At 56.0% G+C, this 57,671-nt stretch carries 55 protein-coding genes and 3 tRNA genes; 44 read left to right on the top strand and 14 right to left on the bottom strand.

The features are described from left to right. The first annotated feature begins 240 nt into the window (after positions 1-240). The gene (katG, locus tag CLV44_RS09630; protein WP_106591908.1) at positions 241-2,430 is read left to right on the top strand and encodes a catalase/peroxidase HPI; all 2,190 of its coding nucleotides are present in this window, start codon (positions 241-243) and stop codon (positions 2,428-2,430) included. Between the two features lie 69 nt (positions 2,431-2,499). On the opposite strand, the gene CLV44_RS09625 is transcribed toward katG, so the two are convergent. The 9 genes from CLV44_RS09625 to CLV44_RS09585 form a co-directional block, all read right to left on the bottom strand. Further along, positions 2,500-3,318, bottom strand: a complete 819-nt coding sequence (locus tag CLV44_RS09625) for a class I SAM-dependent methyltransferase (RefSeq protein WP_106591961.1) — start codon at positions 3,316-3,318, stop codon at positions 2,500-2,502. Between the two features lie 67 nt (positions 3,319-3,385). Next, complete coding sequence (locus tag CLV44_RS09620) at positions 3,386-5,074, bottom strand: AMP-binding protein (RefSeq protein WP_106591907.1); 1,689 nt, start codon at positions 5,072-5,074, stop codon at positions 3,386-3,388. Positions 5,075-5,128: 54 nt separating this feature from the next. Further along, the gene (locus CLV44_RS09615) at positions 5,129-5,707 is read right to left on the bottom strand and encodes a peroxidase-related enzyme (protein ID WP_106591906.1); all 579 of its coding nucleotides are present in this window, start codon (positions 5,705-5,707) and stop codon (positions 5,129-5,131) included. A 55-nt stretch (positions 5,708-5,762) separates the two neighbouring features. After that, a complete protein-coding gene (locus tag CLV44_RS09610; protein ID WP_106591905.1) occupies positions 5,763-6,671 on the bottom strand; it encodes a hydroxymethylglutaryl-CoA lyase in 909 nt (302 codons plus the stop codon). Next, complete coding sequence (locus tag CLV44_RS09605; protein WP_106591904.1) at positions 6,671-8,665, bottom strand: acetyl/propionyl/methylcrotonyl-CoA carboxylase subunit alpha; 1,995 nt, start codon at positions 8,663-8,665, stop codon at positions 6,671-6,673. The genes CLV44_RS09610 and CLV44_RS09605 overlap by 1 nt, the downstream gene beginning before the upstream one ends. Positions 8,666-8,671: 6 nt before the next feature. Then, positions 8,672-9,472: an enoyl-CoA hydratase/isomerase family protein gene (locus CLV44_RS09600; RefSeq protein WP_106591903.1), complete on the bottom strand. Its 801-nt coding sequence runs from the start codon at positions 9,470-9,472 to the stop codon at positions 8,672-8,674. 41 nt (positions 9,473-9,513) lie between these two features. Next, entirely contained in the window at positions 9,514-11,121 is a 1,608-nt protein-coding gene (locus CLV44_RS09595) for a carboxyl transferase domain-containing protein (RefSeq protein ID WP_106591902.1), read from the bottom strand. A 24-nt stretch (positions 11,122-11,145) separates the two neighbouring features. Then, entirely contained in the window at positions 11,146-12,312 is a 1,167-nt protein-coding gene (locus CLV44_RS09590) for an isovaleryl-CoA dehydrogenase (protein ID WP_106591901.1), read from the bottom strand. 42 nt (positions 12,313-12,354) lie between these two features. Further along, positions 12,355-12,756, bottom strand: a complete 402-nt coding sequence (locus CLV44_RS09585) for a MerR family transcriptional regulator (protein ID WP_106591900.1) — start codon at positions 12,754-12,756, stop codon at positions 12,355-12,357. A 299-nt stretch (positions 12,757-13,055) separates the two neighbouring features. Here CLV44_RS09585 and CLV44_RS09580 point away from each other — a divergent pair, with 299 nt between their 5' ends. The 7 genes from CLV44_RS09580 to CLV44_RS09550 all read left to right on the top strand — a co-directional run bounded on the left by CLV44_RS09580 (position 13,056) and on the right by CLV44_RS09550 (position 20,388). Beyond that, a complete protein-coding gene (locus CLV44_RS09580; protein ID WP_106591899.1) occupies positions 13,056-13,886 on the top strand; it encodes an ABC transporter ATP-binding protein in 831 nt (276 codons plus the stop codon). Beyond that, positions 13,883-14,593, top strand: coding sequence for an ABC transporter ATP-binding protein (locus CLV44_RS09575; protein WP_106591898.1), 711 nt, complete (start codon positions 13,883-13,885; stop codon positions 14,591-14,593). Before CLV44_RS09580 ends, CLV44_RS09575 begins: the two co-directional genes overlap by 4 nt. Positions 14,594-14,642: 49 nt before the next feature. Then, on the top strand, positions 14,643-15,842 hold the full coding sequence (locus CLV44_RS09570) for an ABC transporter substrate-binding protein (protein WP_106591897.1): 1,200 nt from the start codon (positions 14,643-14,645) through the stop codon (positions 15,840-15,842). 106 nt (positions 15,843-15,948) lie between these two features. Further along, a complete protein-coding gene (locus CLV44_RS09565) occupies positions 15,949-16,836 on the top strand; it encodes a branched-chain amino acid ABC transporter permease (protein WP_106591896.1) in 888 nt (295 codons plus the stop codon). 10 nt (positions 16,837-16,846) lie between these two features. Next, positions 16,847-17,773 (top strand): branched-chain amino acid ABC transporter permease, encoded by a 927-nt coding sequence (locus CLV44_RS09560; protein WP_106591960.1) that lies wholly within the window; start codon positions 16,847-16,849, stop codon positions 17,771-17,773. Between the two features lie 156 nt (positions 17,774-17,929). Beyond that, positions 17,930-19,015 carry a ferrochelatase gene (gene hemH / locus CLV44_RS09555; RefSeq protein ID WP_106591895.1) on the top strand — a complete coding sequence of 362 codons (1,086 nt, stop codon included), beginning with the start codon at positions 17,930-17,932 and terminating at the stop codon, positions 19,013-19,015. 92 nt (positions 19,016-19,107) lie between these two features. Further along, positions 19,108-20,388: a sensor domain-containing diguanylate cyclase gene (locus CLV44_RS09550; RefSeq protein WP_106591894.1), complete on the top strand. Its 1,281-nt coding sequence runs from the start codon at positions 19,108-19,110 to the stop codon at positions 20,386-20,388. On the opposite strand, the gene CLV44_RS09545 is transcribed toward CLV44_RS09550, so the two are convergent. After that, entirely contained in the window at positions 20,371-21,276 is a 906-nt protein-coding gene (locus tag CLV44_RS09545) for an AraC family transcriptional regulator (RefSeq protein WP_106591893.1), read from the bottom strand. The genes CLV44_RS09550 and CLV44_RS09545 overlap by 18 nt on opposite strands. Positions 21,277-21,478: 202 nt before the next feature. Here CLV44_RS09545 and CLV44_RS09540 point away from each other — a divergent pair, with 202 nt between their 5' ends. The 13 genes from CLV44_RS09540 to CLV44_RS09480 all read left to right on the top strand — a co-directional run bounded on the left by CLV44_RS09540 (position 21,479) and on the right by CLV44_RS09480 (position 34,823). After that, positions 21,479-22,972, top strand: a complete 1,494-nt coding sequence (locus CLV44_RS09540; protein ID WP_106591959.1) for a CoA-acylating methylmalonate-semialdehyde dehydrogenase — start codon at positions 21,479-21,481, stop codon at positions 22,970-22,972. An 81-nt stretch (positions 22,973-23,053) separates the two neighbouring features. Continuing rightward, complete coding sequence (locus tag CLV44_RS09535; RefSeq protein WP_106591892.1) at positions 23,054-24,208, top strand: acyl-CoA dehydrogenase family protein; 1,155 nt, start codon at positions 23,054-23,056, stop codon at positions 24,206-24,208. A 26-nt stretch (positions 24,209-24,234) separates the two neighbouring features. Continuing rightward, a complete protein-coding gene (locus CLV44_RS09530; protein WP_106591891.1) occupies positions 24,235-25,011 on the top strand; it encodes an enoyl-CoA hydratase in 777 nt (258 codons plus the stop codon). Positions 25,012-25,028: 17 nt separating this feature from the next. Beyond that, entirely contained in the window at positions 25,029-26,129 is a 1,101-nt protein-coding gene (locus CLV44_RS09525) for an enoyl-CoA hydratase/isomerase family protein (RefSeq protein ID WP_106591890.1), read from the top strand. A gap of 39 nt (positions 26,130-26,168) precedes the next feature. Next, positions 26,169-27,083 (top strand): 3-hydroxyisobutyrate dehydrogenase, encoded by a 915-nt coding sequence (gene mmsB / locus CLV44_RS09520; protein ID WP_281257819.1) that lies wholly within the window; start codon positions 26,169-26,171, stop codon positions 27,081-27,083. Between the two features lie 74 nt (positions 27,084-27,157). Beyond that, positions 27,158-29,047: a propionyl-CoA synthetase gene (locus CLV44_RS09515; protein WP_106591888.1), complete on the top strand. Its 1,890-nt coding sequence runs from the start codon at positions 27,158-27,160 to the stop codon at positions 29,045-29,047. Positions 29,048-29,201: 154 nt separating this feature from the next. Beyond that, on the top strand, positions 29,202-29,387 hold the full coding sequence (locus CLV44_RS09510) for a hypothetical protein (RefSeq protein ID WP_106591887.1): 186 nt from the start codon (positions 29,202-29,204) through the stop codon (positions 29,385-29,387). 59 nt (positions 29,388-29,446) lie between these two features. Further along, positions 29,447-31,387: an alkaline phosphatase D family protein gene (locus CLV44_RS09505; RefSeq protein ID WP_106591886.1), complete on the top strand. Its 1,941-nt coding sequence runs from the start codon at positions 29,447-29,449 to the stop codon at positions 31,385-31,387. A gap of 67 nt (positions 31,388-31,454) precedes the next feature. Further along, complete coding sequence (locus CLV44_RS09500; RefSeq protein WP_106591885.1) at positions 31,455-32,291, top strand: ion transporter; 837 nt, start codon at positions 31,455-31,457, stop codon at positions 32,289-32,291. After that, a complete protein-coding gene (zapE, locus tag CLV44_RS09495; RefSeq protein WP_106591884.1) occupies positions 32,288-33,394 on the top strand; it encodes a cell division protein ZapE in 1,107 nt (368 codons plus the stop codon). Before CLV44_RS09500 ends, zapE begins: the two co-directional genes overlap by 4 nt. A gap of 217 nt (positions 33,395-33,611) precedes the next feature. Beyond that, complete coding sequence (locus CLV44_RS09490) at positions 33,612-33,992, top strand: hypothetical protein (protein ID WP_211298114.1); 381 nt, start codon at positions 33,612-33,614, stop codon at positions 33,990-33,992. 107 nt (positions 33,993-34,099) lie between these two features. Beyond that, positions 34,100-34,384 carry a hypothetical protein gene (locus CLV44_RS09485; RefSeq protein WP_106591883.1) on the top strand — a complete coding sequence of 95 codons (285 nt, stop codon included), beginning with the start codon at positions 34,100-34,102 and terminating at the stop codon, positions 34,382-34,384. A gap of 19 nt (positions 34,385-34,403) precedes the next feature. Then, positions 34,404-34,823 carry a YccF domain-containing protein gene (locus CLV44_RS09480; protein WP_245912652.1) on the top strand — a complete coding sequence of 140 codons (420 nt, stop codon included), beginning with the start codon at positions 34,404-34,406 and terminating at the stop codon, positions 34,821-34,823. Between the two features lie 81 nt (positions 34,824-34,904). Here CLV44_RS09480 and CLV44_RS09475 read toward each other — a convergent pair whose 3' ends face one another. Together CLV44_RS09475 and CLV44_RS09470 are read right to left on the bottom strand one after the other, a co-directional pair. Then, positions 34,905-36,383, bottom strand: a complete 1,479-nt coding sequence (locus CLV44_RS09475) for an anion permease (protein ID WP_106591882.1) — start codon at positions 36,381-36,383, stop codon at positions 34,905-34,907. 296 nt (positions 36,384-36,679) lie between these two features. Beyond that, on the bottom strand, positions 36,680-38,314 hold the full coding sequence (locus CLV44_RS09470; protein WP_106591957.1) for an electron transfer flavoprotein-ubiquinone oxidoreductase: 1,635 nt from the start codon (positions 38,312-38,314) through the stop codon (positions 36,680-36,682). 260 nt (positions 38,315-38,574) lie between these two features. Between CLV44_RS09470 and CLV44_RS09465 the strand changes: the two genes are divergently transcribed. Then, positions 38,575-39,324 (top strand): electron transfer flavoprotein subunit beta/FixA family protein, encoded by a 750-nt coding sequence (locus CLV44_RS09465; RefSeq protein ID WP_106591881.1) that lies wholly within the window; start codon positions 38,575-38,577, stop codon positions 39,322-39,324. After that, positions 39,324-40,253 (top strand): electron transfer flavoprotein subunit alpha/FixB family protein, encoded by a 930-nt coding sequence (locus CLV44_RS09460; protein WP_106591880.1) that lies wholly within the window; start codon positions 39,324-39,326, stop codon positions 40,251-40,253. The genes CLV44_RS09465 and CLV44_RS09460 overlap by 1 nt, the downstream gene beginning before the upstream one ends. A 43-nt stretch (positions 40,254-40,296) precedes the next feature. Here CLV44_RS09460 and CLV44_RS09455 read toward each other — a convergent pair whose 3' ends face one another. Then, positions 40,297-40,560: a hypothetical protein gene (locus tag CLV44_RS09455; RefSeq protein ID WP_106591879.1), complete on the bottom strand. Its 264-nt coding sequence runs from the start codon at positions 40,558-40,560 to the stop codon at positions 40,297-40,299. Positions 40,561-40,792: 232 nt separating this feature from the next. Here CLV44_RS09455 and CLV44_RS09450 point away from each other — a divergent pair, with 232 nt between their 5' ends. Both CLV44_RS09450 and CLV44_RS09445 read left to right on the top strand, forming a co-directional pair. Then, positions 40,793-41,410 carry a flavin reductase family protein gene (locus tag CLV44_RS09450; protein ID WP_106591956.1) on the top strand — a complete coding sequence of 206 codons (618 nt, stop codon included), beginning with the start codon at positions 40,793-40,795 and terminating at the stop codon, positions 41,408-41,410. Positions 41,411-41,492: 82 nt separating this feature from the next. Next, positions 41,493-42,809: a Na+/H+ antiporter family protein gene (locus CLV44_RS09445; protein WP_106591878.1), complete on the top strand. Its 1,317-nt coding sequence runs from the start codon at positions 41,493-41,495 to the stop codon at positions 42,807-42,809. 22 nt (positions 42,810-42,831) lie between these two features. Here CLV44_RS09445 and CLV44_RS09440 read toward each other — a convergent pair whose 3' ends face one another. Further along, the gene (locus CLV44_RS09440) at positions 42,832-43,962 is read right to left on the bottom strand and encodes a GNAT family N-acetyltransferase (protein WP_106591877.1); all 1,131 of its coding nucleotides are present in this window, start codon (positions 43,960-43,962) and stop codon (positions 42,832-42,834) included. Between the two features lie 63 nt (positions 43,963-44,025). On the opposite strand from CLV44_RS09440, the gene CLV44_RS09435 reads away from it, so the two are divergent. From CLV44_RS09435 to nadA, 19 genes are all read left to right on the top strand, one after another. Further along, entirely contained in the window at positions 44,026-44,472 is a 447-nt protein-coding gene (locus CLV44_RS09435) for an HIT domain-containing protein (protein WP_106591876.1), read from the top strand. Between the two features lie 106 nt (positions 44,473-44,578). Beyond that, positions 44,579-46,342: an aspartate--tRNA ligase gene (gene aspS, locus CLV44_RS09430; protein ID WP_106591875.1), complete on the top strand. Its 1,764-nt coding sequence runs from the start codon at positions 44,579-44,581 to the stop codon at positions 46,340-46,342. A 102-nt stretch (positions 46,343-46,444) separates the two neighbouring features. Next, positions 46,445-47,182 carry a YebC/PmpR family DNA-binding transcriptional regulator gene (locus tag CLV44_RS09425; protein ID WP_106591874.1) on the top strand — a complete coding sequence of 246 codons (738 nt, stop codon included), beginning with the start codon at positions 46,445-46,447 and terminating at the stop codon, positions 47,180-47,182. Positions 47,183-47,315: 133 nt separating this feature from the next. Beyond that, positions 47,316-47,828: a crossover junction endodeoxyribonuclease RuvC gene (gene ruvC, locus CLV44_RS09420; protein WP_106591873.1), complete on the top strand. Its 513-nt coding sequence runs from the start codon at positions 47,316-47,318 to the stop codon at positions 47,826-47,828. Between the two features lie 22 nt (positions 47,829-47,850). Then, positions 47,851-48,480: a Holliday junction branch migration protein RuvA gene (gene ruvA / locus CLV44_RS09415; protein WP_106591872.1), complete on the top strand. Its 630-nt coding sequence runs from the start codon at positions 47,851-47,853 to the stop codon at positions 48,478-48,480. A gap of 10 nt (positions 48,481-48,490) precedes the next feature. Continuing rightward, positions 48,491-49,498: a Holliday junction branch migration DNA helicase RuvB gene (gene ruvB / locus CLV44_RS09410; protein WP_106591871.1), complete on the top strand. Its 1,008-nt coding sequence runs from the start codon at positions 48,491-48,493 to the stop codon at positions 49,496-49,498. Between the two features lie 115 nt (positions 49,499-49,613). After that, positions 49,614-49,970: a TraR/DksA family transcriptional regulator gene (locus CLV44_RS09405; protein WP_170069305.1), complete on the top strand. Its 357-nt coding sequence runs from the start codon at positions 49,614-49,616 to the stop codon at positions 49,968-49,970. A 65-nt stretch (positions 49,971-50,035) separates the two neighbouring features. After that, positions 50,036-50,467, top strand: a complete 432-nt coding sequence (gene ybgC / locus CLV44_RS09400; RefSeq protein WP_106591869.1) for a tol-pal system-associated acyl-CoA thioesterase — start codon at positions 50,036-50,038, stop codon at positions 50,465-50,467. Further along, entirely contained in the window at positions 50,467-51,147 is a 681-nt protein-coding gene (gene tolQ, locus CLV44_RS09395) for a protein TolQ (RefSeq protein ID WP_106591868.1), read from the top strand. Before ybgC ends, tolQ begins: the two co-directional genes overlap by 1 nt. A 9-nt stretch (positions 51,148-51,156) precedes the next feature. Further along, positions 51,157-51,573, top strand: coding sequence for a protein TolR (gene tolR / locus CLV44_RS09390; RefSeq protein ID WP_106591867.1), 417 nt, complete (start codon positions 51,157-51,159; stop codon positions 51,571-51,573). Between the two features lie 8 nt (positions 51,574-51,581). Continuing rightward, positions 51,582-52,490 carry a cell envelope integrity protein TolA gene (tolA, locus tag CLV44_RS09385; RefSeq protein ID WP_106591866.1) on the top strand — a complete coding sequence of 303 codons (909 nt, stop codon included), beginning with the start codon at positions 51,582-51,584 and terminating at the stop codon, positions 52,488-52,490. Positions 52,491-52,522: 32 nt separating this feature from the next. Beyond that, the gene (tolB, locus tag CLV44_RS09380) at positions 52,523-53,791 is read left to right on the top strand and encodes a Tol-Pal system beta propeller repeat protein TolB (protein ID WP_245912654.1); all 1,269 of its coding nucleotides are present in this window, start codon (positions 52,523-52,525) and stop codon (positions 53,789-53,791) included. An 81-nt stretch (positions 53,792-53,872) separates the two neighbouring features. Further along, positions 53,873-54,412, top strand: a complete 540-nt coding sequence (gene pal, locus CLV44_RS09375; protein WP_106591865.1) for a peptidoglycan-associated lipoprotein Pal — start codon at positions 53,873-53,875, stop codon at positions 54,410-54,412. A gap of 7 nt (positions 54,413-54,419) precedes the next feature. Beyond that, positions 54,420-55,247: a tol-pal system protein YbgF gene (ybgF, locus tag CLV44_RS09370; RefSeq protein ID WP_106591864.1), complete on the top strand. Its 828-nt coding sequence runs from the start codon at positions 54,420-54,422 to the stop codon at positions 55,245-55,247. Between the two features lie 18 nt (positions 55,248-55,265). After that, complete coding sequence (queC, locus tag CLV44_RS09365; protein ID WP_106591863.1) at positions 55,266-55,946, top strand: 7-cyano-7-deazaguanine synthase QueC; 681 nt, start codon at positions 55,266-55,268, stop codon at positions 55,944-55,946. 59 nt (positions 55,947-56,005) lie between these two features. After that, positions 56,006-56,081, top strand: a tRNA-Lys gene (locus CLV44_RS09360). Positions 56,082-56,125: 44 nt separating this feature from the next. Then, positions 56,126-56,201: transfer RNA gene (locus CLV44_RS09355), tRNA-Lys, on the top strand. 44 nt (positions 56,202-56,245) lie between these two features. Then, positions 56,246-56,321: transfer RNA gene (locus CLV44_RS09350), tRNA-Lys, on the top strand. Between the two features lie 157 nt (positions 56,322-56,478). Then, positions 56,479-57,522 (top strand): quinolinate synthase NadA, encoded by a 1,044-nt coding sequence (gene nadA / locus CLV44_RS09345; RefSeq protein ID WP_106591862.1) that lies wholly within the window; start codon positions 56,479-56,481, stop codon positions 57,520-57,522. Positions 57,523-57,671 lie beyond the last annotated feature (149 nt).

The raw sequence follows: 57,671 nt of genomic DNA, 5'->3' as shown, positions 1-57,671 counted from the left end.
GGGGTTTTTCGTTTTAGGCACCGGTTCGACACGCGATGGCTGGATTAATAGGTGACTGCTACTTTAAAGGACAATGATGTGACCTATTTGTGCCGGTCGTAAAGATACGTGAATTGACACTGGCTATGGTTAAGATAGTCAGAGTCAACCTCACTTTTAGTGCATGGACTGCTATGTTGGGGGAGTAACTTGAGCGTCAGGCACTACAACGTCTTAACATTCCAATGAAGGAAGACAGATATGAGCCAGAACAATCACAGTGCTACCGGTAAATGCCCGGTCATGCATGGTGCCAATACAGAAGCCTCCAACAGTGTTGTGGAGTGGTGGCCCAAGTCCCTCAATCTCGACATCCTTCACCAGCACGACACCAAGACCAATCCACTAGGTGAAGATTTCGATTACGCGCAAGCCTTCAAGTCGCTGGACCTTGCCGCCGTCAAGCAAGACCTCAAGGCTTTGATGACGGACAGCCAGGACTGGTGGCCGGCTGACTGGGGCCATTACGGTGGCTTGATGATCCGCATGGCCTGGCACTCTGCAGGTACCTATCGTATTGCGGATGGCCGTGGTGGTGCCGGTACCGGTAATCAGCGCTTTGCACCGATCAACTCCTGGCCAGACAACGGCAATCTCGATAAAGCGCGTCGCCTGTTGTGGCCGATCAAGAAGAAATACGGTAACAAACTGTCCTGGGCCGACCTGATGATTCTGGCCGGTAACATGGCGTATGAATCCATGGGCTTCAAAACCTTCGGCTTTGCCGGGGGACGTGAAGATATCTGGCACCCTGAGAAAGATACCTATTGGGGGGCTGAAAAAGAGTGGCTGGCACCTTCTGGAAGTGAAGGCAGCCGTTATTCGGGTGAACGTGATTTGGAAAACCCGCTGGCCGCTGTAATGATGGGCTTGATCTATGTAAACCCTGAAGGGGTCGATGGTAAGCCTGATCCGCTTAAAACCGCCAATGACGTGCGGGTTACCTTCGAACGGATGGCGATGAATGACGAGGAAACCGTCGCGTTGACAGCGGGCGGTCATACCGTGGGCAAGGCGCACGGTAACGGTGATGCCGACAATCTTGGTCCAGAGCCAGAAGGTGCGCCCATCGAAGAGCAAGGTTTTGGCTGGATCAATCACAAAACCCGTGGTGTGGGTCGTGATGCTGTGACCAGTGGTCTTGAGGGTGCCTGGACTAGCCAGCCGACGCAATGGGATTACGACTACTTTGACATGTTGCTCAACCATGAGTGGGAACTGACCAAGAGTCCTGCGGGTGCCTGGCAGTGGAAACCGGTCGATATCAAGGAAGACGATATGCCGGTGGATGTGGAAGACCCTTCCGTGCGTTGCATGCCGATGATGACCGATGCCGATATGGCCATGAAGATGGACCCGGAATATCGCAAGATTTCCGAGCGTTTCCAGCAAGACCCGGCATATTTTGATGAGGTTTTTGCCCGTGCCTGGTTCAAGCTGACCCACCGTGATCTGGGGCCGAAGAGCCGTTATCTCGGGGCTGACGTACCCACCGAAGACCTGATCTGGCAAGACCCGGTACCCAGTGTGGATTACACGCTTGATGCTGCTGAGATTGCCGATCTCAAGGCAAAAATTCTGGCCAGTGGCCTGAGTGTATCCGAGCTGGTGGCGACTGCCTGGGACAGCGCGCGTACGTTCCGTGGCTCAGATTATCGTGGCGGTGCCAACGGTGCGCGCATCCGTCTGGCACCACAGAAAGACTGGGAAGGCAACGAGCCGGAGCGTCTGCAGAAGGTGCTCAAGGTACTGGAAGGCATCCAGTCGAAGCTGAGCAAGCCGGTCAGCATGGCTGACCTGATCGTACTCGGCGGTACGGCTGCTGTTGAGAAGGCGGCTAATGATGCAGGTGTCAGCATTACACTACCGTTTGAGCCGGGGCGGGGTGATGCCACGCAGGAAATGACCGATGTGGACTCCTTCGATGTGCTGGAGCCGCTGCATGATGCTTATCGCAACTGGCTGAAACAAGACTACGTGGTTACCCCGGAAGAGATGATGCTGGATCGTACCCAGCTGATGGGACTGACTGCACCGGAGATGACGGTACTGGTGGGGGGCATGCGCGTGCTGGACACTAACCACGGTGGCAGCAAGCATGGTGTGTTTACGGATCGTGCTGGCGTGCTGACGAATGACTTTTTCGTCAACTTGACCGACATGAATAACAGTTGGAAACCCGTAGGCAAAAACCTGTACAACATCTGCGATCGTAACAGCGGTAACGTGAAGTGGACGGCGACCCGTGTGGATCTGGTGTTTGGTTCCAACTCCATTCTGCGTGCCTACGCAGAGGTGTATGCGCAGGACGATAATAAGGATAAATTCGTCAACGACTTCGCGCAGGCCTGGGTCAAAGTGATGAATGCGGACCGCTTCGACCTGAAGTAAAACGGCATATCCATAAAGGCATGCCTGAAACCACGAACAGTTGCTGCTGTTCGTGGTTTTTTGTACCGTTCAGAGGGTGCGGGAGGCGATAACCTCCACGACGCGAATCGCACCACTTTCCAGATTCAGTACCAGATTTTCCCCCATTGCCTTGAAGCGACGGCCCAACACCAGTGCCGGTGACAGCGGTGCCCGAGTGGGCGTACCTGCCTGTTCCTTGTCGAGCTGACGACGACGCCAACTGAGCGCATCGTCGCTCCAGTCGTCGATCTGAATGTCACCAAACCCCGCATCCTGCACTCGGCTGTGCAGTACCTGTCGGCTGAGCAGGTGGGAGTGATGGGCATCATCAGCCCAGGGGACGGGGAAGCGCATGTCGGCTGCGTTGGGTCCGAGCACCACTTCATGCATGATCAGTGCGCCGTTGGGCTTGAGCACACGGCGGCATTCCTTCAATACCTGACGGTCGTCGGGCATGTTGAGAAAGCTGTGCTGGAACAGAATCAAGTCGAGGCTGCTGTCGGCAAAGGGAAGATGGTGGGCATCGCCGGTAAGCAAGGGGTGGTTGACCGCTTCGCTGAAGCAGGTATTCAGGCCCTGATTCAGCCGGTTGAGATCATGGGTAATGTCCAGCCCGATCATCGGCACGCCCAGTGTTGCTGCCTGACGCATCAATCCACCGGCACCGGAGCCGATATCCAGCACCTGCCGATGCCGCGCCGGGTCAAGATGGCGCAGCAGGCGCTCCGAGGCCTTGATGCCGCCGATATGCAGTTGATCCAGCGGGGCCAGCTGGTACAGGCTGGCACCGTCGGGATAATGCTGTTTCACCCGTGCCAGCAGGGCGGTGGTATCGAGCTGTTGCTCGTAATGGTCAGCGATATTCATGGTCGAAAACGCCGACACGAGGTCGGCGTTGCAGGCTCCTTTGCATGTTCGAGCGGGCGTTGACGAGTCAGTCGTCCAGCCCCAGCTCCTCGATTGATATCTCACGCATTTTAAACTTCTGGATCTTGCCGGTCACGGTCATCGGGAAAGACTCGACGAACTTGAAGTAGCGCGGCACCTTGAAGTGGGTGATTTTGCCTTTGCAAAAAGCGCGCAGGTCATCCTGAGTCACGCTGTCTGCATGGGGATGCAGCTTGATCCAGGCGATCAATTCCTCGCCATATTTCTTGTCGGGCACGCCAGTGACCTGAACTTCCGATACGGCCGGATGGGTGTACAGGAACTCTTCGATCTCTTTCGGATAGACGTTTTCGCCGCCACGGATCACCATATCCTTGATACGCCCGACAATCTGGATATAACCCTCGTCATCCATGGTGGCCAAATCACCGGTATGCATCCAGCCCGACTCATCGATGGCGTCGGCAGTGGCATGTTCGTTGTTCCAGTACTTGAGCATCACGCTGTAGCCGCGGGTGCAAAGCTCACCGATTTCACCGCGTGGTACAACCTTGCTACTGCCCGGGTCAATAATCTTTGATTCCAGATGCGGCTGGGTACGGCCGACGGTGGAAACGCGCTTTTCAATGCTGTCGTTGGCACCGGTCTGGGTTGAGACAGGGCTGGTTTCGGTCATGCCGTAGGCGATCTGGACCTCGCTCATATGCATCTTGCTGATCACCTGCTTCATCACTTCAGTTGGGCAGATGGAGCCCGCCATGATGCCGGTGCGCAGGCTGGACAGGTCGAAGCTGTCGAACTCGGGATGATCCAGTTCGGCGATGAACATGGTGGGAACGCCGTACAGAGCCGTGGCGCGCTGCGAGTGGATCGCTTTGAGTACGGAAGTCGGCTCGAAGCCTTCGTCGGGGTAGATCATGGCGGCACCGTGGGTCATGCAGCCGAGATTGCCCATCACCATGCCGAAGCAGTGGTACAGCGGTACCGGAATGACCAGGCGGTCTTCGCTGGTAAAACCCATGCTTTCAGCAACGAAAAAGCCATTGTTGAGGATGTTGTGGTGTGACAGCGTTGCCCCTTTGGGGAAGCCGGTGGTGCCCGAGGTGTACTGGATGTTGATCGGGTCATCGAACTGCAGCGTGGCTTGCAGGTCGGCGAGATCCTGTTCGCTGACTTGTTCGCCTTGTTCCATCATATCGGCCCAACGCCACATGCCCGCGTGCTTGTCGCTGTCCAGATTGATGATGCACTCCAGCTCCGGCAACTTCTGTGATTTCAGTCTGCCATCGGCGCAAAGTTTAAGCTCCGGTGCCAGCTCGTAAAGCATGCCGCGATAATCAGAGCTTTTGAAACTATCGGCCGTGATCAGGAAGCGGGCACCGGACTGCTTCAGCGCATATTCCAGTTCATGGGTGCGGTAGGCCGGATTGATATTGACCAGAATCGCGCCAATCTTGGCGGTGGCGATCTGACTCAGCGTCCATTCGGCGCGGTTCGGTGACCAAACGCCGACGCGATCGCCCTTGCATACACCCAGGGCGAGCAGTGCGCGGGCGCAGGTGTTGGCCTGTTGCTGTAATTCTCGGTAATTCCAGTGAATGTCCTGGTGCAGTACGATCAGGGCATCATTATCCGGGTATTGCGCGGCGATTTCGTCGAACTTGTCGCCAATGGTCATGCCGATCAGTGGCTTGTCGGCGGTGCTGCTGGTGTAGCTCGGTAGCGGTGTGTTCATCGTGGTGACTCCGATTTTTGTTGTTATCCGGTCAGATGAAAAGGTAATAACCGATTAACGGAAGCGTCCGTGATATTCGGGGTTCGGCTGCATGTCGGATGCGCTGGCCACGCGGTTGGTCATGTTGTAGAAACCGGTAACGTTGGCAATATCCCAGATGCCGCGTTCACTGAAGCCTGCATCACGGAGTGCCTGGCGGTCAGCCTCACTGATCTCCGCCGGAGTCACCGTCAGCTTGTGTGCGAAGTCGAGCATGGCGCGCTGGCGCGGTTCCAGCTCGGCGGCGCGGTAGTTCATCACCATCAGTTCGCCCAGTGCCGGATCTTCGGAATACTCGCGCACGGCCGCACCGTGAGCGGTCAGGCAGTAGTAGCAATGATTATTGGACGAGACCACCACGGCGATCATTTCTCGTTCCAGCGGCGTCAGCTCGCTGTCGCCGAACATCAGTTCGTTATAGAAACGGGTGAATACTTCAAATTGGGCCATGTTCTGGCTGTAGGCTTTAAGCACATTGGGCACCATGCCCAGTTTTTCGTCGCATTTGCCGAAGTATTTCTGCACGTCTTCGGGCAATTGATGACGCTCGGGAATAGGCAGATCCAGAGCGGTAATGTGATCAGGCTGTGACATTCCTAATACCTCTTTATTATCGTTATCAGGCATTCAATGTAGTGATTCCGGCTGTTCAGCGCCCGCAGGTGCCAAGCGCCTGTGCGACCTTGGAGCCATTGGCACGGCCGAGTTCGCGGGTAATCCAGTGGCCGGTATCGACCACCGCCTGCAGGTCGATGCCGGTGTCGATTTCCAGCCCCTGCAGGAGATAAAGCACATCTTCAGTGGCCACATTGCCGGCTGCGCCCTTGGCATAGGGACAGCCGCCGAGGCCTGCGGTTGAGCTATCGATCACGGCAATACCTTCTTCCATGACAGCATAAAGATTGGCCACGGCCTGGCCGTAGGTGTCATGAAAGTGAGCGGCAAGCCGATCAAGGGAGACTTCTTTGGCCACGGCCTCCAGCATCCGTTTTGCCTTCAGCGGAGTGCCGGTGCCGATGGTGTCACCCAGCGATATTTCATAGCAGCCCATGTCGATCAGCTCACGGCTGACGACGGCAACCTGTGCCGGGGTGATATCGCCCTGATACGGGCAGCCCAGCACGGTGGAAACATAGCCACGAACGCGGATATCGGCGGCCCGTGCCTGTTCGATCAGCGGCTGGAACCGCTTCAGGCTTTCGGCGATGCTGCAGTTGATGTTCTTCTGCGTGAACGCTTCGGAGGCGGCACTGAACACGGCAACTTCAGTGACGCCAGCGGCCATGGCACCTTCCAGCCCCTTAACATTGGGGGTCAGGGCGGAATAGGTGATGCCGGGCTGCCGGTCAATGCCCGCCATTACGGCGGCGGCATCACCCATCTGCGGTACCCATTTCGGGGAAACGAAACTGGCGGCTTCTATATGACGGATACCGGCGGCAGCCAAGCGGTTGATCAGCTCTATCTTGATATCGGTGGGGATGATCGGTCCCGGCTCGTTTTGCAGGCCGTCGCGAGGGCCGACTTCAACGATACGGACCTGTTGTGGAAATGCCATCAGGCGGCCTCCTCGCTATCGAGTTCGATGGCAATCAGTTCGGCACCCTCGGACACCAGGTCGCCCTCGGCAAAGAAGATTTCGCTGACGGTGCCGTTGGCGGGTGCCTTGATCGCGTGTTCCATCTTCATCGCTTCCATGATGACTAGGGTCTGACCCGCTTTGACCGCATCACCGGCCTTGACCAATACCGCCACTACAGAGCCGTTCATCGGTGCCTGCAAGCCGCCTTCACTGGTCTGGTCTTCAAGACCATACTGTTCCCGATGTTGGGCACAGTGGAAGGTTTCACCGGCATGAAACAGAACCAGCTGGTCCTGATGCAGATCGCCGCAGATACTGAAGCGGTGGCCATTGACGGTGGCCTGTAGTTGATCATCCTGCAGGGTCGCGCGGACGTCATAGCAGCTGTCGCCGATGCGGATGTCGTAACCCTCATCCCGTTCCAGAATGCTGAGCGGATACTGCACATCATCGCTGAGTAACGTCATTGGACGTGCGTACTCTGAATTCAAGCGCCAGCTGTTCTGCCGAGCAAACGGCGAGTAGGGGTCGCTTGGCAACGTCTGTTCCGCCTTGCTGCGCAGCAGGAAGAAGCAGGCGCTCAGCACCAGTCCCAGGTTTTCGTCGAGACGGGCAGGCGGGAACAGCAGGGCTTCATGCTTGCCGATAAAACCGGTATCCAGTTCTTCATTGCGGAACGGCGCGGAGTCGGCCAGTGCATGCAGGAAGCGGATGTTGGTCTTCACCCCGCCGATGCGGTATTCCTCCAATGCCTGCACCATGCGATTGATGGCACGCTCACGGTTGTCATCCCAGACCACCAGTTTGGCGATCATCGGATCATAGTGGATGCTGACCTCATCACCTTCGACCACGCCGGTGTCGACGCGGACATGGGCATTTTCTTCCGGTGTACGCAGGTAGCGCAGGGTGCCGGTGGCGGGCAGGAAATCATGGTCCGGGTCTTCGGCATAGATGCGTGCTTCCAGCGCATGCCCGCGCAGGCGGATCTGGTCCTGCTGCAGCGGCAGCGGTTCGCCGTTGGCGATGCGCAGCTGCCATTCAACCAGATCCTGACCGGTGATCATTTCGGTCACCGGGTGCTCCACCTGCAGACGGGTGTTCATCTCCATGAAGTAGAAGGAACCATCCACGTCGTAGAGGAATTCGACGGTGCCGGCACCAACATAGTCGATCGCCTGGGCCGCGCGCACGGCGGCGACGCCCATGGCCTTGCGGGTTTCGTCACTCAGGCCGGGAGCCGGGGCTTCTTCGATCACTTTCTGGTGGCGGCGCTGCACCGAACAGTCACGCTCGGCCAGATAAACGCCATCGCCGGTGTTATCGCAGAACACCTGAATTTCCACATGGCGGGGCTGGGTCAGATACTTCTCGATCAACATGTCCGGGTTGCCGAACGCGTTCTTCGATTCACGCTGTGCAGCCGCCAGCGCCTCATCAAACTCGCTCATCGATTCGACGACGCGCATGCCCTTGCCGCCACCGCCGGCCACGGCCTTGAGCAACAGCGGGAAGCCACATTTCTCGGCTTCAACACGCAGCAGGTCATGGGACTGATCAGCCCCGTGATAGCCCGGCACCAAGGGTACACCGGCATCCTGCATGATCGCCTTGGCGGCGGACTTGGAACCCATTGCGGCGATGGCCGAGGCAGGCGGGCCAATGAAAACAATGTCGTTGGCTTCACAGGCCTTGGCAAAATCGGTGTTTTCGGACAGGAAACCGTAGCCCGGATGGATTGCCTGAGCGCCGCTGGTTTTGGCCACTTCAATGATCTTGTCGGCACGCAGGTAGCTTTCACTGCTTGCGGCAGGGCCGATCAGGAAGGCTTCATCGGCCATCGCGACATGGCGGGCGTGGCGGTCGGCTTCAGAGTAGACGGCAACGCAGCGAATACCGAGGCGATGAGCGGTCTGGATGACTCGGCAGGCGATCTCGCCACGGTTCGCGATAAGAATTTTATTAAACATGGCAAATTATTCCTCGATCCAGTTCGGTGTGCGCTTGCCGAGAAAGGCACTGAGTCCTTCCTGGCCCTCGTCGCTGACACGAATATCCGCAATGCGGCGAGCCGTATCATCAATGACCGACTGATCAATCGGTTTTTGGCTGACGGCAAAAATCAGTTCCTTGGCGGCATTCATCGCTTGGGGACTGTTACGGCGCAGCTGAGCAATGAAGCGGTTACAGGCTTCATCCAGCAGGTCGGCGTGGGGAACCACCTCATGCACCAGACCGGCTTGCGCTGCAATTTTCGCGCTGAACGGTTCAGCGGTGAGGAAGTAGCGGCGGGACAGGCGCTCGCCGATGGCCCGGACCACATAGGGACTGATCACGGCGGGGATCAGGCCGATTTTCACTTCGCTGAGGCAAAATTGGCTCTGCTCGGTGGCGATGACGATGTCACAGCAGGCAGCCAGACCGACGGCACCGCCATAAGCGGCACCTTGCACCAGACCGATGGTGGGTTTGCTGTGGTTGTTCAGCACGTCCATCAGACGAGCCAGCTGTCCGGCATCTTCGAGGTTGTCCTGGTGGCTGTTATTGGCCATCCGCTGCATCCAGCCAAGATCGGCTCCGGCCGAAAAGTTGCGGCCATTGGAGCGCAGTACCAGTATGCGCACTTCGGCGTTGCTGTCGGTAGCCTCCAGGGCCTCAATCAGTGCAGCGATGATCTGGTCATCGAAGGCGTTGTGAACCTCCGGCCGATTCAGCGTCAGGGTGGCGACGCCTTCAGCGGAGATCTCCAGCAGCACGGTGTTATTGTTATTGTCCATAGTGCGTTCCTTTATATAGCGTGCTTCTGTGACCCGTGGCCTTACATGCGGAAGACGCCGAAGCGGGTCTCTTCGATCGGTGTGTTCAGTGCGGCAGACAAGCCCATGCCGATCACGTCGCGGGTCTGGGCCGGATCGATGACACCGTCATCCCAGAGGCGGGCGCTGGCGTAGTAGGGGTGGCCCTGATGCTCATAGGTGTCGATGATCGGTTGCTTGAAGGCCTTTTCGTCCTCGGCAGACCATGTTTCACCGGTACGCTCCATGCCGTCGCGCTTGACGGTGGCCAGTACACCCGCTGCCTGCTCGCCGCCCATCACCGAGATGCGGGCGTTGGGCCACATCCACAGGAAGTTGGGGCTGTAGGCCCGGCCGCACATGCCGTAGTTGCCGGCACCGAAACTGCCGCCGATCAGAACCGTGAGTTTGGGGACATTGGCGCAGGCAACCGCGGTCACCATTTTGGCACCGTGCTTGGCGATGCCGTCGGATTCGGCTTTCTGGCCGACCATGAAGCCGGTGATGTTCTGCAGGAACAGCAGCGGGATCTTGCGCTGGCAGCAGAGTTCGATGAAATGGGCACCTTTCTGTGCCGAGTCGCCGAACAGGATGCCGTTATTGGCGACGATACCCACCGGGTAGCCGTGGATATGGGCAAAACCGGTCACCAGTGTGGTGCCATAGTATTTCTTGAACTCGTCGAACTCGGACCCGTCCACGATACGGGCAATGACTTCACGCACGTCATAGGGCTTGCGCAGATCGGTGCCGACGATGCCGTACAGTTCATCGGCAGAGTAGAGCGGTGCCGTCGGCTTGCGCAGGGCGAGGCCGGTGTCCTTGCGGTGGTTGAGGTTGCGCACGCAGCTGCGGGCGATCTGCAGGGCATGCTGATCATTCTCGGCATAGTGGTCGGCAACGCCGGACACCTTGCAATGCACATCGGCACCGCCCAGGTCTTCGGCACTGACCACCTCGCCGGTCGCCGCTTTGACCAAGGGTGGTCCGGCGAGGAAGATGGTGCCCTGATTGCGCACAATGATCGATTCATCCGCCATCGCCGGTACATAGGCGCCACCGGCGGTACACAGGCCCATCACGACCGCGATCTGCGGAATGCCCTTGGCAGACATGCGTGCCTGATTGAAGAAGATACGACCGAAGTGATCCCGGTCCGGGAAGACATCATCCTGACGCGGCAGGTTGGCACCGCCGGAGTCCACCAGATAGATGCAGGGCAGGTGGTTCTGCTCGGCGATTTCCTGCGCGCGCAGGTGTTTCTTAACCGTGATCGGATAGTAGGAGCCGCCTTTCACGGTCGCGTCGTTGGCGATGATCATGCATTCCACGCCACTGACCCGGCCGATACCGGTAATGATGCCGGCTGCCGGTACCACGTCTTCATAGACCTTGTAGGCCGCCATCTGTGACAGCTCAAGGAAGGGTGAGCCTTCGTCGACCAGGGCGTTGATACGCTCGCGGGGGAGCAGTTTGCCACGGGACAGGTGGCGTTCCTGATATTTGGGGCCGCCGCCTTGCTCAATTTGGGCAACCTTGTCACGCAAGTCACCGACGGTAGCGGCCATGGCGTCATGGTTGGCGCGGAATTCATCCGCGCGGGGATTCACTTTGCTCTGCAGTTGGGTCATGGAAACGCGCCTCGTGCATTATTGTTATTTGTTGAGGAACAGCTCGCGGCCGATCAGCATGCGGCGGATTTCCGAGGTGCCGGCACCGATTTCGTACAGCTTGGCATCGCGCAGCAAACGACCGGTGGGGAATTCGTTGATATAGCCGTTGCCACCGAGCAGCTGAATGGCGTCCAGTGCGATCTTGGTTGCCATCTCGGCGGAGTAGAGAATGACGCCCGCTGCGTCCTTGCGGCTGGCTTCGCCACGGTCAGCGGCCAGTGCGGCCATATAAACGTAGGAGCGGGACGCATTCATCTGGGTGTACATGTCGGCGACCTTGCCCTGTACCAATTCGAACTCGCCGATGGACTGGCCAAACTGTTTACGGTCGCGGATGTAGGGGACGACGATATCCATTGCCGCCTGCATGATGCCCAGCGGGCCACCAGCCAGAACCAGACGCTCATAGTCCAGGCCACTCATCAGCACTTTCACGCCGCCGTTGAGCTCACCCAGGATGTTTTCCTTGGGTACCTTGGCGTCCTGGAATACCAGTTCGCAGGTGTTGGAGCCGCGCATGCCCAGCTTGTCCAGCTTCTGTGCCTGGGTGAAACCCGCGGTATCACGCTCGACGATGAAGGCAGTGATGCCTTTGGGGCCGGCGCTGGTGTCGGTTTTGGCATAGATGACATATACATTGGCATCCGGGCCGTTGGTGATCCACATCTTGTTGCCGTTCAGCACATAGTGGTCACCAGCATCACGGGCGCTCAGCTTCATGGAAACGACATCAGACCCGGCGTTTGGCTCCGACATCGCCAACGCACCGATGTGTTCGCCACTGATCAGCTTGGGCAGGTACTTCTCGCGCTGGGCATCGGTGCCGTTGCGGTGAATCTGGTTAACGCACAGGTTGGAGTGCGCACCGTAGGAGAGGCCAACAGATGCGGACGCACGGCTGATCTCTTCCATGGCGATGACGTGGGCGAGATAACCCATTTCAACGCCGCCCCATTGCTCTTTGACGGTAATCCCCAGCAGGCCCATGTCGCCAAATTTGCGCCACAGATCTTCCGGGAACAGGTTGTCCCGGTCGATCGCTTCTGCCCGCGGGGCGATTTCCTGTGCTGCAAAGCTGTTGATCTGCTCACGCAGCATGTCAACGGTTTCACCCAGACCGAAATTCAGTTCAGAGTATGCAGAGATCATCGTGTCCACCTTTATTGTTATTGTGCCGAGTGCCGTGGGGGCTTATTCGACAGTCATTTTTGTCTGTTCAAGTTCATTCAGTGCTTCCAGACAGCGTGCTTCTGCGCTGTCGAGTTCAAGCTGCACCATGGCGATGTCTTTCAACTGCTGCTCCAGCTCGGCGCGTTTGCCATTGATGGTTTTCAACAGCAGGTTGAGCTGTTTTTCGCTGCCGCTCAGGGTTTCGTCCCACAGGTCGAACAGTTCTTTGGTCTCGGCCAATGAGAACCCCAGACGCTTGCCACGCAGGATCAGTTTCAGGCGCACACGATCCTTGCTGCTGTAAATGCGTGTCTGGCCGCGGCGCGATGGATGCAGCAAGCCTTGATCCTCATAGAAGCGGATGCTGCGGGTGGTTACATCGAACTCTGCCGCGAGTTCACTGATGGAGTATGTTCTGCTCATGGTGCGGGTGTAATCCTGTAAGGGTGTTGATGTCGAGGCTAAAGCAAGTTTACGTTAACGTAAAGTGCGGTTTGTGCTTTTTTTAGTCATTCGAAAAAAACAGTATTTATTTTAATGTATTGAAATTAAAGGAATTATAGTGGTTTTGAGGGTGTTTTTATGTATAGCATTAGACCAAAGTAGTAATTGTATTCCCCTAAGGTAAATTGCTAGTTTGCATCCATGCCTTACGTTAAGGTAACAATTCGACGCCAAGTGCGAAAAGCCAGCATAAAAACAACAAGAGGCTTGGTTTACACATGAGTGCAGACTATGTTCTTGAAACCCGTAATCTTATTAAAGAGTTTAAGGGTTTTACCGCGGTCGACGATGTCAATCTGCAAGTGACACGTGGCCATATACATGCTCTTATCGGTCCTAACGGGGCTGGCAAGACCACTGTATTCAATCTTTTGACCAAATTTCTGACCCCGACCTCGGGCCAGATCCTGTTCAATGACCGTGATATCACGGCGATGAAACCTGCTGCCATTGCCCGTGCCGGGGTCGTGCGTTCCTTCCAGATTTCGGCGGTTTTTCCGCACCTGTCGGTGCTGGAGAATGTCCGAATTGCTCTGCAGCGCAAAGAGGGCAACAGTTTCCATTTCTGGCGTTCACAGTCGGTGCTCAACAGTCTCAATGATCGGGCATTCGAGTTGCTTGAGTCTGTAGGCCTGGGTGCGTTTGCCGATGCACAGACGGTGGATCTGTCCTATGGCCGCAAGCGGGCACTGGAGATCGCTACCACACTGGCGCTGGAGCCTGATCTGATGCTGCTTGATGAGCCGACCCAGGGCATGGGACATGAAGATGTCGGCCTGGTGGCGGATCTTATCAAGAAAGTATCGGCGGGGCGCACCATATTGATGGTGGAGCATAATCTCCACGTCGTGTCCAAGTTGGCCGACCGGATCACGGTGCTGCAACGCGGAGCGATTCTGACCGAAGGCGATTATGCCACGGTATCTGCCGATCCTCGGGTGCGTGAAGCCTATATGGGCACGGCAGCCAGTGAAGAGCAGGACCGCGCCAATGCAGCGGCAGCTGAAGCCAAAGATGAAACCGTCAGTAAGGAGGGGGCTGAGGTATGAGTACGCATCGGGAAAAGCTGCGCATTGACGATCTACACGCCTTCTACGGCGAGTCGCATATTCTGCATGGCATCGACATGAGCGTGATGCAGGGTGAGCTGGTGACGTTGCTGGGTCGCAACGGTGCCGGACGCAGTACCACGCTGCGGGCAATCATGAATATGGTGGGTCGTCGTACGGGTTCGATCAATATCAACGGTACCGAAACCATCAACATGCCGGCGCACAAGATTGCGCATCTGGGTCTTGGGTACTGCCCGGAAGAGCGGGGTATTTTTTCCAGTCTGAATGTGGAAGAAAACCTGTTGTTGCCACCGGCGGTGCGTTCGGATGGCATGAGTGTCGAAGAGCTGTATGAAATATTTCCCAATCTCTACGAACGTCGCTACAGCCAGGGCACACGACTGTCCGGTGGTGAGCAGCAGATGCTGGCGCTGGCGCGCATCCTGCGTTCGGGGGCGAATATCCTGCTGCTGGACGAGATTACGGAAGGTCTGGCTCCGGTGATTGTGCAGAAATTGGGTGAAGTGCTGGTGATGCTCAAAGAGCGTGGCCTGACTATTTTGTTGGTGGAGCAGAACTTCCGTTTTGCTGCGCCCATTGCCGACCGCCATTATGTGATGGAGCACGGTCATATCGTCGAGGAAGTTCATGCTCATGAGCTTGAAGCCAAAACGGAGCTCCTGAATACCTATTTGGGCGTCTGACGCCCGTGTGTGAGATATAACAATAAAAATGCTCGACAGGAGAGTAACAATGAAAATGATGAAGAAAACCCTGCTGGCCGCCTCTGTTGCCGCACTTGCATCCTCTGCCGCCATGGCCAATGTATCCGACGGCAAGGTCAAGATCGGTGTTCTGGCTGATATGGGGGGCGTCTATGCCGATATCTGCGGTCAGGGGTGTGTCACCGCAACCCAAATGGCTGTCGAGGATTTTGGCGGCACCGTGCTTGGCATGCCGATTGAGGTCATCAGTGCAGATGATCAGCTCAAGCCGGACGTGGGCTCGGCCATTGTGCGCAAGTGGGTTGAAAACGAGGAAGTGGATGCCGTGGGTGGTCTGGTATCTTCCGCCGTTGTGGGTGCGGCCACCAAGGTAACCACGGATGCCAAGAAGATCGCTCTGATCTCCACGGCGGCATCCAACGCCTTTACCACCAAGTCATGTTCGCCTTACAACGTACACTGGACCTACAACGTGGCCGCGCTGGCCAACGGTACCGTGAAGCCGATGGTTGAAGCGGGCCAGAAAAAATGGTTCTTCATCACTGCGGATTATGCCTTTGGTCACGCCCTGGAAGGCGTGGCGTCCAAGGTAATCAATGACAACGGCGGTGAAGTGGTCGGGGTCGCGCGTGCGCCGCTGAGCACCACTGATTTCTCTTCCTACATCCTGCAGGCACAGTCTTCCGGTGCGGATGTTGTGGCTTTGGCCAATGCCGGTAACGATACCGTTAACGCGCTGAAGGCCGCTGCCGAGTTCGGTTTGACCCAGATGATGGATGTGGCGGGGCTGCTGGTATTTACCCCTAATGCTCAGGCCATGGACCCCAAAGTGGCCGGTGGCATGCGCACAACCACGGGCTTCTACTGGGACTATGATGACCAGACCCGCGAGTGGAGCAAGCGCTTCATGGAGCGTCACGGTTCTATCCCGGCGATGGGCCATGCCGGTGCCTATTCCATGACCATGCACTACCTGAAGGCGATTGAAGCCGCTGGTACCGATGATTCGGATGCTGTCATGAAGAAGATGAAGGAAATGAAGCCGGATGATTTCTTTGCCCGCAACGCAACGCTGCGTGCCGATGGTCGCATGGTGCATGACATGTACTACGTCGAGATCAAGAAGTCGGACGAGCGCCGTGATTCCAACGATATCTTCAAGGTGATCAGCGTGATCCCGGGTGATCAGGCGTACGCTCCTATGCTGCCTGAGTGCAACTTCAAATAACAATAAGAGTTGAACCGCTTTTGCTGGTCCTCCGCTGCCTTTCGGGCAGCGGAACGGACAGCTGCTGCCTAAAATGGGCTGAAAGCGGTGTGAACAGGACAAGGCTATGGCGACATTTCTCGGTATTAACCTGTTTGGTCTTTTCGGCCAGTTGCTGGTCGGGTTGATCAACGGATCGTTCTACGCATTGCTCAGTCTGGGCTTGGCGATCATTTTCGGGCTGTTGAAAATCATCAACTTTGCCCAGGGCGCGATGTACATGTTGGGGGCTTTTGCAGCCTGGCTGGCGTTGCAGTATCTGGGTCTCAATTATTGGGCGGCGCTGGTTGTCGTGCCCCTGGCGGTCGGATTGGTCGGGGTATTGATGGAGCGTTTTCTGATTCGTCCCATCGCCAATGAAGATCACCTTTACAGTCTGCTGCTGACATTCGGTGTCGCATTGATGTTGCAGGGTGTATTCACTCATATGTATGGCTCCTCAGGGCTGTCGTACAGTATTCCTGAAGCACTGAGTGGCGGTACCAAACTGCCGTTCATGTATCTGCCGGACTATCGTGCCTGGATCATCTGTGCCTCGGTGGTGGTGTGTGGCCTGACCTGGTGGATGATCGAAAAAACCAAACTGGGTGCCTATCTGCGCGCCGGTACCGAAAACCCGCAGCTGATGCAGGCGTTCGGTATCAACGTGCCGCTGATTGTGACCCTGACCTTCGGTTTTGGTGTCGGTCTGGCCGGACTTGCCGGTGTCATGGCGGCACCGATCTACTCGGTTTCTCCGGACATGGGCTCCAACCTGTTGATCGTCGTGTTTGCGATCGTCGTGATCGGCGGCATGGGCTCAATTGGTGGCGCTATCCTGACCGGTCTGGCCATGGGCGTGATCGAGGGGCTGACCAAGTATTTCTATCCGGAAGCCTCCAATACGGTGATCTTCCTGGTGATGGTAATCGTTCTGCTGCTGAAACCGGCAGGTCTGTTCGGCAAGGAAGCCTGAGGGGGATATGATGAAAATTAATAAGCTCTATGTAGCCCTTCTCCTGTTGGCGATTGTGGCACCGTTCTTTCTCTACCCGGTATTCCTGGCCAAGTTGCTCTGCTTTGCGCTCTTTGCCTGTGCATTCAACTTGATGTTGGGCTATGTCGGTCTGCTGTCCTTTGGCCATGCGGCGTTCCTGGGGACTGGCGGTTATGTTACGGGCTGGTTGATGATGAACTCCGGTTTGACGCCGGAACTGGCTATTTTGTTGGGTACCGTCGCGGCCGGTGCGTTGGGTGCCATTTACGGCAAACTGTCGGTCAAGCGTGAGGGTATCTACTTCGCCATGGTGACGCTGGCACTGTCGCAGCTGGTGTTCTTTGTCTACTTGCAGGCACCGTTTACGGGTGGCGAGGATGGTATGCAGGGCGTTTCCCGTGGCCACCTGTTCGGCGTGATCGACCTGGCCGACAACATCAACATGTATTACTTCGTGTTGGCGATCTTCCTGTTCGGCTTCTGGCTGATTCACCGCACTATCCACTCACCGTTTGGTCAGGTGTTGAAGGCGATCCGTGAAAATGAGCCGCGTGCAACTTCGCTGGGTTATAACGTCAATGACTACAAGTGGGTGGCGTTCACGCTGTCGGCAGCGCTGGCAGGGTTGGCCGGTTCTACCAAAACCCTGGTATTCCAGCTGGCGTCGCTGACCGATGTGCATTGGCACATGTCCGGTGAGGTGGTGTTGATGACGCTGGTAGGCGGTGTTGGCACCATTCTGGGGCCGGTCGTCGGTGCCGGTGTGATCGTGACCATGCAAAACTATCTGTCCGGGGGAGAGCTGGGCAACTACGTGCATATCATCATGGGCTTCATCTTCGTGCTCTGTGTACTCGCATTCCGCAGCGGTATTGTGGGTGAGTTCCAGAAGATGTGGAAACGCAACTTCGGCTAAGAGTTTATCGTCAAGCCATTCGCCTGTCGGAGATGCCCCCGGCGGGCGTTTTTTGTTTATGGGGGCTGAACTGCTTGGCCCGCGTTGCCGTATGGACTACGATTCGCGCACTGAGCATTTCAACGCATCCAACGGCTGACAAACTAAGGAGTCAACATGGCGTTTCGTGGGGTCAAGGATTTCAAACACAGTCAGCAGGGGCTGACCGGCGTGCTGGTCACTAACCTGGGGACACCGGATGCGCCCAACACGTCTGCCTTGCGTCGCTATCTCAAGGAGTTCCTCTGGGACCCGCGTGTCGTAGAAGTGCCACGCCCGATCTGGTGGTGCATTCTCAATGGTGTCATTCTGAATATTCGCCCACGGCGCTCGGCTGCAGCCTATCGTGAGGTCTGGACCGACGACGGTTCGCCGCTGCTGCTGCATACCCGTGATCAGGCGGAACAGCTGCGTGAGCGTCTCAAGGCTCAATTCGGTGATCAGGTGATGGTCGAGTTTGCCATGCGCTATGGCAATCCATCGATCAGCAGCGTGATTGAGCGCATGCAGCAGGCCGGTGTTCGTCGTTTGCTGGTGCTGCCGCTGTATCCGCAGTACTCAGGTGCAACTACTGCTTCGACGTTTGATGCTGTCGCCGAGGATTTCCGCAAGCGCCGCTGGTTGCCGGAGCTGCGCATGATCAACCATTATCACGATTTTCCGCCGTACATAGAGGCGTTGGCAGCCTCCATTGAGCGCCATTGGGAAGCCAACGGCAGGGCGGACAAATTGTTGATGTCCTATCATGGCGTGCCCAAACGCTACTTGCTCCAGGGTGATCCCTACTTCTGTGAATGTCACAAGACCAGTCGTCTGCTGGCCGAGCGGCTGGGTCTGGGGGAAGGGGAATGGATGACGACGTTCCAGTCTCGTTTTGGCCGCGAAGAATGGCTCAAGCCGTATACCGACCATACGTTAAAGGCGATGCCGGGTGAGGGCATCAAGTCAGTCCAGATCGTGTGCCCCGGTTTTTCATCGGACTGTCTGGAAACCATTGAAGAGATCGGTCAGGAAAACCGTGACTACTTCATGGAAGCCGGTGGTGAGCGTTACGAATATATCCCGGCGCTCAATGCGGAAGCTCAGCACATCGATGCATTGGAGCAGCTGGTACATCAGCATCTGCAGGGCTGGTCGTTTGCTGTGACGGAAGACCCTGAAAAGTGTCGAGAACTTGCGCAGGCTCAAGGCGCCATTGATTAACGGGCAGATGATCACTTCTGTTGCCCCGGCCGTAGGGTTATATTTAACCGGTTAACCCCCGGACAATGGAAGCAGGGGGTCAGGAGCCCCTGATGGATCTGGAACAGCTAGTAACCCAGCTACCCGATGCACTCTATGTCATCGACCCCGAAACGGCTGCAATTATTGATTGTAATCAGCTGGCCTATGCCTCTCTGGGGTTAACCCCCGGCCAGCTGCTGTCGATGAGCGTATTGGACCTGCAACAGGACGTCGGTGATCTGGCCCATTGGCGCAGCATTGCCGACACCATTCGCGAGCAACAACCCTATCTGTTTATTGGCCATCACCGGCGTGCGGACGGTTCACATTTTCCGGTGGAGGTCTGTACGCGTGTGCAATGGCACGAAGGCCGTGAACTTTTTGTCTCGATCGTGCGTGATATCAGTACTCGCATCGAGCAGGTGACCGCCTGTTGTGAGGAGTCCGCTGAACACTGGTTTGGTCTGCATGATACGGCGGACGGCTGCTGGAGTTGGCACCCGGGCAATAACGCGCTCTATTTCAGCCCCAACCTCAAGCGTCTGCTGGGCTATGGCCCTGACGAGATGGAACCTCGGCTGGAAACCTGGAAGGACAATATTCATACCGAGGATGCCCCGCTGGTACTAAGTGTTCTGGACGAGCATCTGCGCGGTACCCGTCATCTGTTTGAAGCCGAATACCGGCTGCGCAACCGTAACGGTCACTATGTGTGGATTCGAGACCGGGGCCAGGTGCGTGAGCGTGATACCGAAGGCAATCCGCTGCGTGTTGTCGGGTTGGTCCACAATATCACCGACTTGAAACTGCAGGAGCTGGACCTGCAACGCAAGGCCGATTTCGATACCTTGACCGGCCTGTTCAATCGCCGCCGCGGAGAAGTGCTGGCGGAGCAGATGCTATCGCTGATGCAGCGCCAGCAGCGTCCGCTGGGGTTTGCTCTGCTCGATATCGATGATTTCAAACGCATCAATGATCTGCATGGACATTTGGCCGGTGATGCGGTGCTTAAACGGGTGGCGCAGTATATTGCAGAGTTTGTCCGCAGGTCGGATCTGGTGTTCCGTTGGGGTGGTGAAGAATTTGTGCTGCTCTGTCCCGATACCTCGACGTCGGGAATGGAAATTCTGATGCATAAACTGCGGACCGGTATTGAATATCTGCGCTTCGACGATGAACTCAGGGGGTTGAAGGTGACAGCCAGTATTGGCGTGTCTCATTACCCGGATGATGCGTCAGAGCTGGTCAACCTGATGGCGCGTGCCGACTCGGCCCTCTATGCCGCCAAGCACAAGGGCAAGAATCAGGTGATTTTTTTCCATGATGACGTTGATTCAGCCAGTGTAGGATGAGCGGCCAAGCCGAATGGCGCGGTATTGGCTGGGTGAGATCCCCATGATTTTGCGAAACATGCGCGAGAAGTAATAGGCATCTTCATACCCAACCGCCCAGGCGATCTCCTTGATCCCCTTGTTGGTCACATCCAGCAGATGGCAGGCACGTTCGATCTTCAGCTGGATGAAATGGTTGATCGGCGTGGTGCCCGTGAGTGCTTTGTACTTCTTGATGAAATGATACTTCGACAGGCTGACCGTATTGGCCAGTGTTTCCACATCCAGCTGTTCATGCAGCCGTGCCTGCATCAGGCTGTGAATCTTTTCCAAATCCAGCGTATCTTCCTGCTGCCGTCTGGCCAGAGGTCTTAATAGCGCAATATGTGTCATTAACTGACGCAATTGATTGGCGCTGTGTAAATAGGCAGCGAGATGATGACGGGCCTGTCGCGTGTCCAGTAATGCTTCGAAGTCGGCTACCAGTCGCGAATGGATACCAAGGCTCAGCAGCGGCGATGACGGTTCCAGATCCAGTTGGTCGATGAAGTCCTGACAATGTGAACCATCAAAGTGTATCCAGTAGATGCTCCACGGATCTTTCTGGTCAGTCCAGTAGTGATGGGGCGTGCCACGCGGCAGTACCAGTACATCACCAGCCCTGATAATACGGCGCTTTTGTTTCGGGCCGAAGGCGACGCGGCCACTTCCCTCCAGGCAATAAATCAACAAAAAATCATCATGCTGTTCACGGCGCATCGCATGACCACGAGCCAGCTGGTAGTAACCGATACCCAGTGGGTACAGTTGCGCGCTGAGCGGATGTTCGGCCAGTTGTGACACCATTTTGCGGGGCAGTACGAAGCGGGTGCTTTCCGGTGGCAGCGGCCAGCTGGAGGGTGTGCTCATGGGTGCGCTTAGACCTTGGTTGTAGAGGCTTTAGTGAAAACCCTTAGAGGGCAGCAATATAGTCCATCATGTGAGCAACATTATCAATCCTGACCCCGGCGTGGCTGTGTTACAAAATAGCCATGCAGATGACGTTAACGTAAACGGATGGCGTTAGCGGCTGAAATTGATAACAACAAAAATGAATAGTGAAGGTGAAGCAATGACTCAGCATGTACCCCTCCTGATCGGTGGCGAATTTGTTCAGAGCGAGACCAGTCAGTGGTTGCCGGTGACCAATCCGGCGACACAGGCTGTACTGGCGCAGGTGCCGTGCGCGACACCGGAAGAGGTTGAGCGTGCTGTAGACGCCGCCAAGGTCGCCTTCGAATCCTGGAAAGAAACCCCGGTGGGTGAGCGTGCCCGCCTGATGCTGCGCTACCAGGCGCTGCTGAAAGAACATCACGACGAGCTGGCCGAGTTGCTGGCGCAGGAAACCGGCAAAACCTTTGACGATGCCAAGGGCGATGTATGGCGCGGCATCGAAGTGGTTGAACACGCATGCAACATTGCATCACTGAGCATGGGCGAAACCGTCGAAAACGTGGCCCGCAAGATCGATTGCTACAGCATTACCCAGCCGCTGGGCGTCTGTGTCGGCATCACCCCGTTCAACTTCCCGGCGATGATCCCGTTGTGGATGTTCCCGATGGCGATCGCCTGCGGTAACACCTTCGTGCTGAAACCGTCGGAGCAGGACCCGCTGACGCCGATGCGTCTGGCTGAGCTGTTCGAAGAAGCGGGTGCGCCGGCCGGTTTGCTGCAAGTGGTCCATGGCACCAAGGACGTGGTCAATCAGCTGCTCACCCACAAGGACACCCCGGCGATCTCGTTCGTGGGTTCCGTAGCCGTCGGCGAACATATCTACCGTACCGGCACCGATCACATGAAGCGTGTGCAGGCGTTTGCCGGTGCCAAGAACCACATGGTGGTGATGCCGGATGCGTCCAAGAACCAGGTGGTCAACAGCATCGCCGGGGCATCTGTCGGTGCGGGTGGCCAGCGTTGTATGGCGATCTCGGTCGCGGTGTTTGTTGGCCAGGCCCGAGAGTGGATTCCTGAAGTGCGTGATGCGTTGGCCAAGGTGCGCCCGGGTGTCTGGAATGATCCCGAGGCCGGTTACGGTCCGCTGATCAATCCGCAGGCTCGTGAGCGGGTGCTGGATTTCATTCGTCAGGGCAAGGACGCAGGCGCTGACTGTGTACTCGATGGCAGCGACTGCGTGGTAGAAGGGTATCCCGATGGCAACTGGGTCGGCCCGACCATGTTCCGCAATGTGACCCGCGACATGTCAATCTACCAGGAAGAGATCTTTGGTCCGGTTCTGATCGCGCTGGAAGTCGATACGATTGAAGAGGCGATCGCGCTGATCAACGAAAACCCATACGGTAATGGTACGTCCATCTTTACCTCGTCCGGTGCGGCCGCACGCAAGTACCAGCATGAAATCAAGGTGGGCCAGGTCGGCATCAACGTACCGGTGCCGGTACCGCTGCCGATGTTCTCCTTTACCGGCTGGCGCAAATCGTTCTACGGTGATCAGCATGCCTATGGCAAGCAGGCGGTGAAGTTCTACACCGAAACCAAGACCGTTACGGCACGCTGGTTTGAAGACGATATTGTCACCGGTCCGAACATGACCATCCAGTTGAGCTGACACGCTGTTGCCATCACCAGGCCATGGCGGTGACTGCCGCCATGGCCATAACCATAAACAGAGTGTGTTCGGGGGAATGGAATGGATTTTGAACTGAATGAAGACCAGACCGCCTTTGCCGACATGGCGCGGGCGTTCGCGCAGAATGAGCTGGAACCCCATGCCGCCGAGTGGGATCAGGACGCGATTTTCCCGATCGACGTGCTGCAAAAAGCGGGTGAGCTGGGGTTCTGTTCTTTGTATACACCCGAAACAGTCGGTGGTCTTGGGCTGAGTCGTCTGGATGCCAGCATCATCTTTGAACAGCTGGCGATGGGCTGCACGTCTACCACGGCCTATATCACCATTCACAACATGGTGAGCTGGATGGTGGCGAGCTTTGGCAGCCCTGCTGTTATTGAGCAATGGGGCGAAGGGTTGGCCACTGGGCAGATGCTGGGATCGTACTGTCTGACCGAACCCAACGCGGGCTCTGATGCGGCATCGCTGAAAACCAGCGCTCGCCTTGAAGGTGATCACTACGTCATCAACGGCAGCAAGATCTTTATTTCCGGCGCAGGCAGCACTGATGTCCTGGTGGTGATGGCGCGGACCGGTGGCGAAGGCGCGGCCGGTATCTCGGCGTTTGCCGTTGATGCCAAGAGTGATGGTATCAGCTACGGGCGCAAGGAAGACAAAATGGGCTGGAATTGCCAGCCGACGCGCATGATCACTTTTGAAGATGTACGTGTACCGGCCGCCAATCTGCTCAGCAGCGAAGGTGACGGCTTCAAAATTGCAATGAAAGGGCTGGATGGCGGGCGCATCAACATTGCCACCTGTTCGGTCGGGACGGCACAGCAGGCACTGAACAAGGCCCGCGAATACATGCTGGAGCGCAAGCAGTTCGGCAAGCGGTTGGCTGATTTTCAGGCGCTGCAATTCCGTCTGGCCGACATGCAGACCGAACTGGTCGCGGCGCGGCAGATGGTACGTCTGGCGGCGAGTAAGCTCGATAACGGCCATGCGGATGCCACCACTTACTGCGCCATGGCAAAACGTTTTGCCACGGATGTGTGCTACAACATTTGTGACGAGGCCCTTCAAATCTACGGTGGCAATGGCTACATCAAGGAATATCCGCTGGAGCGCTACCTGCGTGATACCCGTGTACACCGCATTTTGGAAGGCACCAATGAAGTCATGCGCTTGATCATCTCCCGCCGTGTACTGGCGGAAAGTGCCGCTGAACTATAAGCCGACTTATCAAGGAGAGCAGGGGAATGTCTGAAACGATTCGAGTGGAAAAACGTGGCCATGTCGCGTTGCTGACCATGAACAACCCGCCAGCCAATACCTGGACGGCCGATAGCCTGCAGGCACTGGTGCGCATTGTTGGCGAGCTGAATGCAGATCGTGACATCTGGAGCCTGGTATTGACCGGCGAAGGTGAAAAATTCTTCTCCGCCGGTGCTGATCTAAACCTGTTTGCCGATGGCGACCGCAGCGTGGCCCGTGACATGGCGCGGCTGTTTGGTGAGGCCTTTGAAGTATTGAGTCGCTTCCGCGGTGTCTCCATCGCTGCCGTGAACGGCTTTGCCATGGGCGGTGGTCTGGAAGTGGCGCTGGCCTGTGATATTCGCGTTGCCGAAGCGCAGGCGCAGATGGCACTGCCGGAGGCCAAGGTTGGCCTGCTGCCGTGTGCCGGTGGCACTCAGAATCTGACCTGGCTGGTGGGTGAAGGCTGGGCCAAGAAAATGATCCTGTGCGGTGAGCGCCTCAAGGCGGACAAGGCACTGGAGATCGGGCTGGTCGAGGAAGTTGTTGAGCAGGGACAGGCACTTGAACGTGCGCTGCAACTGGCCGAACAGGTCGGTGAACAGAGCCCTTCTGCTGTTGCGGCCTGTAAGACACTGATTCAGTCCGGTCGCAGTCGCCCGCTTGATCAGGGCTATATCCTGGAGCGTGAGCTGTTCGTGGACCTGTTCCATACGGAAGATCAGCGCGAAGGCGTTAATGCCTTCCTCAACAAGCGCAAAGCTGAATGGAAAAACCGCTAAGCATCAGGGGATTGAACATGAGCTGTGTACTGTTTACCGAACACGCGACAAAGGATGGTCAGATCATCGGTGAAATCTGCCTGAATGCGGAGAAGTCACTGAACGCACTGACACTGGAAATGATCGACCTGATTCAGCCGCAGCTGGATCAATGGCGTGATGATGCCAATGTGGTGGCAGTGCTGCTCGACAGTGCGGGTGACAAGGCATTCTGTGCCGGGGGCGATATCGTTAATCTGTACAAATCGATGGTTGCCAATGACACCGATTTTCCCGAGCAGTTTTTCACCCGCGAATACCGTCTTGATTATGCCCTGCATACGTACCCGAAACCGGTGATCTGCTGGGGCGGCGGCATCGTGATGGGCGGCGGCATGGGGCTGATGAATGGCTGTAGCCATCGTGTAGTTACTGAAACCTCCCATCTGGCAATGCCTGAAGTGACCATCGGTCTGTACCCGGATGTGGGTGGCAGCTGGTTTCTGAACCGCATGCCCGGTGGCAGTGGCCTGTTTTTGGGTCTGACCGGTAACCCGATCAATGCGGCTGATGCACTGTTTCTGGGCCTGGCCGATCGTGCGCTGACCAATAATGTGCGTGATGGCATGCTGGAACGACTGCAGGCCGAGTGCTGGGATGATGATGCGGGTGGTGTCGTCAGTCGTGTACTCAGGGAGCTGGAAGACGAGTGCAGTGCCACTTTCGAGGCGATGCCGGCTCCGATTCGTGCCCATGATGCGTTGATCCGTGAAGTGACGGATCACGACTCTGTTGAAGAAATTGTTGAGGCATTGCTGGCTGTTGAGTCGGATGACAAATGGATCAAGCGGGCACAGAAGGCGATCAGCCATGGCAGTCCGCTGTCGTTGAAAATGATCCATGAGCAGCTCTACCGCTGCCGCCATCTGTCATTGAAAGAGGTGTTCCAGCATGAACTGGTCCTGTCTGTTCAGTGCTGCCGTCACCGTGAATTGCAGGAAGGGGTACGTGCGCTGCTGATCGACAAGGATGGCAGTCCAAAGTGGACATTCAACTCGATCGAAGAAGTGGATCCGCAGTTTCTGGCAGGCATGTTTGTATCGCCCTGGGAGCATGATCCGCTGGCGATCTCTGATTGAAGTACAGGCCTGCGGGCCGGTATTGAACGCACATCAAGAATAAAAACAAGGAATATGATCATGGCTACAATCGCATTCATCGGTCTGGGCAATATGGGGGGGCCGATGGCCGTCAATCTGGCGAAAGCGGGTCACACCGTTAACGCATTCGACCTGTCCGAGCAGGCACTGAAACAAGCCGCTGAGCATGGTTGTCAGATTGCCGACAGCGCACAGGCTGCCGTTTCCGGTGCCGATGTTGTTATCTCCATGTTGCCGGCAAGCAAACATGTCGAAAGCCTGTATGTCAGCGGCGATCAACCGCTGTTTGATCGGGTGAATAAAACCGCACTGGTAATCGACTGCTCCACCATTGATGCGGAAACCGCTCGTCGGGTGGCGGCTGCCGGTGCCGAAAAGGGTGTCGGGTTTATCGATGCGCCAGTGTCGGGCGGTGTAGGTGGTGCTCAGGCAGGTACCTTGACCTTCATCGTAGGTGGTAGCGCAGCTCAGTTCCAGCAGGCGCAGCCGATTCTGGAAGCGATGGGCAAAAATATCTTCCATGCCGGTGACCACGGTGCCGGGCAGGTGGCCAAGGTCTGCAACAACATGCTGCTGGGCATTCTGATGGCGGGTACTTGTGAAGCCTTGAATATGGGTGTCAAAAACGGTCTGGACCCGAAAGTGCTGTCCGACATCATGAAGCAGAGTTCAGGCAACAACTGGGCACTGCAGGTCTATAACCCGGTACCGGGAGTGATGGAGGGGGTGCCGGCCTCGCGTGATTATCAAGGCGGCTTCCAGGTTGACCTGATGTTCAAGGATCTGGGACTGGCGATGGAAGTGAGCCAGCAGAGTGCATCGGCTACGCCGATGGGTTCGGCGGCACGGGCACTGTTCAATTTGCACAAGTCTGCCGGCAATGGCGGTCTGGATTTTTCCAGTCTGATCAAGCTGTACCAGGACGCTGAATAACGCGGCAAAGATGCGGTTTTCGCGTGGTGCTGCGGGCACCGCGCGCACATAACAAGAATAAGACGAGGTGGGGCATGGATTACAACGAACAATACCGGGCATCCATAGAAGACCCGGTGGCGTACTGGGCCGAGCAGTCGAAGAATATCGCCTGGTACACGCAACCCCAGAACATTCTGACTACCACCGACTGGGGTACCCATAGCTGGTACGCCGATGGTGAGCTGAACACCTGTTATCTGGCGGTCGATCATCAGGTCGAGCAGGGGCGTGGCGATCAGGTTGCCCTCTATTACGACTCCCCGGTCACCGACACCAAGGAAGCGATTACTTTCAATGAGTTGAAGGACCGCGTCAGCCGCTTTGCCGGAGCTTTGCGCAAGCTGGGTGTCGACAAGGGCGATACCGTGGTGATCTACATGCCGATGATCCCCGAAGCCGCGGTAGCGATGTTGGCGTGCGCGCGCCTGGGGGCAGTGCATTCGGTTGTCTTCGGTGGTTTTGCACCGCATGAGCTGGCGGTGCGCATCGACGATGCCAAGCCCAAGGTGATCCTGACTGCGTCCTGCGGTGTTGAATTCGACAAGCAAATTGCCTACAAGCCGCTGGTCGACAAGGCTGTCGAGCTGGCCAGTCATTGTCCGGCATACACGCTGGTCTGCCAGCGGCCCATGCTGCGGGCCGCGATGGACCCGGCGCGGGATTTGGACTGGTATGAAGCCCAGGAAGGCGTGGAACCGGCCGAATGCGTGCCGGTCAAGGGTAGCGATCCGCTGTATATTCTTTACACCTCCGGTACCACCGGCCAGCCCAAGGGTATCGTGCGTGACAACGGCGGCTATGCGGTGGCGCTGCGCTATGCACTGAATAACGTCTACGGTATGCAAGCGGGTGATGTGTGGTGGGGCGCGTCCGATATCGGCTGGGTGGTAGGCCACTCCTTTATCGTATACGGTCCGCTGATGGGCGGCTGTAGTGCCATTTTCTATGAAGGCAAACCGATTCGCACCCCGGATGCCGGGGCGTTCTGGCGCATCATCGAAGAATACAAGGTCAATGCCATGTTCTGTGCCCCGACCGCCTTCCGTGCCGTGCGCAAGGAAGATGCAGAGGGCGCACTGGCGCAGCAATATGACCTCAGCAGTCTGCGCCGATTGTTTGTGGCGGGCGAAAAACTGGACTCTTCCACCTACCATTGGCTGCATGATCTGCTCAAAGTGCCGGTCGTGGACCACTGGTGGCAGACCGAAACCGGCTGGCCGGTGACTGCACCGATGATGGGGTGGGACAACCCGTCTGAGCCGCGCCTGGGTTCCACCAACAAGCCGATTCCCGGCTATAACATTCAGGTGCTGGATGGTGACGGTGATCCGGTCGCGCCGATGGAGGCCGGTAACATCTGTATCAAGCTGCCGTTGCCACCGGGTGTTGCCTGGAGTATCTGGAACAACAACGAGCGTTTTGTTAGTGCCTATTTGACTGCGTTTCCGGGGTATTACCACACCGGTGACGGCGGCTATAAGGATGAAGACGGCTATGTCTACATCACCGGCCGTACCGATGACGTGATCAATGTATCGGGGCATCGCCTGTCCACTGGTGAGATGGAGGAGGTGGTCTCGGCGCACGAAGCGATTGCCGAGTGTGCCGTTATCGGGATGACCGACTCGTTGAAAGGCCAGGTGCCAGTGGGACTGGTGGTGCTGAAAGCCGGTGTCGAAATGGATGAGGCCGAGCTGGAGCAAGAGCTGGTGGCCATGGTACGTGAGCAGGTGGGGGCGCTGGCCTGCTTCCGCCGCGCCGTGGTTGTGGAGCGTTTGCCGAAGACGCGCTCAGGCAAAATTCTGCGGGCGATTCTGCGCAAGATTGCCGCGCAGGAAGAGTACAAAATGCCTACCACTATTGATGACGAAAGCATCCTGCCTGAAATCGAAGAAAAGATTAAAGCGGTCGGCGTCGCCTGAGCATTAGGGGGAGTCTGCTCCCCCGTTTCCCGTTGAGTTATCTCCTTGCAAGCGAATAGATTGTACCGGCAGGCTGGCCCTTGCCGCCTGCCAAAGGCACAATACGTCATGAGCAGAGCAATTCCGATCTGCGTTCAGGCGAGGAGGGCATACCATGAGCCAGAGCACACCCCATCCCAAATTTACCGAAGCGATGCGCAAACTGTCGGCGATGAGTGAAGAGGAGCGTTTGTCTGAAGCGAACAAGGAGTTGTTCGAGCAGGCAATGAACTATGCCCCCCTGGATATTCAGCCTGCTTTAATGGCGATTCGTAAAAAATACGATGAGCCATTGCACTGATATCCATTACCTTCGGAGACACTGGCCGGATGAAATCTCATTCGGCCACCCCCTGACCCATGCCGAATTCCACAGTTTCTTCATCGTCCGTCAGCCTCTCTCCCGTTCTTGTCGGCCCAATCCTGCGCCGCATCACTGCGGATGAGTTCACCCTCTGGTGTCTGATCACCGAGCCACTGCAGTTTTCACTGCTGTTGCAGACCGCGCAGGATATCTGTCTTGACCGACCGTTGACGGCTGATGAGTGCTGGTCGTTGCAGGTGGGGGAGCAGGCCTGGATCTGCCTGATCCATCTGCAACCGGCCACGCCGTTGCCGACCGGTGTCCGCATCGATTATGACCTGCGCCTGCAGGCGGCAGGCAGTGAATCCTGGCAATCGATCAGCGAGTGGGGCGCGGAGCTGCTGTATCCGGGTGAAACACTGCCGGGTTTCGTGATTCAGCCCCAGCTAAAATCGATCCTGCATGGCTCCTGCCGCAAGCCGCACCACGAATCCAAAGACGGCTTGGCGCGGGCGGATGAATGGGTTGAGCAGCACCTCGATCAGGCGGAGGAGTGGCCGGCGGTGCTGATGCTCAGCGGTGACCAGCTCTATGCCGATGATGTTGCCGGGCCGATGCTGCGGGCAGCGCATCGGCTTAGTGACCGGCTGGGGTTGTGGGATGAAACCCTGCATGGCGGATGTATAGCCAATGGTCCGGAGCTGCGCCAAAGTCCACATTGTTACTACGAGCGTGAGCAGCTGTTGCCCAAGGATGCCCTCAGTCAAAGTGTGCAGGAGCGTGTCTTTGCGGGTGTACGCAAACCGATCTTTACCAGTGACTCTGCGCATAACCACCTGATCACCTTTGCCGAGGTGATTGCCAGTTACTGTCTGGTCTGGTCGCCCCTGTCCTGGCAAGGGCTGGACTTGGCACCGCCGCCGTTGGCGACCCGCTACAGTGCACTGTACGCAAAAGAAACCGATGCCATTCTTGGCTTCAGGGCGCAGTTGGGCCAGGTGCGCCGGGTAATGGCGCATTTGCCGACCTACATGATTTTTGACGACCATGACGTGACCGACGATTGGAACCTGTCGGCAGCCTGGGAGATGTCGGCCTATGGCCATCCGTTCTCGCGCCAGATTATCGGCAACGCCCTGATCGGCTATTTCCTGTGTCAGGGCAGTGGCAATGACCCACGTAAGTTGCGCAAACACCTTGGCGAGTATGTTGAACGCTGGCTTGAGAGCCGTCAGGAAGCGGATCACCATACCCTGATTGCCGAGCTGTTTGCCTTTCAACGCTGGGATTATCTGATTCCGGTTGATCCCGGTGTGCTGGTGCTGGATACCCGTACCCGGCGCTGGCGTGCCGAACGCAATCTCAACAGCCCTTCCGGGTTGATGGATTGGGAAGCCTTGACTGAGCTGCAACAACAGTTACTGGACCGCAAGGCGGTGATTATAGTGTCATCGGCCCCGATCTTCGGCGTCAAACTGATTGAAACGATACAGAAAGCCTTTGCCGCCTGCGGTCAGTCGTTGATGGTGGATGCCGAAAACTGGATGTCGCACCCCGGTGCCGCCAATGTGATGCTCAATATCTTCCGTCATACGCGCACGCCTGAGCACTTCGTGATTCTGTCGGGTGATGTGCACTATTCCTTTGTATATGACATTGAAATCCGCTTCCGCAAGGGTGGCCCGAAGATCTGGCAGATCACCAGCAGCGGTTTGAAAAACGAATTTCCACGCCGGTTGCTGAAGGTCTTCGACCGGCTCAACCGCTGGCTTTATGCACCGTCTTCACCGCTGAACTGGTTTACCCGTCGCCGCCTGATGCGCGTTTCACCGCGCAGGCCAGAAGGTGCTGATGAAGGGTGTCGGCTGGTCAATAATGCCGGTATCGGGCTGGTGCGTTTTACTGCAGAAGGTGAGCCGGAAGAGGTCTGGCAGTTGGGAGCCGATGGCCGCGATATCCGCTTTGATCTTAGTGATGAAGAGGAGCATTGGGGCTAATCGCGGGCTGGCGTATAATCCGCGCCTGCTATTCCCCTATTGATTGAGCTGCGGAGACACCGTTGTCATGAAGCTTTACTGGTACCGTCTGCAGGAGCGGTTGGAGCACTTGCGTGCCAACAAGCTGTTTGAGACTTTCGTTATCGGCGTCATTATCGCCTCGGCACTGTTGATCGGTGCCAAAACCTATGAAGAGTCGTCACGTTTTGATCAGGTACTGGTTTGGCTTGATCGAGCAGTCACGTTGTTTTTTCTGTTCGAAATTCTGGTGCGCATGGCCGCCGAGAAGCGACTGCTGAACTTCTTCCGCAGTGGCTGGAATATTTTTGATTTTATTATCGTGGTTGCCAGCCTGGTGCCCATCAACGACTCGGAAATGGTACTGGTGGCCCGCTTGTTGCGCGTCTTCCGTGTACTGCGACTGGTATCCATGGTTCCCGAGCTGCGCATGTTGCTGGCGGCACTGGTTAAATCGATCCCGCGTATGGGTTACGTGGCGCTGCTGATGTTCATCATCTTCTACATCTATGCCGCCATCGGCAGCTTCATGTTCAACGACATTGATCCGGTGTTGTGGGGCAATATTACCATCGCCATGCTGACCCTGTTCCGCGTTGCCACCTTTGAAGACTGGACCGACGTGATGTACGCAACCATGGACACCTACCCCTACAGCTGGGTGTTCTACCTCACCTTCATCTTCCTGACCGCCTTCGTGTTCCTTAACATGATGATCGGCATCGTGCTCGACGTGATGCAGAAGGAAAGCGCCGCCCAGCAGCTTGAGTCAGGGCAGGGTGAAGTCGCTGAGGTGCACTGGATGCGTGAGCAAATGGTGATGATGGCAGAGCAGCTGAATCGGATTGAGTCGAAGCTGGAACCAGAGAAGGATCGGGTGGAGTGAGCAGCAACGGCCCGGCGCGACGCTACCAACAGGCGTTAGCCGCTGGCTATGTTGTCGACCCTGCGCAGCAGCGTGCGGTCGACCTGTTGCAGGTGTGCCACGAACGGCTTCTGCAAACCCCTCAAGCTGTTTCCGGTCTCTACCTATGGGGCCGGGTCGGGCGCGGCAAGACCTGGTTGATGGATCTTTTTCACACGGGATTGATATTGCCAGCGCGGCGGCAGCATTTTCACCACTTCATGCGGGATGTGCATCGACGTCTGTTCCGGCTCAACGGCACCGCCGATCCACTATCAGCGCTTGCATGCGAGCTGGCGGCGGAGGTGCGTGTGCTCTGCCTGGATGAGTTCTTCGTCAATGATATTGGCGATGCGATGATTCTGGGCGGTCTGGTACAGCGCCTGTTTACACAGGGTGTCGTGCTGGTGACTACCTCCAACCAGCCACCGGCACAGCTTTATGCCGAGGGCTTCAACCGTGAGCGTTTTTTGCCAGCGGTTGCGGCGCTTGAGCGCCATTTGCATGTTGTTGCGCTGGATGGCGAGCAGGATCATCGACTGCACCCGGGTGAAATACAACAGCGTTACTGGCTGCAGCAAGAGGGCGCTGAGCCCTTGGCAGAAGTCTTTGCCCATCAGACCGAGGGATCGCAAGATGGCGCGCCGCTGATGTTGAACGGTCGTCATATCGATGCCCTGCGATATGACGAAGTCCAGGTATGGTGTACCTACGACCAGCTATGTGAAGCGCCGCTGGCGGCGAACGATTACATCGCCCTGTGCGATCGTTTTCGCCATGTATTGCTCAGTGGCGTACCTAAGCTCAGCGGTGAGCGTCACGATGCTCGCATAGCACGAGGCACCGAAGATGCCGCCGTGCGGGTTGAAGCGGGTGATCGCCAGCTACCCAGGCTATCGACCAGAGATAACAGTGTGCGCCGTTTCATTGCGCTGGTGGATGAATGCTATGACCGGGGGGTGCCCCTCTGGATTGAAGCCGACGTACCGCTGGAGCAGCTATACCCCGAAGGTTACCTCGGGTTTGCATTCCGGCGTACCCTCAGCCGACTGCGCGAAATGCAACTCAAGCGGTTTGGGCAGTAACCTTGGCTGATCTTGGACCAAAAGCTAAGCCTCTACTCGTTAGGTCACGTGTACACTCAATCAGTAGTATTCGCTGGCCAGGATTGAACGCATGACCCGAATATTCTCTTCCCAACTTCACGACACCATAAGGGATGCACGTGTCATGAACCTATAGAAATACACCACATCATTATTTTCTACGGGTTGAAGCGAATACAGTTGGCCGCGAGGTGATATGAGAAATATTTTTAAAAATGACCTCTATGTGAGAGTCAGTAAAAATAAGTTTGAAGCGCAAAATGCTACAACCCAGGGTGAGTGGTTGAGTGCAATAGCGGAAGAAGATTTTACGACTACAAGGCTTTTGATTGGTAACTTTTCATCAGCCGAGCAGACGCTGAAGAAGCTGATTAAAGAAATTATGCCTAAGGGTTTGATCAAAAAGAGCCCCGGAATAGTGATTCACCCGACTATGATGGTGGAGGGTGGGCTTAGCCAGGTCGAAGAGCGGATTTTCATTGAGCTGTGTTTAGGTGCGGGTGCGCACAAGGCTATTATCCATTTGGGGAATGATCTTACGTGTGAAGAGGTCATCCAAAAGGCCAATAGCAGGTAGCATGTGACGGTTCAGATCCGTCAATATGACAAGTTGTGGCATTACCTGTCCACGCCTTGGCTAGTGGCTATATTCTCTTGAGCTTCAAACACTAAAAGGATTCCTGCATGAATGTCGACAAAGCTAAAAAACGGATCGCGAAGCAGGTTAAAAAGGGTTTCAAAGGCTATCCCCAGATTTCATTGGCGTACTTCGGCAAAACCGCTGACTGTGCCACTGAGGTGGTAGTCACGTTCACGGCCGAAGAGGGTGCCGAGCCGCAGGAGCAAAGGTTTTCCAGCGAGAACGACGTGCGTAACGATGAGAGCATTCAATCTGTGCTGTTGAAGATTATCGAACGAGCGGATGCCAATTCGGTAGTTGAAGTGGATGGTGTTTCACTTATTAAGTAAGGGTGCGGAGTCAATATCGATGTTGCGGTTGCTGGGAAATATCATCTGGTTTGTGTTCGGGGGTGTGGTTATGGGGCTTGCCTGGTGGATGTTCGGTGTTTTGGCGCTGATCACCATCGTTGGCATTCCCTGGGCGCGTTCCTGCTTTGTAATCGGTACGTTTTCGTTCTTTCCGTTTGGCAAAGAACCGGTGAATCGTCGGGATCTGACCGGTGAGGACGATATTGGTACGGGAGCGTTGGGGCTGATCGGCAATATTATCTGGTTCATATTTGCTGGTGTTTGGCTGGCGATAGGCCATTTGCTGTCGGCGGTCGCCTGTTTTATTACCATCATCGGTATACCCTTTGGTCTTCAGCATCTCAAATTGGCCATGATTGCGTTGGCTCCGGTCGGGCAAACGGTGGTCGATATTGATCGGCAGCGGTGGGTGGAGTAAACCTTGCGGCGGTTATGAACATTCCAATTACTCATGCATTAAAAAAGCGCGACAGGTTGTCGCGCTTGCTGTCCATTCTGTTTACCAATAGCCCAGCAGTTTCCACCACAGGCCGCCAACAATTACCCAGATACTGAGGTTGGCAAGGCTCATGATAAACCCTGCGCGCCACCATTCTCCCAAGGTCACGTAGTTAGAGCCGAATATCACCGGCGAAGTGCCGGTGGCGTAGTGGGTCAGGGTCATCATGATGGATGAGGCCGCCGCCATCATTAGCACAAAGGGCATGGCCGGTGCGCCCATGGCCAGTCCCACACTCAGAAACGCGGCCATCATGGCGGTGATATGGGCTGTGGTGCTGGCAAAGAAATAATGTGAGTACAAGAACACGACCACCAGTAAGGCGCTGGCCCCTGCCCATCCGACACCTGTCTGCGCGATCAGGCCTTGAATGCTGGCGGAAAACCAGGCAATGACACCCAGGCTATTGAGCTGAGAAGCCATCATCACCAATGCGCCAAACCAGACCAGTGTATCCCAGGCACTTTTCTCGCTGAGTATATCTTGCCAGGTCAAAACTCCGGTGAGCAGTAGAATTGACAGGCCGATAAAGGCACTGGTGGTGGCATTCAATTGGTAGGCATCACCCAGCAGCCAGACGGGCACATCTGCCCAAAGCAGCAGCAGTACGGTAAATACCCCCAGCATTATTTTTTCACCTCGGGTAACGTGGCCGAGTTCCGCAAGACGTTGGCGGGCAAAGCCGGTGGCGTCTTCGGTCTGTTTGATTTCCGGTGGAAAAAACAGGTAGAGCACCAGAGGCATCAACGCGATGGCCACCAAACCGGGCAGCAACATGGCCAGCGCCCAAGTCGTCCAGCTCAGATTGATTTCGGCACCGGTCGCTTCGGCGATCAGCTTCACGGTCAATGGATTCGGGGCGGTAGCGGTGATGAACATGGCGGAGGTGATCGGGTTGGAATGGTAGTTCACCAGTGCCAGATATTTGCCGATTTTGCCGGTGCTGTTGTGTTCGGGCGTAGAATCAAAGCTGCGGGCAATAGACTGCATGATCGGGTGGATGATGCCGCCACCGCGTGCTGTGTTGCTGGGGGTGACGGGTGCAATCGTCAGCTCTGATAGTGCCAGCGCATAGCCGATGCCCAGGGTGCGTTTACCAAACAGGGCGATAAAGTGATAGCCAATACGCGCACCCAGGCCGGTTTTGATCAAGCCTCTGGAGATCATGATGGCGATGGCGATCAGCCAGATCAGTGGGCTGGTGAAACTGCCCAGTGCGTTTTTGATCGATGTGCCGGGGTTGTCACTGGTGACGCCTGAGGCTGCGACCATGGCGATGGCAAAAATGGAAATGGCACCAATGGGCATTGCTTTACCGATGATGGCGGCGATGGTGCCGATAAACATGGCCAGCATAAGCCAGCCCTGATCGGAAACGGTGTCGGGTTGAGGTAGTAGCCAGACGGTTATGCCAATAGCGACAGCGATCAGTGCCGGAATCGGGCGCAGATCCGAGCGCCCAGAAGGAGAGGAGGGCATGGTATTGCTCCATTTGTACAATTGACAGCGAAGTATTGGTTCAAAGTCGCAATAAGTCCAATGCTCATCGAGAAAAAAACGAGTTATGTCAATAGGTTGCAAAGTAAATGCAATAACCGGATGCAGGTGTTCACGCGGCTGATGTACGCCATAGCTGGCTGGGTTCTGCAGGGTAGGTGTGTACAGTTGGGAGAAAGTACACGACGTCCAGCTCATGGACTGGCTGGACGTCGTTGTTAAATATCATTAAATAATGAACAGTAAGCGACGTAATTTAGGTGTGGCGCGTATCGCGCCTACATGTTCGGGTAGTTCGGTCCGCCTGCCCCTTCCGGCACCACCCAGGTGATGTTCTGGGCCGGGTCCTTGATATCACAGGTTTTGCAGTGGACGCAGTTCTGTCCGTTGATCTGGAACTGGGGTCCGCTTTCGCTTTCGACCACTTCATATACACCGGCCGGGCAGTAACGCTGCGCCGGTTCAGCATATTTGGGCAGGTTCTGGCTGATAGGGATGCTGGCATCCTTCAGCTTGAGGTGGCAAGGCTGATCCTCTTCATGGTTGGTATTGGAGAGGAATACCGACGAGAGCTTGTCAAATGACAGCACGCCATCCGGTTTCGGGTACTGGATTTCAGGACATTCGCTGGCCAGTTTGAGCTGCTCGTGATCCTTGTGCAGGTCGTGCAGGGTGAGCGGAATCTTGCCGCCAAACCAGTTCTGGTCGATGTAGTTAAACGCGCCGCCGAGATAAGGGCCGAACTTGTGCATCGCCGGGCCGAAGTTGCGGGCGCGGTAAAGTTCGTCGTACAACCATGAATTTTTGTATGCGTCGGTAAAACTGTTGAGTTCTGCGCCGCCTTCGTCACCGTTGGTCAATACGGCTGCAATGGACTCGCCTGCCAGCATGCCGGATTTCATGGCGGTGTGGATGCCCTTGATCTTGGAGAAGTTCAAGGTGCCGGCATCACAGCCGATCAGCAGTGCACCGGGCATACACATTTTTGGCAGGGTGTTGAAGCCGCCCTTGGTAATGGCGCGGGCACCATAGGAGACGCGTTTGCCACCTTCGAGATACTGTTTGATCTCGGGGTGGTGCTTCATGCGCTGGAACTCGTCGAAGGGGCTCAGCCATGGATTGGAATAGTTAAGGTCGATGATTAGCCCGACCACGACCTGGTTATCATCGGTGTGGTAAAGGAAGAAGCCGCCGCTGGCACCATCGGTGAGCGGCCAGCCGGAGCCGTGTACCACCAGGCCAGGCTTGTGTTTGGCCGGGTCGATGTCCCAGAGCTCCTTGATGCCGATGCCATAGTGTTGTGGGTCGGCGTCTTTATCGAGGGCGAATTTCTCGATCAGTTGTTTGCCCAGGTGGCCACGGCAGCCTTCAGAGAAGATAGTGTATTTGGCGTGCAGCTCCATGCCGGGCATGTAGTTGGGGCCCTGTTCACCGGCAGCGGTAACGCCCATGTCGCCGGTAGCGATGCCTTTGACACTGCCATTGTCGTGATACAGCACTTCAGCAGCGGCAAAGCCTGGGAATACTTCAACACCAAGCTGTTCAGCCTGTTCACCCAGCCAGCGGGTCACATTAGCTAAGCTGACAATATAATTGCCGTCGTTGTGCATGGTTTTGGGCACAAAGGCATTGGGCAGCTTGACTGAGCTGGTTTCGTTCTTGAGCATCAGGAGCTGGTCTTCGGTGACGGCGGTGTTCAAGGGTGCGCCGCGTTCCTTCCAGTCGGGGAACAGTTCGTCCAGTGCGCGGGTTTCCATGACGGCACCTGAGAGGATGTGCGCGCCGACTTCGGAGCCTTTCTCTACCACACAGACGGTCAGTTCCTGTTCGGCGGCCTGGGCCTGCTGCATCAGCCGGCAAGCGGCTGAAAGGCCGGCAACGCCAGCGCCGACGATTACTACATCAAATTCCATCGATTCGCGATTCACGGTTGTTCCTCCATCGGTGTGGGTGCTGTTGCTATTCTTGTTCTGCGCCACATCGTATGCCATTTTTGTATGTAACCATGATAAGTAAAAACCCTTATTTGTAAAGCGGGAGGGTGGATGTTTGGTTGTTCTGCTTTTGTATAAGGGATATTGCTTATTTCGTCGGGCTGTTTATGATGCAAAACAACACCCACAAGAGGTGGGGCCGCTGCGGGTGGCTCATAACACAAGCAAAGGGTATGACAATGAAGGTCTTGGTAACGGTTAAGCGAGTGATCGATTACAACGTCAAGGTACGCGTCAAGTCCGACAATACTGACGTTGATCTGAATAATGTAAAAATGGCAATCAACCCCTTCTGTGAGATTGCGGTTGAAGAAGCGGTGCGCTTGAAAGAATCCGGACAGGCCAGTGAAGTCGTGGTTGTCTCTCTGGGTGCTCAGGCCGCTCAGGAACAGTTGCGTACAGCGCTGGCGCTGGGTGCCGATCGCGCCATTCTGGTGCAGAGCGACGATACGCTGGAATCCCTGTCGGTCGCTAAACTGTTGGCGAAGATCGTCGAGAAAGAGCAGCCAGATCTGGTGCTGATGGGCAAGCAGGCGATTGACTCCGACAACAATCAGACCGGTCAGATGCTGGCAGCCTTGACTGGCATGGGGCAAGGTACCTTTGCTTCAGAGATCAAGGTTGACGGTAATCAGCTTCAGGTCACTCGTGAAGTGGATGGCGGGTTGCAGACGATCGCGTTGAACACGCCGGCTGTTGTTACGGTCGATCTGCGCCTGAACGAGCCGCGTTATGCCTCTTTGCCCAATATCATGAAAGCCAAGCGCAAGCCGCTGGAAACAGTCACGCCTGCTGATCTGGGTGTTGAAGTGCGTGCACACACCAAACTGTTGAAGGTGGAGTCACCGGCCGAGCGTTCTGCCGGTATCAAGGTGGCGGATATTGCTGAGCTGGTCGAAAAACTGAAGAACGAGGCGAAGGTGATCTGATGACTATTCTGGTAATTGCTGAACATGATAATCAGGCGCTGAAGCCGTCTACACTGGTGACGCTTGCTGCGGCGGCTGAAATTGGTGGTGATGTCACGGTGTTGGTCGCCGGAAACGGTTGTGCCACGGCGGCAGAAAATGCGGCCAAGGCAGTAGGCGTAAGCAAGGTATTGCTGGCAGACAACCCGGCGTACGATCACGAGATTGCCGAGAACATGGCGGCATTGATTCTGTCTCTCGCTGAAGGGTATACCCATATTCTGGCACCGGCGACGGCCAATGGTAAGAACTTCATGCCGCGCGTGGCCGCGCTGCTGGATGTGGGGCAGATTTCCGATATCGTCAAGGTTGAATCGGCCGATACCTTTGCGCGTCCGATCTATGCCGGTAATGCCATCGCAACCGTGCAGTCTCTGGATGCGGTTAAAGTGATTACTGTGCGCGGGACTGCATTCGATGCGGTTGCGGCTGAAGGTGGCAGTGCCGCTGTTGAAGTGCTGTCTCAGGTTGAAGATGCCGGTTTGAGCCGCTTCGTGGGTGAGGAAATGGCTAAATCCGATCGTCCGGAATTGACCTCTGCACGTGTGGTTATCTCGGGTGGCCGTGGGATGGCGGACAGTGAGCATTTCCACCTGTTGGAAAAAGTCGCTGACAAACTGGGTGCGGCAGTGGGCGCGTCACGTGCGGCCGTGGATGCCGGTTTTGCGCCGAACGACATGCAGGTGGGTCAGACGGGCAAGATCGTTGCGCCTGATCTTTACATCGCTGTAGGCATTTCCGGTGCGATTCAGCACTTGGCCGGGATGAAGGATTCCAAGGTGATTGTTGCGATCAACAAGGATGAAGAGGCGCCGATCTTCCAGGTAGCCGATTATGGGCTGGTGGCCGATCTGTTCACGGCTCTGCCGGAACTCGATAGCGCGTTGTAAGTTGTAAGCAACCAGGCCACAGCATGGCTGTGGCCTGGTCATGTTACTGAGTATGCTGTGGATGGGTGGCGATGAAGTGACGCAAGGCACCGTTTAACAGAGCCTGCCGATGCTGGTCCCCGCATCGTTTTGCCCGTTCAATATCATCCAGAATGAAGCGCTTGATACGATTCTCGCCATCATGGGTGATCAGGTAATGCCCCAGTGCAACCGCGATCATGGGGTTCATGTGTTCATGTTCGGCGATGGCGCTGATCTCGTCTGCGGACAGGTCGCTCATTTCCAAACATTCTTCATACGTCAACATACCACTCTCCTCGTTTTATCTTGCAGGGTGAAGTGGCCGTCCAGGCTGCTTCGGTTGGAGCCCTCAGTGTAGGCGGTTGTCAGCTCAATTCGAGGCCGCGAGCATGTGATTTCTTCATCTGTTTTAAAATTGTTTGTCGAGAGTTTCATGCTGCACCTGCACGTAGAAGGGCGGCAGAAGGGTATGAGGTGATATGCTGGCGCGGTTTTCAACCGACAGAGCGGAAGCAGCAATGTTATTTTCCTCCGACCGTATGAGTCCGGCCGAGATTTACCACACATTGACTCAGGTCATTATCCCTCGGCCGATTGCCTGGGTGCTGAGTCCAAACGATGCTGATTTCAGCAGTCTTAACCTTGCACCATTCTCCTTTTTCAATGCGGTGTGTAATGATCCGCCCATTCTGATGCTGTCCATGGGACAGAAATCCGACGGAACATTGAAAGATAGCTGCCGCAATCTGTTGGAGCGCAAGCGTTGTGTTATTCATGTCGGTGCTGAAGATCAGGCACAGGCGGTGTCGGATACGGCGCGTGAGTTGCCCTTTGGTGAATCGGAACTGGCGTTGGCGGGGTATGAGTTGGTTGATTTCGCTGATACGGGCATGAAACGTATTCAGGGTGTGCCGATTGCGATGGCCTGTCGCTTGTATCAGCATATGGAAGTGGGTAACAAGCCGCAGAACCTGTTGCTGGTCGAGGTGGAGCAGGTGTGGGTGGATGACCGTGCCTGTTATACCGATGCCAAGGGGCGCGTGCGTGTGGATGCCGAGTTGGTGCGTCCGCTGGCGCGACTCGGTGGCTCTGAATATGCCAGTTTTGGTGAAGTGTTCCGTATCGAGCGACGCTGACAGGTGTTTGACATCTGTCCGGTGCTGCTGCAGAGTAGCGCGCTTTTTTGTGGCCATATTTGAGCTTTCGGGAGAGACATAAATGAATGCTGTAGTTGCAGCAGTCGTCGTGATGCTGGTGTTGAGCTTGTTGCGTACACCGGTTGTCGTGGCGCTGGTGCTGGGTGCCTTGAGCGCCGGTTTGTTGGCAGGAATGGGGCTTGATGCCACGTTGGCGGCGTTTACCGGTGGCATCGGCGGCGGTGCCGAGGTGGCTCTGAACTATGCCATGCTGGGCGGTTTTGCCGTCGCAATTGCCCAGTCGGGTCTGCCGCATGCGTTGGCTGACCTGGTGCAGCGTAAGCTGGGTACCACGCAAGGGCGGGCAAACCGGGTCGTGAAGTATTCGCTGATTCTGGTGCTGGCCGCGGTCGCAATTTCGTCACAGAACCTGATTCCGATCCATATTGCCTTTATTCCGCTGCTGGTACCCCCGCTGCTGATGGTGATGAGTAAAATGCAGCTGGACCGTCGTCTGATTGCCTGTGTCCTTACCTTTGGTCTGGTGACGCCTTACATGTTCCTGCCGGTTGGTTTTGGCGGTATCTTTCTGAACGATATTCTGCTGAAAAACCTGGGCAGTAATGGCCTGGGTACTGAAGGCATCAATGTGATGGCGGCGATGTGGATTCCGGCTGCCGGCATGTTGGTTGGTCTGATGCTGGCCCTGTTCACATATCGCAAGCCGCGACGTTATGACATGGAGCGACTGGAGGCGGCCGAACGTGCAGAAGTCAATTACAGCACGGCGCGTCTGGTTTCGGTAATGGTGGCCTTGTTGGCGGCGTTTGGTGTGCAGCTCTGGACGGGTTCCATGGTGCTGGGCGCGCTGTCGGGCTACATGTTGTGCACACTGACCGGCATTATCCGCTGGAAACAGGCAGATGGTGTGCTGATTGATGGCATGAAGATGATGGCCATGATCGGCTTTATCATGATTACCGCTGCCGGTTTTGCCGAGGTGATGCGTCAGACCGGTGAAATCACTACTCTGGTGGAAAGCAGTGCCGAGGTCATTGATGGCAACAAGGCGTTGGCGGCATTGTTGATGTTGCTGGTCGGGTTGCTGGTTACGCTCGGAATCGGTTCTTCATTTTCGACCATTCCGATCATCGCCGCGATCTATGTGCCGCTGGGCCTGTCGCTGGGTTTCAGTCCATTGGCAATTGTTGCACTGGTGGGTACGGCAGGTGCGCTGGGTGATGCCGGCTCGCCGGCTTCCGACTCCACGCTGGGGCCGACGGCCGGTTTGAGCGTGGACGGCCAGCACCATCATATCTGGGACACCGTGGTGCCCACCTTCCTGCACTACAATCTGCCGCTACTGGTGGCAGGCTGGACAGCAGCGATGGTGCTCTAAAACACGGGTTCAGCCTATTGGATTAATCTGGCTGTCGAAAGGGCAGCCAGGTTGTCAGCTCCGCGATCTGTTGTTCCATCAGAGCGCGCTCTTCCTCAATGAAATCCTCAATGGCCTGGGCAAAACGCGGGTCTGCAATGCGGTGTAATGACCGGGTACGAATCGGTTCAAAGCCACGCTGAATTTTGTGTTCACCCTGAGCGCCTGGATCGAAATGATTCAGGCCGTGTTCGATGCAGAACTCGATGCCCTGATAATAGCAGGCCTCAAAGTGCAGGCTGTCGTGGTCGGCACTGCAGCCCCAATAGCGCCCATACAGGGTGTCATTGCCTTTGAAGTACAGTGCTGCGGCAACCGGTGTGCCCGTGTGTTCGGCCAGCACGAGTAGTATCTGTTCCGGCATGGTCTGCAGTAACTGCTGGAAAAATGCGGCGGACAGGTAGCCTTGACGGCCGCGTTTGAGATAAGTGGACTGATAGAATTGATAAAAGCATTCCAGATGCTCGGTCTGAATCTGCTGTCCGGTCAGGCGCTGTAAGGTGACGCCCTGTTCGCTGACCTTGCGCCGCTCTCGTTTCACGGCCTTGCGTTTGCGTGACGTGAAACGGCTGAGGAAGTGTTCGAAGTCGTTATAGCCATGGTTGAACCAGTGATACTGGCAACCTGACCGATTGAGTACATCAGGGGGCATTGCATCGGCAACCTGTTGTTCGGGAAACAGGCTGTGCCAGGACGATGCCTTGAACTGTTGCATGACCTGATCCAGCAGGTTTGGCAGCAGTCGTGCCGCTTCACGTGCTGGCAGCGATGTACCGTAACGAGGGCCGGTGGCAGGGGTAAACGGGATGGCATTGAGCAGCTTGGGGTAATACGCCAAACCGTTGCGTTGATAGGCATCCGCCCAAGCCCAGTCGAAGACGTATTCGCCCCAGGAGTGGGACTTCAGATAGAGCGGCATGACCAGTACGCAGGTGTCATCCTGCATCAGCTCCAGATGCAAGGGCTGCCAGCCATTCTCGGGGCTGACCGAACGGGAGGTTTCCAGTGCCAGCAGGAAGGCGTGGCGCAGGAACGGATAGCCCGGATCGCAGAGTGCGTCCCAGTGGTCGGGATCGATCGCATCAATGCTGGGGTGAAGATTGACTTTATACATGCTGACCTATACTAATTCTGGTAACACTTGGATTGCCAAGCATATTTTTTGAGGAGCAGGGTGATGGACGAACTTGAACTGGAATTTGAACTCGATCCCCGCTTGATGGCTGATACCATCGCGCTGGGTGATTTCCCGTTATGTCGCTTGCTGCTGATGAACGACAGTCAGTACCCGTGGCTGATACTGGTGCCGCGCCGCGCCGGGGTGACCGAACTGTACCACCTGCCAGCCAATGAGCAGCAACAGTTGATGCATGAAGTCAGCGAGCTGGCAGAAACTCTGGCAGATCTGTTTCAAGCGAGCAAGATGAACGTGGCGACGCTGGGCAATATGGTGCCTCAGTTGCATATGCATGTCATCGCTCGTCAGGCCTCGGATCCAGCCTGGCCGGGGCCGGTCTGGGGCCAGCATCCGGCGGTACCTTACACGCCGGAACAGCTGGATCGCGTGCGCACCAAGCTGGAGGTGTTGCTTGATGGTGAGCTGGCCTTCGAGCCGCACAACTGATTACTGACCGTCAATCCCTGCCGCCGGGCCTGTCAGGCCCGGCTAAATCAGTTATAATTCCCGCCTTTAATTTCCATGTTGCATTCGGATACAGGAACAGGACACTATGCGCAGCCATTATTGCGGCGATCTCAGAGCAGAACATATCGGCGAAGATATTACTCTCAGCGGTTGGGTACACCGCCGTCGAGATCACGGCGGGGTGATTTTCCTCGACCTTCGTGACCGTGAAGGCATTTCCCAGGTTGTGTTTGACCCGGACCGTGAAGAAAGCTTCAATCTGGCCGACAGTGTCCGTAGCGAATACGTGGTTGAAGTACGTGGTACGGTGCGCGCACGTCCCGAAGGTACGACCAACAAGGATATGGGTACCGGCGAGATCGAAGTGCTGGGCAAGGAACTGATCATCCTTAACAAGGCTGAGACACCGCCATTCCAGCTGGATGAACACCAGCAGGTGGGCGAGGATGTACGTCTGCGTCACCGTTTCATCGATCTGCGTCGTCCGGAAATCCAGCGCAAGCTGCGTTTCCGCTCCCAGATCACCCATAACATCCGTAACTACCTCGAAGACAACGGCTTCCTTGATATCGAAACGCCGATCCTGACCCGTGCAACGCCGGAAGGTGCGCGTGACTATCTGGTGCCGAGTCGTACTCATGAGGGCAGCTTCTTCGCGTTGCCGCAGTCACCGCAGCTGTTCAAGCAGTTGCTGATGGTGTCTGGCTTCGACCGTTACTACCAGATCGCCAAGTGCTTCCGTGATGAAGACCTGCGTGCTGATCGTCAGCCTGAATTTACCCAGATCGACATCGAAACCTCGTTCATGGACGAGGAAGGCATCATGGGTCTGACCGAAAACATGATCCGCGAGCTGTTCACCGAACTGCTGGGTGTAGATCTTGGCCAGTTCCCGCGGATGCCGTATTCCGAGGCGATGAAGCGTTTCGGTTCCGATAAGCCCGACCTGCGTATCCCGCTGGAACTGGTAGACGTGGCTGATCTGCTGCAGGATATTGAATTCAAGGTGTTTGCTGGTCCGGCCAAAGATCCGAAAGGCCGTGTTGCTGCACTGAAAGTGCCGGGCGGTGCCGAACTGACCCGTAAGATCATTGACGACTACACCAAGTTCGTCGGTATCTATGGTGCCAAGGGTCTGGCCTGGATCAAGGTCAACGAACTGGAGAAGGGTGCGGAAGGTCTGCAGTCCCCGATCGTCAAGTTCCTGGGCGAAGATGTAGCCATGAAGGTCATGGAGCGTCTGGATGCGAGCAACGGCGATATCATCTTCTTCGGTGCCGATAAGGAAACCGTGGTCAACGAAGCACTGGGTGCGCTGCGTATCAAGGTTGGCGAAGACATGAACCTGATCGAGCGCGAATGGGCGCCGCTGTGGGTTGTTGATTTCCCGATGTTCGAAGAGACCAGTAATGGCGGCATGACTGCACTGCATCACCCGTTCACTGCGCCGAGCTGCTCGCCTGAAGAGCTGATCGCAGAGCCGGAAGGCAAGCTGTCACGCGCGTATGACATGGTGTTGAACGGTACCGAGCTGGGTGGTGGTTCTGTGCGTATCCACGACCAGGCGATGCAGAAAGCGGTCTTCAAGGTGCTGGGTATCAGTGATGAAGAAGCGGAAGAGAAGTTCGGCTTCCTGCTCAACGCGCTGAAATTCGGTGCTCCGCCCCATGGTGGCCTTGCATTCGGTCTTGACCGTCTGGTCATGCTGATGACCGGTTCCGCGTCGATCCGTGAAGTTATCGCATTCCCGAAAACCCAGAGTGCCGCCTGTCTGTTGACAGATGCACCGGGTGAAGTCAGTGCCGCTCAGCTGCGTGAGCTGAACATCAAACTGCGCAAAACTCCCTGATGCGTATCGCGGGTGGCCTTCAGTGCCACCCGCACGTACAGATGAAGACACGAACACGATCACAGGGTCTGTTCAGGCCCTGCAGTCAATTGAGGATGTTGTATGGCAGGTCATTCCAAATGGGCTAATATCAAGCATCGCAAGGCGGCACAGGACGCCAAGCGTGGCAAAATCTTCACCAAGCTTATTCGTGAGCTCACCGTTGCAGCCAAAGAGGGCGGCGGCAGTGTTGAAGATAACCCGCGTCTGCGTGCAGCGGTCGACAAGGCGCTGGGCGCCAACATGAAGAAAGACACCGTTGAAAAAGCAATTCAGCGCGGTGCCGGTGGTGGTGAAGGCGATAACTACGATGAGCTGACCTACGAAGGTTATGGCCCGAACGGTGTGGCGGTTCTGGTTGAATGCATGACTGATAACGTCAATCGTACCGTGTCTCAGGTGCGTGCTGCCTTCAACAAGGCCGGCGGCAATCTGGGTACCAATGGTTCCGTTGCCTACCTGTTCGAAAAGAAAGGCCAGATCAGCTTTGATGAAAGTGTCGATGAAGATGCGATCATGGAAGCGGCGCTGGAGGCGGGTGCCGATGATGTTGTCACCAATGATGACGGCTCAATTGATGTGTTTGCTCCTTGGCAAGACTTTATGGACGTCAAACAGTCACTGGTTGATGCCGGTTTTGAACCGGTATATGCCGAAGTCGGCATGATTCCGGCAACCACCGTTGATCTTGATGTGGAAGGTGGGCAGAAGGCGCTGCGTTTGATTGATGCGCTGGAAGATCTCGACGATACCCAGAATGTCTACCACAACGCCGAGATTCCTGAAGAAGCGATGGAATAAGCGTTCTGTGCCATGAGCAATGAAAACCGGGGGCGACCCCGGTTTTTTGTGGGCAGGTCGCGGCATAATAGTGTATATATGTACAGCTTTATGCTGAGGCCTGTGCTGCCGTTTGGAGTATCGAGATGAACCTATGCTGATTTTGGGGATAGACCCCGGTTCACGCATTACCGGTTACGGTGTGATTGATGTATCGGGTCCACGTATCGACTATGTGGCCAGTGGCTGTATTCGTATCAGTGGTGATGTGTTGGCTGAGCGTCTGCAGCAGGTATATGCTGGCGTCAGTGAAGTCATTGAGCGTTACCAGCCGCACGAGATGGCGATCGAGCAGGTGTTCATGTCCCGCAATGCGGACTCTGCGCTCAAACTTGGGCAGGCGCGTGGCGTGGCCATTGTGGCCGGTTCCAATCGAGCCTTGCCGGTAGCCGAATACGCCGCCCGACGGGTCAAGCAGTCAGTGGTGGGCAATGGCGGTGCCGATAAGGTGCAGGTTCAGCATATGGTCGCGCATCTGCTAAAGCTGCCGGGATTGCCCCAGGCGGATGCGGCAGATGCATTGGCGATAGCGCTCTGCCATGCGCATACCACGGCGGGGCAGATTCAGCAGGCGCGCGGTAAAACCGCCGGGCGTTGGCGATATTGATTTTTATGGAGACAGATAACCCGTGATCGGACATCTCAGAGGTCGAATTCTGGAAAAACAGCCGCCCTGGATGCTGCTGGACGTCAATGGTGTGGGCTATGAAGTCGAAGCCTCAATGAACACCTTTTACAAACTGCCGGAAGTTGGTGCTGAGGTGGCGCTGCACACGCACTTTGTGGTGCGCGAAGATGCGCAGTTGCTGTACGGGTTTGCCGATCAGCAGGAGAAGCTGCTGTTTCGTGCCCTGATCAAGGCCAATGGTGTTGGCCCCAAACTGGCGCTATCGATTCTGTCCGGTATCAGTGCGGAGGAGTTCATCCGTACTGTACATAATGAAGATACCACGGCGTTGGTAAGGGTGCCGGGGGTTGGCAAGAAGACTGCCGAGCGTTTGATTGTCGAAATGAAGGATCGTCTGAACCAGTTGCAATTGCCAACACTGGTCGAGTTGGAGCTGAGTTCGGGTAATCTGCCGCCCGCAGCTGCCGCGACTACAGATCATCGTATGGAGGCCGAGAGTGCGCTGATTGCGTTGGGCTATAAGCCACAGCAGGCGACGCGTGCGATCGAGCAAGCCGTTCAGGTTATGGGTGAATCAGCGGGCACTGAAGATCTGATTCGCCAGGCACTGAAAGCCATGGTAAGCGGGTGAGGGTGACAGCATGAAAATAGAAGCGGATCGCTTCATGGCGCCGGTCGCAACGCCTGTTGAAGAGGTGAATGACCGCGCCATTCGCCCCAAGCTGCTGGCTGACTATGAAGGGCAGCCGGCGGTGCGTGAACAGATGGAAATCTTCATCGACGCTGCGCGTCGGCGTGAAGAGGCGCTGGATCATACCTTGATCTTCGGCCCTCCGGGTTTGGGCAAGACGACATTGGCGAACATCATTGCGCACGAGATGGGGTCGCAGATCAAGACCACCTCTGGTCCGGTGTTGGAGAAGGCTGGCGATCTGGCGGCATTGCTGACCAATCTGGAGCCAGGAGATGTGCTGTTTATCGATGAGATCCATCGACTCAGTCCTAATGTGGAGGAGGTGCTATACCCCGCCATGGAGGACTATCAGCTGGATATCATGATTGGTGAAGGTCCGGCTGCCCGTTCAATCAAGCTGGATCTGCCGCCCTTCACTCTGGTGGGGGCGACCACGCGTGCAGGCCTGCTGACTTCGCCGTTACGTGACCGTTTTGGCATTGTGCAGCGTCTGGAATATTACTCGGTGGCAGATCTGACCGGTATTGTCATGCGTTCAGGGCAGTTATCGGGTACCGAAATTGATCGTGAGGGCGCACACGAAATCGCTCAGCGTTCACGAGGGACGCCGCGTATCGCCAACCGCCTGCTGCGCCGTGCACGTGACTTTGCCGAGGTGAAGGGTGATGGTCGGATCTCCAAGAAGATCGCAGATCTGGCGCTGAACATGCTTAATGTCGATGAGCGTGGGTTTGACCATATGGACCGGCGCTTGTTGTTGGCGATGATCGAAAAGTTCGGTGGTGGCCCTGTGGGTGTGGACAGCCTGGCGGCAGCCATCAGTGAGGAGCGTGACACGATTGAAGATGTACTGGAGCCGTATCTGATCCAGCAGGGTTTCATGATGCGTACCCCGCGCGGTCGTGTGGTGACTGACCATGCTTATGTGCACTTTGGTTTGGAAAGACCTGACTGATATCAATAGTCCAGTTACACTTTCGTGGCCGTGATTATCATCATGATGGAGATCAATTTTTGACCATCTTTGGTGCCGTAGGATGAAGTGATTCATCCTATTGGAGGCCATGACAATGGCAGCAGTACTGAATCATGATGAGTTGGAAGGCTTTGCCGAGGCTCTGCATGAATTGCTTGAGGCGCTACATGAAGCATTGACGGACGAGCTGAATGAGATTGAGCATGTGCGCCATTTGCTCAGGCGGACGGGGCAAGGGTGTTCAGAGCGACAATCGGCGCTGGATGTCGCTCGGCGACTTAATTTGGCCCATCTACAGCACCATCTGTTGTCGATCGCTGACTGCAACGCGGCACTGGAACGTATCAATCGTGGCAGCTTCGGGTGCTGCCATCAATGTGGGGAGGCTATTGAGCTGAACCGTCTGCGCGCCGACCCGCTGATCATTACCTGCCTGTGCTGTCATGGCTGAGGCCTTGTTTTAAAATCTGCTGCTGTTATTGTTTGTGCCAACTCTAACCTGATCAGGTCAACGGCATGCCGTTTCAGTGGCCGATACGTGTCTACATCGAAGATACCGACCTGGGCGGTATCGTATATTACGTCAATTATCTCAAGTTCATGGAGCGCGCACGGACCGAATTGTTGCGCCACCATGGCTATTCCCAATACCTGCTGGCGCAGGACGATATCCTGTTTGTAGTTTCCAGGGTGGAGGGGCGATATTTACAGCCTGCTCGTCTGGATGATGAACTTCTGGTCAGTGTTGACCTCGAACAGGCGTCCGGCGCGCGCGTTACTTTTTTGCAAACAATTACCCGCGCTTCAGATTCTGTTCTGCTTTGTCAGGCTACAGTAGATGTCGCCTGTGTGTCGGCGTCGCGGTTCAAGCCTCGACGCTGGCCGGCGAGCATGTTGAATCAATTGATGTCCCGTCCTGTGCAACTGCCCACTATTGAGGAGAAATAATGGAAGACAAGCTGTCAATCTGGAGTCTCGTGCTGAATGCGAGTCTCGTAGTGCAATTGGTCATGCTGCTGTTGCTGTTGGCATCCTTCCTGTCGTGGGTAATGATTTTTCAGCGCAATCAGGTGATGCGCAAGGCGCACCGAGCGCTGCGACAGTTTGAAGATCGCTTCTGGTCCGGTATCGACTTGGGCCAGTTGTTTCGCGAGGTAAGCCAGACACCTGATGCGGGGAGTGGGGCAGAAAATATTTTTCGGGCGGGGCTGCAGGAGTATACGCGTCTGACCCAGAAAGCGGACAGCGATCCGGATATGGTCATGAACGGTGTGCAGCGCGCCATGCGGGTAGCCATGGCGCGTGAAGAGGAGCGCCTGGAACGTCATCTGCCGTTCTTGGCGACGGTGGGATCGACCAGCCCTTACGTCGGTCTGTTTGGCACGGTGTGGGGGATCATGAACGCGTTCCGTGGCCTGGCGAATGTACATCAGGCGACATTGGCATCGGTGGCGCCGGGTATTTCGGAGGCGTTGGTGGCTACCGCGATCGGTCTGTTTGCCGCGATCCCGGCCGTTATTGCCTATAACCGTTTTTCTTCCCAGTCTGAAGGGCTGTTGAGTGCCTACGATACCTTTGCCGATGAGTTTTCGAGCATTCTCTATCGCCGTGTTCACCGTGCCGTTTGAGGCTGACCGATGATTCGAAAAGAGCGCAAGAAACGCAAGTTGAATGCCGACATCAATGTGGTGCCCTACATTGATGTCACGCTGGTGCTATTGGTGATTTTTATGGTGACGGCTCCGATGCTGACACAGGGTGTCAGTGTCGAGCTTCCCCAAGCGGCGGCTGAACCGGTCAAGGACCAGAATGAAGAGCCGGTGATCCTGACGGTTGATGCGCAGGGTTTGTACTACATCAATGTCGGGGGTGACGAGAAGGCGCCCATCAGTCGCGATGAAGTGGCTGATCGAGTGGGCAAGATTCTGGGTTCGGCACCGGAAAAACTTTTGCTGGTACGGGGGGACCGTGATGCGAGCTATGATCAGGTTGTACAGTTGATGGTGTTGTTGCAGCAAGTGGGTGCGCGCAGTGTCGGCCTGGTGACGGAATAGGGTTCGCCGTGGAGATCAGAAGCTACATTCTGCCAACCGTGCTGGCATTGGGCGTACATGCGCTGGTACTGGTGTTGTTGGGGACGCATTGGATTGATCATGCCGAACCGCAGCGCATGGTGCCTCGGCATATTGAAGCACAGATGGTCGATCTGACTGCATTGGCTGAGCGTGAAGCCGAGCGCGCACGTGTGGCAAATGAACAGGCGCAACAGGCTGAGCAGGCTCGGAAGGCTGAGCGCAGACGTCAGGAGCAGGCTGCTGCCGAGCAGCGTAAGCAGGAGCTGGCCAAGCGCAAAGCCGAGGCTGATGCCAAACGTAAGGCTCAGCAGGAGGCTGAGCGCAAGCGTCAGCAAGAGCAGGCCCGTAAGCAGGCAGCTGAAAAGCAGCGCAAAGCCGAGTTGGCGGCCAAGCAGCGAGCGCAGGCTGCCGAAAAGCAACGTCAGGCGGACGCTCTTGCGCGCAAGCAAGCGGCCGACGCTCAACGCAAGGCAGAGGCGGCAGCGCGTGCAGCGGCTGAGCGCAAGCGTCAGCAGCAACAGGCAGAGGCGGAGCTGCAGCAGGCGTTGCAGCGTGAGCAGCAAGCGCGTACAGCGGCTGCTCAGCGTGCTTCTCAGGTTGTGGTTGGTGACATCCAGTCATATATCCAGGCGCTGCTGCAGGACAGTTGGCGCATTCCGAGTACGGCGCGTAACGGTATGGAGGCGGTGGTCGCGATTCATTTTCTGCCCAGTGGTGAAGTGGATCAGGCCTATATTGATACCAGTAGTGGCAACGCTGCCTTCGATAATTCAGCGGTACGGGCGGTATATCGGGTGCAGCGCTTTCCGCGCGTAGCCGAGATTGACCCCATACTGTTTGAACGCCGCTTACGTAAATTGTTGGTCAAATTCAGACCGGAGGGACTCAGGTGGTGATAATAAAACGCTATTGTGTGGCGCTGTTGCTGATGTGTGTGGCGGTTGTAGCCAGAGCCGAGTTGGTTGTTGAAGTCACTCAGGGAGTTGAGGCGCCTACAGCGATTGCGGTGGTACCGTTCGGAAATGAAACCGGTGGTGCGCTGACGGACGATGTAGCGGCAATTGTGCAGCAGGATCTGCAGCGCAGCGGCTTTTTCGAGCCTATGCCACGCGACAACATGCTGGGGTTTCCCGTGCGCCGCGATGAGATATTTTTCCGTGACTGGCGGATTGCCAAGATGGATTATGTCGTGATCGGTCAGGCTCGTCCGGTTGCTGGAGGAGAGGTTAGCCTGCGCTTTGAGCTGCATGATGTGTTGCGTGAGCAAGCTTTGCTCAGCGAGCAGGTCACAGTCGCGCGTGATGGGCTCCGTGACGGGGCGCATTTTATTGCCGATCGCTTGTTTGAGCGGCTGACCGGACTCAAAGGTGCCTTTTCTACCAAGATTGTTTACGTAACGGCAGAGCAGCTGTCGGCTCAGCGCCAACGTTTCCGCCTGCAGTTGGCGGACTGGGACGGTGCGCGCTCGACCACGATTCTGGAATCGGCTGAGCCGATTATGTCACCGGTCTGGTCTATGGACGGTTCCAAGCTGGCCTATGTGTCGTTCGAGACCGGAAAGCCGGCCATTTACGTGCAGTATCTGGCGACCGGGCGACGTGAGCGTATTCAGTCCTTTCCCGGGTTGAATGGTGCCCCGTCCTGGTCACCGGATGGCAACAGTCTGGCGCTAGTGTTGTCACGTGATGGCAATCCTGAAATTTATGTGTTGGATCTGCTGACCAAAAAGCTGCAGCGAATTACACGACATTATGGCATCGACACCGAGCCTAGTTGGGCACCGGACGGCCAGTCACTGACGTTTACTTCGGATCGTGGTGGTCAGCCGCAGATTTACCGTCTCGACCTGGCCAGCCGTAAGTTGGAGCGTCTAACCTTTGAAGGCAACTATAATGCCCGTGGCCGGTTGACTCAGGACGGGCGCTTTTTGGCAATGGTGCATCGAAGCAGTGGCGGCGGTAACGGTTTTGATATTGCCGTACAGGATTTGAAAACCGGACGGTTGGATATTCTGACGCGCTCCGGCATGGTCGAGTCCCCCAGCATCGCACCGAACGGCAGTGTAGTCATTTATGCGACCCAGGAAGGTACCCGAGGCGTGTTGTCTGCGGTGTCGCTCGACGGGCGTGTGGAGTTCAGGATGCCGGCCGGGAGTGGTGATGTACGCGAGCCTGCGTGGTCACCTTATCTGCGTTGATCCGGCCGTTGGATGCCGCACTTGGGTTAGACTTGAAAGATACAAACAACTTTTTTGAAGACGACATTACAGGGGAAAAATATGCGGGTAAGTAAGCTGACGAAATCGGCCGTGATTGCAGCAATTATGGCTATGGCAGCAGGTTGTAGTACTACCAGCACAACGACTGACGGTGGTGCAGCGGGCGTTGGTGGTAGTGCTCAGGCAGGTAACGGCACCAATAGTTACGGTGTTTCAGGCGGTGCTGTAAGCGGTGGCGCGGTGGTAACTGCGGAAGATCTGAAGCAGCTGCGCACAGTGTTCTATTTTGATTTTGACAGAGCGGTCGTGCGTCAGGAGGGTTTCACCGATCTGGAAGCGCATGCGCGTTACCTGGCTCAGAACCCTGCAGCCTCCGTGCGTCTTGAAGGCCATGCTGACGAGCGCGGTACCCGTGAGTACAATATTGCTTTGGGTGAGCGTCGTGCACAGTCCGTCGAGCGTTTGCTGGTGGTCAACGGCGCATCGGCCAATCAGGTTGAAACGGTGAGCTACGGTGAAGAAAAACCAGCAGTGCTGGGCCATGATGCGACGTCCTGGTCGCAGAATCGTCGTGTCGAGTTGAAATATCTGAGCAAGTAATCAAATCATGATAAAACATTCACTCTGTTGGACAGTAATGGCGCTGGCGGCGTCAACGGCTCCTGTGTACGCGGCTCCGGTCACGGTTGTGGAGGTGTCGGAAGTGGACGGCAGTGTGGCTAGTTCCGTACGTCAGGGCCCGCTTTCAGCACAGAATGAGATGGTATTCATGCTGCAGCAGTTGCAGGATGAAGTGCGTACGTTGCGTGGCATTGTCGAGCAGCAGCAATACCGTCTGGAACAGCTGGATGTCCAGCAGCGTGATCGTTATCGTGATATGGATCGGCGGATCAGCGTACTGTTACAGGCGTTGCCTGACACGGGTGTTGCCGTAGCAGGGGCCGCTGCGGCGGTTTCTGAGTTGTCGGGGGCGGCGGCCTCCGGTGCAGTTGCGTCAGATCCGGTTGCCGGAGAACAGGCCGCGGCGGTGGTGCCGGAGTTGCCAGCGGCTGCGTCTGCGCCTTCATCGCAGAGTCAGGCGGCCTATGATGCGGCTTTTGCACAGGTTAGGCAGCGTGATTTTGCGGCAGCTGAAGCGGCGTTCAAGGCGTTTTTGCGTGATTACCCCGACAGCCCGCTGCAGGCAAATGCCTGGTACTGGCTGGGTGAGGTTTACCTGGCGCAGCAGAAGTCTGCCGAGTCACGTACGGCATTTACACGTGTGATCGAGCAGTTCACGACCCACACCAAAGCCGCTGATGCGCTCTACAAACTTGGTGTGCTGGCAGGGCGTGAAGGTGATGCTGGCAAGGCCCGGCAACTGATGCAGCGTGTCGTGCAGACGTATCCGCAATCGTCCGCAGCTGATTTGGCGCGTGGTTATTTAAAGCCTTAATAAAAGATTTGATGATTGATGAAACAACATGAAAAACGGGCAGTTGTACTGCTTTCTGGTGGTTTGGATTCGGCCACTGCGCTGGCGATGGCCAAAGAGCAGGGGTATACCTGTCACGTGCTCAGTTTTGACTACGGTCAGCGTTCTCTGACCGAGCTGAATGCAGCCAAGGCGATTGCTGAACAGATGGGGGTGGCCGAGCATCGGATATTGCGCCTGCATCTGGAAGATTTTGGCGGCTCGGCACTGACTGATACCAGTATTGAGATGCCGGAAGGTGAAACCGAGGGTGTGCCGGTAACGTACGTTCCTGCGCGTAATACGGTGTTTCTGTCGTTGGCGCTTGGGTGGGCTGAAGTGCTGGATGCCGATGCGATCTTTATTGGTGTTAATGCAGTGGACTATTCGGGATATCCTGATTGTCGTCCCGAGTTTATCGCGGCATTTGAAACCATGGCTAACCTGGCCACGCGCCGAGGCATTGATGGTAACCCCATTCGTATCGAGACACCGCTGATGAGCATGACCAAGGCGGATATCATCATGCGTGGCAATGCGCTCGGGATTGATTATGCGTTGACGGTATCCTGCTATCAGGCAGATGCTGATGGGCGTGCCTGTGGTCGTTGTGACAGCTGTCGTTTGCGTGCCAAGGGGTTTGCCGACGCAGGTGTGGCTGATCCGACACGTTATTTTTGAGAAAAATGAGTAAATGGGGTTGTCATCTGCTTCAGTGAAGGTAGAATGCGCAGCCCATCGGGTCGTTAGCTCAGTTGGTAGAGCAGTTGGCTTTTAACCAATTGGTCATAGGTTCAAGTCCTATACGACCCACCATTTTTGCCCTGTACAAAGTCAGGCTGTTTGCCTGGTTATGATATGGGTCGTTAGCTCAGTTGGTAGAGCAGTTGGCTTTTAACCAATTGGTCATAGGTTCAAGTCCTATACGACCCACCATCCTTACCCTGCACCAAATCAGGCTGTCTGTCTGATTCTCATGTGGGTCGTTAGCTCAGTTGGTAGAGCAGTTGGCTTTTAACCAATTGGTCATAGGTTCAAGTCCTATACGACCCACCACTTCCTATTTTCCCTTGTATTCCATACTCGCCTATAATCATCTGTAGGGTGGAAGGCCAAATCAAAGCATTAACTACGGTGCGGCTGTGGTATAATCCTCGCCCCATTATTTTTGCCCTCCATGGCATTAACCCGCGGCATTATAAGAACCAGAACTATGTTGAGTAAGCAAGATATTGATGATCGCATACTGGTGCAGGAACACTTCGCTCAGGAGCACCTGCCGTCACAGATGGGGTCTGCTGAGATCGAAGCGTACAAGGAGAAAATCCGTCGACTGCTGGTCGAAAAGGATGCTTGCCTTGTAGCGCACTATTATACCGACGACCTGATTCAGCAGTTGGCCGATGAGACCGGCGGTTGCGTCTCTGATTCGCTCGAGATGGCCCGTTTTGGTGCACGCCACCCCGCATCAACACTGATTGTGGCCGGTGTGCGCTTCATGGGTGAAACTGCCAAAATTCTGAGTCCCGAAAAGCGCATTTTGATGCCAACTCTGGAGGCAACCTGTTCTCTGGATATCGGTTGTCCTGCGGATGAATTTGCAGCGTTTTGTGATCAGCACCCTGATCGTGAAGTGGTGGTATATGCCAACACCTCTGCAGCCGTTAAGGCGCGTGCCGACTGGGTGGTAACATCCAGTATCGCGCTCAAGGTAGTTGAACATCTGGCGGACCAGGGCAAAAAGATAATCTGGGCACCAGACAAGCACTTGGGCGAATACGTCCGCAAGGAAACCGGTGCGGATATGCTGCTTTGGGATGGCAGTTGTATCGTGCATGAGGAGTTCAAGGCCAAGGGCATACTGGACCTGAAACAGGTCTATCCGGATGCTGCGGTACTGGTACACCCCGAATCACCTGATGCGGTGGTACAGATTGCGGATGCTGTGGGATCTACCAGTCAGCTGATCAAGGCTGCCCAGGATATGCCTAATGATACGTTCATTGTGGCAACTGATCGTGGCATCTTTTACAAGATGCAACAGGCGGCTCCGGGTAAGCGCTTGCTGGAAGCACCGACAGGCGGTTCTGGTGCCGTGTGTCGCAGCTGTGCGCATTGTCCCTGGATGGCCATGAATGGTTTGGAAAACATTCTGGCGGCCCTGGAAGAGGGTGCTGATGAGATTCATGTTGATGCAACGCTAAGGGAGCAGGCGCTCAAGCCGCTTCAGCGTATGCTGGATTTCTCGGCTGGATAACGTTGCCGCTGTATAAAAAGCCCGCCAGTGAAACTCACTGAGCGGGTTTTTTATGGCTATGTCTGAGTAAACTGTTGAAGATCTGCCATTCTTAAAGTATTAGCCATAAGCTTTAAGGGTGGCCGCTATGAAAAACGCCCCATTTCAGC

Origin of the sequence: Marinobacterium halophilum (genome assembly GCF_003014615.1) — a bacterium.
GTDB classification, from domain to species: Bacteria; Pseudomonadota; Gammaproteobacteria; order Pseudomonadales; family Balneatricaceae; genus Marinobacterium; species Marinobacterium halophilum.
The sequence above is the reverse complement of the archived record's forward strand: the minus strand, read 5'-3'. Positions and strand labels throughout refer to the sequence as shown.

Coding starts and splice junctions, on each gene's coding strand:
- katG (WP_106591908.1), top strand. CDS start 241: ATGAGCCAGAACAATCACAGTGCTACCGGTAAATGCCCGGTCATGCAT.
- CLV44_RS09625 (WP_106591961.1), bottom strand. CDS start 3,318: ATGAATATCGCTGACCATTACGAGCAACAGCTCGATACCACCGCCCTG.
- CLV44_RS09620 (WP_106591907.1), bottom strand. CDS start 5,074: ATGAACACACCGCTACCGAGCTACACCAGCAGCACCGCCGACAAGCCA.
- CLV44_RS09615 (WP_106591906.1), bottom strand. CDS start 5,707: ATGTCACAGCCTGATCACATTACCGCTCTGGATCTGCCTATTCCCGAG.
- CLV44_RS09610 (WP_106591905.1), bottom strand. CDS start 6,671: ATGGCATTTCCACAACAGGTCCGTATCGTTGAAGTCGGCCCTCGCGAC.
- CLV44_RS09605 (WP_106591904.1), bottom strand. CDS start 8,665: ATGTTTAATAAAATTCTTATCGCGAACCGTGGCGAGATCGCCTGCCGA.
- CLV44_RS09600 (WP_106591903.1), bottom strand. CDS start 9,472: ATGGACAATAACAATAACACCGTGCTGCTGGAGATCTCCGCTGAAGGC.
- CLV44_RS09595 (WP_106591902.1), bottom strand. CDS start 11,121: ATGACCCAACTGCAGAGCAAAGTGAATCCCCGCGCGGATGAATTCCGC.
- CLV44_RS09590 (WP_106591901.1), bottom strand. CDS start 12,312: ATGATCTCTGCATACTCTGAACTGAATTTCGGTCTGGGTGAAACCGTT.
- CLV44_RS09585 (WP_106591900.1), bottom strand. CDS start 12,756: ATGAGCAGAACATACTCCATCAGTGAACTCGCGGCAGAGTTCGATGTA.
- CLV44_RS09580 (WP_106591899.1), top strand. CDS start 13,056: ATGAGTGCAGACTATGTTCTTGAAACCCGTAATCTTATTAAAGAGTTT.
- CLV44_RS09575 (WP_106591898.1), top strand. CDS start 13,883: ATGAGTACGCATCGGGAAAAGCTGCGCATTGACGATCTACACGCCTTC.
- CLV44_RS09570 (WP_106591897.1), top strand. CDS start 14,643: ATGAAAATGATGAAGAAAACCCTGCTGGCCGCCTCTGTTGCCGCACTT.
- CLV44_RS09565 (WP_106591896.1), top strand. CDS start 15,949: ATGGCGACATTTCTCGGTATTAACCTGTTTGGTCTTTTCGGCCAGTTG.
- CLV44_RS09560 (WP_106591960.1), top strand. CDS start 16,847: ATGAAAATTAATAAGCTCTATGTAGCCCTTCTCCTGTTGGCGATTGTG.
- hemH (WP_106591895.1), top strand. CDS start 17,930: ATGGCGTTTCGTGGGGTCAAGGATTTCAAACACAGTCAGCAGGGGCTG.
- CLV44_RS09550 (WP_106591894.1), top strand. CDS start 19,108: ATGGATCTGGAACAGCTAGTAACCCAGCTACCCGATGCACTCTATGTC.
- CLV44_RS09545 (WP_106591893.1), bottom strand. CDS start 21,276: ATGAGCACACCCTCCAGCTGGCCGCTGCCACCGGAAAGCACCCGCTTC.
- CLV44_RS09540 (WP_106591959.1), top strand. CDS start 21,479: ATGACTCAGCATGTACCCCTCCTGATCGGTGGCGAATTTGTTCAGAGC.
- CLV44_RS09535 (WP_106591892.1), top strand. CDS start 23,054: ATGGATTTTGAACTGAATGAAGACCAGACCGCCTTTGCCGACATGGCG.
- CLV44_RS09530 (WP_106591891.1), top strand. CDS start 24,235: ATGTCTGAAACGATTCGAGTGGAAAAACGTGGCCATGTCGCGTTGCTG.
- CLV44_RS09525 (WP_106591890.1), top strand. CDS start 25,029: ATGAGCTGTGTACTGTTTACCGAACACGCGACAAAGGATGGTCAGATC.
- CLV44_RS09515 (WP_106591888.1), top strand. CDS start 27,158: ATGGATTACAACGAACAATACCGGGCATCCATAGAAGACCCGGTGGCG.
- CLV44_RS09510 (WP_106591887.1), top strand. CDS start 29,202: ATGAGCCAGAGCACACCCCATCCCAAATTTACCGAAGCGATGCGCAAA.
- CLV44_RS09505 (WP_106591886.1), top strand. CDS start 29,447: ATGCCGAATTCCACAGTTTCTTCATCGTCCGTCAGCCTCTCTCCCGTT.
- CLV44_RS09500 (WP_106591885.1), top strand. CDS start 31,455: ATGAAGCTTTACTGGTACCGTCTGCAGGAGCGGTTGGAGCACTTGCGT.
- CLV44_RS09490 (WP_211298114.1), top strand. CDS start 33,612: ATGAGAAATATTTTTAAAAATGACCTCTATGTGAGAGTCAGTAAAAAT.
- CLV44_RS09485 (WP_106591883.1), top strand. CDS start 34,100: ATGAATGTCGACAAAGCTAAAAAACGGATCGCGAAGCAGGTTAAAAAG.
- CLV44_RS09480 (WP_245912652.1), top strand. CDS start 34,404: ATGTTGCGGTTGCTGGGAAATATCATCTGGTTTGTGTTCGGGGGTGTG.
- CLV44_RS09475 (WP_106591882.1), bottom strand. CDS start 36,383: ATGCCCTCCTCTCCTTCTGGGCGCTCGGATCTGCGCCCGATTCCGGCA.
- CLV44_RS09470 (WP_106591957.1), bottom strand. CDS start 38,314: ATGGAATTTGATGTAGTAATCGTCGGCGCTGGCGTTGCCGGCCTTTCA.
- CLV44_RS09465 (WP_106591881.1), top strand. CDS start 38,575: ATGAAGGTCTTGGTAACGGTTAAGCGAGTGATCGATTACAACGTCAAG.
- CLV44_RS09460 (WP_106591880.1), top strand. CDS start 39,324: ATGACTATTCTGGTAATTGCTGAACATGATAATCAGGCGCTGAAGCCG.
- CLV44_RS09455 (WP_106591879.1), bottom strand. CDS start 40,560: ATGTTGACGTATGAAGAATGTTTGGAAATGAGCGACCTGTCCGCAGAC.
- CLV44_RS09450 (WP_106591956.1), top strand. CDS start 40,793: ATGTTATTTTCCTCCGACCGTATGAGTCCGGCCGAGATTTACCACACA.
- CLV44_RS09445 (WP_106591878.1), top strand. CDS start 41,493: ATGAATGCTGTAGTTGCAGCAGTCGTCGTGATGCTGGTGTTGAGCTTG.
- CLV44_RS09440 (WP_106591877.1), bottom strand. CDS start 43,962: ATGTATAAAGTCAATCTTCACCCCAGCATTGATGCGATCGATCCCGAC.
- CLV44_RS09435 (WP_106591876.1), top strand. CDS start 44,026: ATGGACGAACTTGAACTGGAATTTGAACTCGATCCCCGCTTGATGGCT.
- aspS (WP_106591875.1), top strand. CDS start 44,579: ATGCGCAGCCATTATTGCGGCGATCTCAGAGCAGAACATATCGGCGAA.
- CLV44_RS09425 (WP_106591874.1), top strand. CDS start 46,445: ATGGCAGGTCATTCCAAATGGGCTAATATCAAGCATCGCAAGGCGGCA.
- ruvC (WP_106591873.1), top strand. CDS start 47,316: ATGCTGATTTTGGGGATAGACCCCGGTTCACGCATTACCGGTTACGGT.
- ruvB (WP_106591871.1), top strand. CDS start 48,491: ATGAAAATAGAAGCGGATCGCTTCATGGCGCCGGTCGCAACGCCTGTT.
- CLV44_RS09405 (WP_170069305.1), top strand. CDS start 49,614: ATGGCAGCAGTACTGAATCATGATGAGTTGGAAGGCTTTGCCGAGGCT.
- ybgC (WP_106591869.1), top strand. CDS start 50,036: ATGCCGTTTCAGTGGCCGATACGTGTCTACATCGAAGATACCGACCTG.
- tolQ (WP_106591868.1), top strand. CDS start 50,467: ATGGAAGACAAGCTGTCAATCTGGAGTCTCGTGCTGAATGCGAGTCTC.
- tolR (WP_106591867.1), top strand. CDS start 51,157: ATGATTCGAAAAGAGCGCAAGAAACGCAAGTTGAATGCCGACATCAAT.
- tolB (WP_245912654.1), top strand. CDS start 52,523: ATGTGTGTGGCGGTTGTAGCCAGAGCCGAGTTGGTTGTTGAAGTCACT.
- pal (WP_106591865.1), top strand. CDS start 53,873: ATGCGGGTAAGTAAGCTGACGAAATCGGCCGTGATTGCAGCAATTATG.
- ybgF (WP_106591864.1), top strand. CDS start 54,420: ATGATAAAACATTCACTCTGTTGGACAGTAATGGCGCTGGCGGCGTCA.
- queC (WP_106591863.1), top strand. CDS start 55,266: ATGAAACAACATGAAAAACGGGCAGTTGTACTGCTTTCTGGTGGTTTG.
- nadA (WP_106591862.1), top strand. CDS start 56,479: ATGTTGAGTAAGCAAGATATTGATGATCGCATACTGGTGCAGGAACAC.